The organism is Streptomyces sp. NPDC052299 (assembly GCF_040679335.1).
Lineage (GTDB): Bacteria > Actinomycetota > Actinomycetes > Streptomycetales > Streptomycetaceae > Streptomyces.
Genome location: NZ_JBFAUP010000023.1, coordinates 56021 through 103851 on the forward strand (window position 1 = coordinate 56021; position 47831 = coordinate 103851).

The window sequence follows — 47831 nt, forward strand, 5'->3', positions numbered from 1 at the left end:
CGCGCAGCGCCTGCTGCTGTTCGGCACCACCGGCGCGGGCAAGTCCACGGCCGGGCAGATCATCCTCGCCGCGATGAAGCGCTCCGGGATCGCCGTGCTGTACGCCGACCTCAAGGGCGGCCAGTCCGCACCCGAGGCGTTCGGACAGAAGGAGCACGGCGGCGACGGAAACGTCGCCTGGCGGGTCACCACCCAGGAAGGCACGATGGCGCAGCTGCGCACCACGTGGCTGACCATGATGGACCGCCAGGACCGCTACTCGAGGATGGGCCGCTCCAAGTTCCTCATCGGCCGCCCCGACCCGCTGATCTACCAGATCGTGGACGAGGCCAACCGTCTGCTGGAGAGGGGCGCGCCCTACCGCGACGAAGCGACCTTCTACATCAAGGACATCGGCCGCACCGGCCGCTCCCTGGGCATCGGCATCGGCCTGTTCGCGCAGGCCGGCCACCTGGAGGAGATGGGCGGCAGCGACACGCTGCGAGCGATGCTGAAGGAAGGCGAAGTCGTCCTGCTCCGCTGGACGTCCAGCATGATGAAGCAGCTGGTGACCGACGGCCTGCTGCCCACCGGCCAGGTCCTCGCCCCCATCCCGAAGTACGCGGGCGAAGTCGACCTCATCAGCCAGTTCGACGAGGACGACGACCTGCCCGGCACCCAGGGCACCGCGTACAACGTCAACGGCCGCTACCCCAGCTCGAAGATGCGGTTCTGGAACATCGGCTCCGACATGCCCACCGAGGGCCTGGACCCGGAGATCCTGGAGCTCTACGGCCCCGGCGCACCGGCGGAGATCGAGCAGGACGCCTGGGACCTCATCGGTGACGCCTACGGCCAGCGCCTGGACGGCATGGAGGCGTACCGGGCGGTTTTCCCCGAACCCGAGGAAGACGAGGACGGCGAAGGCGGCGGGGTCAAGAAGAAGGGCTCCGGCGGCTCCGCCGGCACCCGGGCAGCCTCCCCGGTCCCGGCCTCGGCGGCCAAGCCCCGCGCCCGCACCCTACGCGACCGCGTCCAGGCCGTCCTGGACGCCCACGACGAGCAGCTGGACGCGCTCCAGGTCCTGGAGCTCGTCAACGAGGACGGCGGCCGCACGGTCCAGCTCGGCAGCGTCCGCAACACCCTGACCACCCTCAAGAAGTAGCCCCGCCCGTACTCCGGCCGGGCCGGGCCCCGAGCCCGCCCGGCCGCAGGCCTTCCCTGAAGGAGCCCCGCTGTGGCGCTGACCGTCTCCCTGGTCGTCTTCGCCGGAATCATCGTGCTGGTCCTGCTGCGCACCGGCTACCTGCGGCTGTGGCCCGCATTCGCCGCCGCCCTGTTCGGCTTCACCCTCGCCTTCACCGGCATCGCCCCCGCCATCACCAGCGGGATCAGCAGCGTCGCCGGATGGATCAGCAGCATCGGATAACCCGCCCCGCCCTTCGCGCCCTCCCTCCCACCCCGGCCGGGAGGGCGCACCCGTACCCGAACGGAGAACGCCGTGGAATTCCACCCCACCGCCGGCCGCCCGATGTCCGACTCCGAGGCCGCCGTCGAAGCCAAGCGGATCCTGGACGCGAACTTCCGCGCCGAGCAGCCTGTCCGTCACTTCCCGACGTCGTTCCGCGACGACACCGAGCTGCCTGCGTACGGCGACACCCCGCCCGTGAAGCAGGACGACCGCCGGATCGTGCCCGCCTGGGCGGCCGGGATCGCGGTCGCCTCCGTCGGCGTCGGCGCCGGGATCACCGGTATCGGCTGCGGCGCCTGGCTGGTTCTGCAGGGCCTCGCCTCGATCACGCTGAACAGCGTCCTGATGGTCACCCTGCCGTTCGCCGGCCTCGCCATGGCCGCCACCGCGATCGGCGGCGCGATCAGCCGCGCCCGTTCCGCCGTCACCAAGAACATCTACGAGGGCCCGGTCACCAACCGCACCGAGATCCACAACAACAGCAGCACGCGCGGCATGTTCTTCGCCCGCACCCGCAACGACATCCGCTGAGCACCCGGCACCCTGCGTCGTACTCGAACCCCGCCCGCAAGGCCGGGAGTCGAGTACGGCGCAGGCCGCCCGGAGCAGCCCGCGCGATCAGTCGTCGTCCAGGTAGATCAGCAGGCGGCCCTCGTCGTCGACCTCCGCCTCATAGATCACGCCGTCGACGACCGCGTGGTCGACGACCACCTCGTAGTCGTCTTCGTCGTCGATCCACAGCACTCCGTTGTCGTCCGTGATCGCCGGATAGATGACTCCGTCGGCGATCACCGAATCGAACTCGACTGACATCGCGCCCCCTTGCTGCTCCCTGGCCTCGCCCAAGCCTGTCGCACCACGGGCCCCGGCAACAGAGACATTCCCATCCCGTACGCAGCGTCACCGCCTCGAAGGAGAAGCCGACCGTGACCGACCACGACGACCGCCCCCCGAACATCCCCGGCCAGCGCCAGGAGCCCTCGGCCCCCAACGGCCAGGACCTCAACTTCCCGCCGCTGCCCGGCCCGTTCATCGAGGAGAAGGAGCCACGGCTGGCGGCGCTGCGCGAGTGGTGGGACCACGCCTGGAGCGACGGAGGGTTCCTCCACGACCGATGGGAGGACCTGCGCCAGGCCCCAGAGCTCGGCTGGCACTCCATGGCGAACTGGGTGAAGGTCGCCATCGGCCTCGCCGGGATCTGCGCGGTCATCATCCTGCTGGACACTGCGACCGACGTCCTGGCCGACTCGATCCGCACCCTGCTCACCGCAGTCCCACACGTCCAGGTCGGCACCGACACATCCACCGGTGTCTTCGCCGTGGTCGACCAGCCGATCCGCTCGTACATCGCAGCCCACTCCGCGACCCTGCCGATCAGCGCCTCCACCGTCTACACCGTCTGGCAGACCGTCGGACTCTTCGGCCTGGTCGGCGGGTTCTTCCGCAGCAGCGGCGCCCGCATCACCTGGACGGCCTTCGGCGCGTGCAGCATCGCGATGGTCTACAGCGCCGCACCGGCCGACGGCCGCACCATCGCCACCGGCCTCGCCGTCCTCGCCTGGACCGCAGCATCCGCCTTCGCGCTGCGCGGGCTGACCCTGCGCCCGTCGGTGTTCATCCACAACGCCGCTCCCAGCATCGAGAACCGCCCTGAGATCCCCCCGGCCGCCCCGCTGGCCCCCGAGGTACCGGAAAACGTGCACCCGCTCCAAAAGCGCTGACCCGTCGCCCTGCCTGGCTCTCGCCCACCCTTCGCGGGCGAGAGCCGTACAGGCCGCCCGGCCGCCGTTCCCCACCATCAAGGAGACCGTCCCGTGCCCAACACCACAGCGCAGAGCCTGACCCCGGACCAGGCGCCCGCCCTCAACCACCCCGCGCTCGCCGTCACCTGCCCGCACTGCCACGCCGCCCCCAACACCCTGTGCACCTCGCACAGCGGCACCCGCCCCCGCCGCTACGACGTCCACCGCCTCCGCACCGACTCCCTCGCCTCCACCACCGGCTGATCCGGCCGACCCGTCCGGCCACCGGCACCACCCGCCCTCCGCCCGGGGGCGGCTGGTTCCGGTGACTGGGCAGGCCGACCGGCCCGACCACCCGCGCCCCGACGGCCCTCCCGGCCGCCGGGGCGCAGCGCTGCCCGCCACGACACCTGTTGGAGGACACCCGTGCTCACCCCTCGACCGCGCCGCCGGACCGGGCGGCCCCGCCCGCAACGACCCGGCCTCCGTAACCCCCGTCCTCGCATCGCGCTCCCCCACGCCTGGAGCCGGTGATGCCGCGCAAACGGCGCCCGCGTCGTGAGGTCGCGAGGGTCCCGCGCAGCGACGCCTTACTGCCCGAGTACGATCGCGGCGCCGTCCCGGCCGGGCTCGTCACCAGGCGGGCCCTGCGGGCGATGGGCCTGAGCCCCGGCCGCAACACCGGCCCGATCGCGATCCTGCGCTGCAAGCTCTGCGCGACCCGCCCGAACTGGTCCTGTCGCCATCCCACACGCGGCTACCTGCTCCGCATCGACCTGGCGGTGCCCAAGCGCGTCCCGACGCTGGCTCAGGAGCTGGCGCTCGACCGGGCCATTGCCGCCAGGAGCACCTGCCCGAAGTGCGCGCGCCGGTACTTCTACTGCCTCCCCGTACGCACCGTGGGCTGCTGCGACCCCTGCGCCCGCGGCTACGAACCCAGCCCCGACACCTACATGGCACCCACCACCCCGGTACGCCACCAGTTGGCTGCCTGACTGAAAGGGAAGCCCCTCATGCCCACTCCCCTCGCCTCCGCGTTCACCGAGCCCGAGCGCCCGGCGAACCTCCAGGTCCGCTACATCAACCTCGTCGGTGCGTGCATCGACGTCACCGGCAGCGGCGAGTACGCCCAGGACAACTCGTGGCAATGCCGGGGATGCCAGGACGGCTCCAGCACCCCCACGACCGACTGGCTCTGGCGGACCCGACACAGCGCGAGCGCGCACGCCGCCGAGTGCCGCGCCATCCCGCTCACGTGACCACCCTCCGCCCGCACCTGGGCCTGCTGCTCGCCGCCGTTCCACTCGCGGCGGCGACGGTGGCCGCCGCGCTCCGCGCCGGCCACTGGCGGCTGTACGCCGACCGGCACCGCATCGAGCTCCGCCCCCAGCCCCGCCGCTCCTGCCCCGACTGCCAGGGCGCAGGCGGCTGGTGGGTCGACGGCGCGAACCCGGAGATGGAGGCGTGCCACTGCTGGGCCGATCGCCGCGCATTCCATGCGTGGCTGCTGCCCGCTCCGGGCTGGAACCAGCCGCCGTTCTGAACACCGTCCCCCGGCCAGAGACGGCCGGGGGACGAAGGCACCACAGGGGCGTCCGCAGCATCGGCAAGAAGCCGGACCCCCCGCACCCACCCCTAATCCCAGATGAGGAGCACACCCGGCATGACCGATCGCCTCCGCGCCATCGAGGGCCTCGCCCTGGTCGCCACCCTGACCGCTGTCTTCGACGGAGTCCACGCACTGGGGGACCAGTTCGTACAGAACAGCCACGACGCGATGACCAAGGGCATGCACGGCTCCCACCTGGTCTACAAGAGCGACGGCTCCACCGTCGAGGCGGACCCGTGGCGCCACGGCAAGGAGGGCCGCACCTGCACCGCCAGCGCGTACGGCCGCCGCAGCGTGAGCCGGCACGTCGCGAGCTACACCGCCGTGCAGCTCGCCTCCACTCTCGCCGTGACCCGCACCCTGGGCTACCGCGTCCCCGCGACCGCGCTCCTGACCGGCGCTGCGATCAACGCGATCACCCACGGGATCATCGATCGCCGCGACCCGCTGCTCTGGCTCGCCGTGAAGGCCGGCAAGTCCGGCTACATCAAGCACGCCACCGTCGTCCGCAAGGCCGGTGGAGAAGGCACCGAGTACCCCAAGGCCGTTCAGGACGTCTCCGGTCCCGGGACCGCGCTGATGGAGCTGGACCAGGCCGCCCACCGTGCGATCGGCGTGGCCGCAGCCCTGGTCACCACCTTGATCACCCTGCGCAAGAGCGACCGCCGGTGACCCCGCCGCCCGTACCCCGTACGGAAAACCCACGCCGCCAGATCATCACCATCCAGTTATGAGCGGCCCGGCCGCTCCCACCCTCGTCACGGAGGCCCACATGGCCCGCAAGCCCATCACCTGGTACATCGCCACCCCCACCGACGGCATCATCGAAAGGTCCAGCGAGGCCGGCACCCCGGTAGACCTCGCCGCCAACGTCGGTCAGGTCGTCAACCACCCCAACCCGTGCCGCAACAAGTGGTTCGACGAGACCCGCTTCTCCTACTTCCGCATGGTCAAGCGCGTCGGCGAGGCGCTGGAGGACACCGGCATCTGGCCCATCACCTGGCCCGTGCGGCTGTGGATCGTCGAGCCGCTCGGGGAGACCGGAAACTGGAGTCAGCGCCACTACCCCTACCGGCTGCTCTCCCATCAGATTCGCGTCATCGAGGAGACCGACGCACACCGCGCGCTCGGCCCCAGCGGCCGCGACGTCCTGACCGTCATCCAGCGGGAAATTCCCGAGCGGGCCCTGCGCTGGGCGGCCGACTGGGACGCCGACCCCGAGGGCATGCGCAAGCGGAGGTGGGACTGGGAACAGTGCGAGAACGGCCGCTGGGCGGAGTCCCTCGCCGTGGCGGTCTCACGCAATCACCGCGAGTCGGCCGCCCAGGCATGGATCGAGCGCCTCGCCCACAACGCCGTGGACCAGGCCCTCGCGGGCACCGGCGCCAGCACGATGGCCCGCTGCTACGCCTACGGCCGTGCCGACGGTTGCGCGGTCGCCGCCCAGCACCAGGACCGCTTCGAGCCGTACGTCCTGGACGCGCTGCGCGGCGTCGTCCTCGATACCCCCGCACCGGCCGTGGCCCTCTGAGCCGCACCTGTCTGCCGCCCGGCGGCCGCCGTCTCTGAAGTGGAGGCGTGCAGCTGCCGGACGAACCGGCCGCGCTTCCCGCTGACCCCATACCCACGAACACAAACGCCCGGGCCTGCTGCTGATGACAGCGGGCCCGGGCTCTCCATTCCCGTGCACGAGACGAGAAGGAAGCCATCAGTATGACTACCGCCGCGTTACCGCGTAAGGCGTTGCACATCACCGCCATGGCCCTCCCCCTGGCCGGATGGACGCTGCACAGCACCGTCCTGCACCACCGCCTCACCCAGGCCCACCGCGACCCCCTCACCGGCACCTGGCGCCGCACCGCGTTCACCAGTCGTGCGCAGCGCCTCCTGGACCGCAACCCCGGCGACGTCGTCCTGGTTCTCGCAGACGCCGACAGGTTTAAGGCCCTCAACGACCGGCACGGGCACGCGGCGGGCGACGCCGCGCTCGCCGCGATCGGCACCCGGCTGACCGAGTGGGCCGGACCCCGCGGCGTCACCGGCCGCCTCGGCGGCGACGAATTCGCTGCCCTGGCCCGCATCGAGCCCCGGCACCAGGAGCTCCGCCTGGAACACCTCGGCCGCCTGATGTCCCGACCGGTCCGATACGAGGGCGGGCTGCTGCCCCTGGGCGTCTCGCTGGGCGCAGCCACCCCGGCCGCCGTCGGAAGCACCGACCTGCCGACGCTGATGCGCGCCGCCGACGCGGCCATGTACTCGGGCAAGCACAGCGGCCGCGTGATCCATGCCAGCGCCGACCACGCCGCCGTGCCATCCGTCAACGGACGTCGCCACGGCCGGCCGGGCACTTCCCTGCCGGGGAGGGCCGCATGAACGCGTCCGTCGTTCCGCCGGCGGGCGACTGGATCCGCGGCATCAGCATCCGGCAGCTCTGGGCCACGTGCATCGTCGCCGGTGCCAAGACGATCGAGAACCGCCCGAAGCCCTGGACCTGGCGCGGCTGGACCCTGCTCCACGCGGGCCAGCAGACCGACCGGCCCGCCCTGCGCGAGCCGTTGGTGGCCCGTACGATCCGCGGCCGCGAGCTGCCGACCGGCGCCGTGATCGGCATCGCCAGACTGACCGGCTGCCACCAGGACCCGGACGACTCCCCGCCCTGCACCGAGTGGGCGCAGACCGAGGCATGGCATCTGGAGCTCAGCGACGTCCAGGCCCTCGCCCTGCCGATCCCGGCGCGCGGACAGCTCGGGCCCTGGCGCCCCACGGAGGACCTCCTCGACCAGGTCCTCCAGCAACTGCCCACGTTCAGGCTGTGAGTCGCACCCGCCCCAAGAGACCGCTGTGGGAGCCGGGCCTCGTTCCGCCTCCCGGCGGCCTCCTCGACTGGCGCGACAGCAAGCACTACGACCACCACCACACGCGCCCCTGCGCACTGTGCGGGCACTCCACCCCGCTGCGCTCCCACTCCGGGGAGCCCGCTCACAAGGCGTGCGCTGAGTCCTGGATCTCCGAGCATCCCACCGAGGCCCGCCTCGGCCGATTCGCCTCCGACGTCCAGCCCAAGCGCCAGCGCGACGACAACCACGCCTGACCTCAACGCACACACCCACCCAACCGAAGGGCAACAGCATGACCGAGACGTTCGAGACCATCCGCTACACCGCCGACGTGGTCGCCCTGACACCCAGCGGCGACGTCCTGCTCATCGAGCGCGACTGGCCCCCGTACGAGGGCACCTGGGCCCTGCCCGGCGGACACGTCGACCCCGGCGAGACCAGCCGCGCCGCAGCCGCCCGCGAACTGGAGGAGGAAACCGGCCTCCTGATGGCCGCCGACGACCTGCGCCAGATCGGCGTCTGGGACTCCCCCGGCCGCGACCCACGCGGCCGGTACGTCACCGTCGCCTACGCGGCCATCGTCCCCGACACCCCGGTCGCAGCCCAGGACGACGCCCGCGACGCCCGCTGGTGGCCCCTGAACAACCTGCCGGAGCAGCTCGCGTTCGACCACGCCGACATTCTCCGCGCGGTCACTGCCCACTGAAAGATCGCCAAGGGTGCGGTCCGCCCACTGTGGGAGGACCGCACCCTTGGTGCGGTTCTGTGAGCCTTGAAGTGAGGTCCCGAAGTCGGTTGCCTGCGGCCCTCGTTTTCCCCGCCTTCGGCACTGCAGTGTTGGCTGTGAGTTGCTACAGAAGCCAGTTAGCGGTCGCGATACATGTCTTCGTCCGGAACAGCCCAGTCGTAAGGGTCGTGTGCCGTGCGGACTTCCCGTGGAAGACCCGCCAAATCGAACTCTTCGAGTTCCAGCCGAAGCTGGCAGACGGGACACTTGAATCCGAGGGGGTAAAGCACTACAGCCCAGTCTTCATCCTCTTCTGGGCCCTCGCCTTCACCCTGCTGCTCTACGAAGAGACTGCCCCAGAGTCTGCCTTCCATCCCGCAGGCAGGGCACTTGGCTGGTTCCTCGTCGCTGTCGATCCAGACCGACTCTGCGCTCAGGCGGGCGAGATCTTCCGGGTCCAGATCCGGGCTAAGCCGGGCTGTGAGAACGTTCTTTGCGTTGGCGATCTTGGTCATGAAGGCCAGCTTCAGATCATCTGCATGCTCCACCAGCAGCTCGTCTCGGAGCGTCTTGTAGTGCCCCCAGAACTGATCCTCCTCCACTCCAAGCGCGCTAAGGAGTGGATCGACGATGCGGATCGTGGTGATGAGGTGCTGTCGAGCCTCGCTCTTTTCGTGTACGCCCAAGTGCGAAACCCCATTCCGCGCATTCATGAGGCCCTTGAAGACGTCTGCCTTGACCGGAAGCGGAGGCTTCAGGAGTTGGTTGCACCGCTCGAAGGCCGTTGCGGCCTGGATGGTCCTGGCGTTGGTCAACGAAGTTTTGATCAACGCACCGTTCCCCGTGGCATGCAGGAGGCCGTGAAAATCGTTGGCATCGATCACGAGGGCTGGGTGATATGACGCCAACAACGCCTTGAGGGCGTGCTCGGTAGCGATACCGAAGTGGTGAACGGCGAAGTCGAGATCCGTGACACGGGCATACGCTTCCAGACCTGTAGTCATCCAGCGCTGGGCGGAAGCAACAAGCGTCTTACTGTCCATGCAGCCAGACCATAGTCCCCCAGCAACCCAGATGATCAGCTGTTCGGATTGTCGGGATGTGCTGCCCTGAGCAGGCCCCCCCCCGAACGGTAGGAAAGCCGTCCCGGATACAAGCACGCTGCCGCCCGGACGGGGCCCGGGCGGCAGCGATCTCCTGCTCTGCTCACTCGGATGTTCAGGTCGTCGTCGTTGCCTTGCCCAAGCCATCACTGTCACCGATGCTCTCTAGGAGCAGCTCGGCAACGGATACCAGGTCCGCAGGCGACAGGTGCGCGACCAGGGCGTTGACCACTTCGGCGGGCGACGCATGGGGGTTCAGCACCCACCCGTCCGATGTGGCAAGAGTGCCTGCACTATTAACGGCGTTAACGGTGGCACCGGGCTCGCTCGAACCGCGTACGTCACCTCGCGAGGTATTAACGGCGTTAACGGCCACGCCAGAGCCAGCACTCCGAGAGCCCCTGTCCTCCGAGGTATTAACGCCGTTAACGGTCGGAGCACCGTCGGCGGCCTGCGCTCGTCCCCGCTGCCGCGGGGTCTTGGGTGCCTCGATGGCCTTCTTCGCTTCGGCAGCCTGCTCGTTCTTCGGCATCCGGCCGATGCGGCGGGCCGGTTCGACCCTCAGCTCCCCGGACTCGACCTTCTCCTTCAGCTCAGGTGTGAGCTCGAGAAGAGCGAGACGCTGCGACACCCAGGCCGGCGTCTTGCCGAGACGCTTGGCAACCTTCCCCTGGGAGCCATGCACGCCTACGAGCTCCTGCAGTGCATGGGCCTGGTCCAGAGGGGCGACGTCCACGCGGTGAACGTTGGCGATCAGCGCGGACTCGAGGATGTCTGCCGCAGAGGCAGCCAACGCGTCATTGACATCGATCCGCAGCTCGTCGATGCCCGCTTCGACGGCCGCCGCGAGCCGACGGTTTCCGTCGATGACGACATACTCGGCTTCGCCAAGAACGTCCTCATGGCCGGGATGAGCCAGGAGGAACGCCGCCCGGCGAACCACAGTGACGGGCTGGATCTGGCCCCGCTCCCGAAGAGACGCTGCGGTCTCCTCAATCTCGGTGAGCTCCTCCCGAGGGTTGAACGGATTGTGCGCGAGCTCCTTCAGAGCCACCGCGGCGGGAGGCCGCTTCCCCTCCCCGGCGATGATCTGCTGCCGCGTCCTGACTCGGCGCGGTGCCGGCTTACCAGCGTCTTGACCGTCGTCGGCCATGCTGAAGCCACGGGTCACCCGATTCGGCTTGCTGCTGCTCATACCGCCAGTTCCTTCGCCAGGTCACGCATCGCCTGCGCGTGCTCGCTGTCCGGGGCGTACTCCAGCAACGGAATCTCTCCGTCTGCCGCCTCACGCCCTTCCTTCAGATCCCCGATCACGGCCAGCACGGCAGGGGAAGTGCTGAGCTCCCACTGGTCCTTGTTCTCCTTGACCAGCTTTCCGCGCCGGCTGTCGTATGCGTTGACGACCAGGCCGAGGTAGTCCACCTGGATCCGACCCTTGCGGCACAGGTCATCCTTCTGCGACTTCAGTAGCCGGAAGGCGCGGTGGCTGGCCTTGTTCGCCCACACCGGGGTGATGACGCCAGACCGGTCGGCGAGCTCGCCTTCGCGCCGGCGCACGTAGTAGAGGGCCGTATCCATGTTGAGACCGAGGCTGGGCGGGCCGTCGATGATGATTACGTCGTAGTCGGCCTCCAGCGGTTCCAGCGCCCGCTCCAGCGCGGCCTCGCTGAAGCTGACCTTGGACAGGGCTACGTCGCGAAGGAACGCGTCATCGCTCGCCGGCAGGAGGTGCAGGCGCTCGCCGAAGCGCTCCTGGTCCAACGCGACCAGCAGGTCGCCGATGTGCCCCTTGGCGGTGCCGTCCATGTGCATCAGCAGCGTTTCGACGTCGTCCTCATACATGACGTCCTCGAAGCCCAGCTCTGCGGTGAGATGGCCCTGGGGGTCGTAGTCCACGATCAGAACCCTGTGGCCCGCCTCAGCCAAGGCCTGGGCCATGCCGCTCGAAATGAACGTCTTGCCGACACCGCCCTTCTGATTGGCCACTATGACCCGTACCACCGGCTGTGCGGCCAAAGGGGTTGTGGGGGAGGGGTGGTTGTCCAGCCACATCGTCAACGCCTGCGCGAGACCTTGCACGTAGGTGACGTCGCGCTTAGAGCAGGCGGCCTTGAACTCGTCAGGCCCTCCAACCGGGAGGAACGTCCCCCATGTCTTGGCGCCAGATGTGTCAACCTCCGGCAGCTTGCCTGCCGTGTACCAAGCCTTGATGGCGTGTTCGACAGCGTCCTGAATGTCCATTCCATGCTCGAAGGCCCGGATCTTCAGGTGTCTGCGCAACTGGGGAGTGAGGGCTGTAATTAGCTTCTCTCGCTCTCCCCGGGGGCTAGGGATGCTCATGAGGCCGAACATTACTAGGTCCCTCGTTGGTTGATGCCCCAGGCGCCCCGACTTCACCCTGTACGACTAGGCCCGCCGTACTGTCCGCTGACAACACGGCACTCACCTGCCCTGCCGGAAGGGGGAGGTAGCCCAGCGCCCATCCGCGTAACCGAGAAGCCCACCAGTCGTTCTTGGCAGCAGAGTCGCCTGTGACGGCTCCAGCCCAGCAACCGACGCCCCGTGAGCGGAGGTCTGCGTCGACAGCTGAAACACGCCCCGCGTGATCGCGCTGGCCTTTCGCTCATCGCATCGTCAGCGCCAGGTCACGGGTCTGGCGCGGAAGACAGCTCATGCACTCCCACAACCAGGCACGGAAGAACGCCACCAGGCGCCGACACGCCGAAACTGGCGAGCCCTACGCTGCCGCGCTGGAAGCAGTCCGCCAGGGCCGACTCAACCAGCTCGACAATCTCACCGAAGCTGCAGCTGTTTCAGAAATCGGGCCAAAAGACTTCCACAACATGGCCGTTCCCGAGGCCCTGACCGAGCTGGTGCGATACCACTCCCACCGCATCACCAGGTACCTCTACTTCGCGATCGACGAGGGACGGTGGGGTGACAATCTTGCGGAGTGGCAGTCGACGACGCTCTACAAGCTCACCGACGCCGCAGAACATCTGCACCTGCTGATTGGCACGATCGCCGCGTACCTGCGAGACGAGGGAGTAGAGCCATACTTCCTACGCCGATACCTTCAGGTCGCTCACGACCGTCAGGTCGAGGCACACTTCACCCCCCAAGTTGAAGAACACCTCGCCGGCCTGACCGGCAAGCCAGAGCCCGACGGCTCAGTAGTCTGGCACTCCGTTGGCAGGCACATCGCCGCCCAGTCAGGCTGGAGCAACCCAGAACACCACGAGGCATTGGAGGCGGTCCTTCACGCCCTGTACGCCAACTACCCAGATGACAGGCAAGCCTTTGACCACTTGCCTCCAGACCTCCGAGACCGCACCCTGGCTCTCATCCCGCTCGTGAGAGACCTCGACGCCTCGTCTTCCGACGCGACCAGCTAAGGATACAAACGGCGGGCGGGCTGTGTGTCGCACATCCGCCCATGGGTGCGGGACCTGTCGAGAGCACGCGTACCCGTTGCTCGCCTGCCGTAGGTCGAGGCTAGGCTCGCAGAGGGGCCGGAGCCACTGTCATTGGCTCCGGCCCCTCTAGTGTTCCGTCACGCAGTCAGTCGTTCTGAGCTGGCGGGGCGAGGAGAGCGAAGAAGGTTTCGCGTTCCTCGTCGGTGAGCTTGCCGTCCAGGGCGAGAGCCTGATTCAGGGTGCGCAGGGTTGCTTCTGCCGGGATCTCCCACCGAGTGTGCGCTTCGTGTGTGATCTCCCCGATGTAGTGGTGGGCGGTCTCGGGATGGTGGCGGATGAACCAGTCGAGCGTCTTCGCGATCGGCGTCGTCAGGTACAGGTGCCACCAGCCTTTCTCCAGGCGGTCCTTCCCGTGGGCTTTGACCGCCTTGTTCAGGGTGATCGCGTCGGAGAAGTCGTGGAGCACTGCGGCCTCCACCGCTGGACCCAGGAGATGGGCGGGCAGAATGCGGTCCAGGCTGACCGCAACGTTCCACGCCAGCAGGTCGGATACCTCGCGGACGGAGCTCTCGTTCCGGGCCCGCAGGATCCACCGCTTCCGTACGTCCGGCCGGTCCCACAGAAGGTTCTGGAAATCATCGGCGAAGTGATCCCGGACCTCGGCAGCCCCCTGTGAGAGATGGTCGGGGTCGCCGGCGGACATGGTGGCCCGCACGCCGTCGCGGGAACGGGCGCGTGCCTCGACCCAGTCGTCGGCCACCGCACGCGCCCACTGGTCGCGTCCGCTCACCGTTGCCTGGGGCTGGGGCACCTCGCTGTTGCCGCGGGAGATGTAGGCCCGCAGCGTTGACGCGGTGATGCCGCCGAGTTCCGCCATCTCCGGCACACCCAGCAGCTGCGGGCCGGACAGCTCGGGACTGGCGAGGTCGACCACGCAGCGCTCCAGCGGCAGCGCCTCCTCCATGTCCTGGCGGTGTGCTGCCCACAGCGCCATGTGGTCGCTCCAGTTCTCCGGCGGTGGGGCTGAGGCGTCGAAGTCGAGCACCGTACCGAGATGTGCTCGCTTCGGGTCGGCACGGCGGTCGAGCATGTCGACCGCGTTTACGGTTACCGCTGCTCGCGCCTTGCGGCGTTCGTAGTCCTGCCCGACGGGGTCCCAGACCTGTCCGGGGCGGTACCACGTCGTGCCGTCCCACCAGTAGCCGCCCGCGCGGAACAGCAGTTGGGCGCCTCCCCACTGGCTGTGGAGGGTAGAGACGTCGTTGTCGCGCATGAGCAGGATGGTCCGGCCGTGGTCCGGGTGGTAGCGCACCGACCAGCCGAGGTCGTGGTTAAGGGGGTCTGTGGTGAAGGCGTGCCACCCACCGGTGATGCGGTTGTCGTCGAAGCGCCCCCACATTCCTTCGCCCTGGTGGCGGCCGACGGCTTCGATGGCCTCGGGCCCCTCATCGAGCGGGATATGCGAGTCATCGACGAACGGCAGGCCAGGCACCGGGTGGTCGGTACGGAGCCCGTTTGCGAGCGGGTGTAGGTGAACGGTCAACGCGATTCCTCTTCCAACTAAATGTGCTGCACTCTTTGTGCAGCACTACCGCTCTCACTTATACAGCAGGAGCGACTGCAAAGATGCAGCGACTTTCAGCCAAAGGCTGCGTACCAGGCAGAGAGAGGAACACGCCAGATGAGCCCAACACGCGCCCGGATAGGCACCCGGCGTGCGGGCGATCGCTTGCGGCGTGAAGATCGAGACGTGTGAGAGGGCCAGGGTCGGCCACTCGAGGCGCTTGTCGCTGGGTGAGGTCTGCTGCCGCATCTGACCCGCAGAGGATCTGGAGGTGTGTGCGTATGGCGCGGCCGCTGTGGTCGGGTGCGATCAGCTTTGGGCTGGTCACGATCCCCACGAAGATCATTAGTGCGACGGAGGATCACTCGATCCATTTCCGGCGGGTGCATCTGGAGGACATGGGCCGGGTCCGTACGCGCAAGGTCTGCGAGCTCGACGAGAAGGAGCTCACCCAAGGGGAGATCGGCAAGGGCTACGAGGTCTCCAAGGACGAGGTCGTCCCGGTGACCGACCGGGAGCTGGAGGAGATGCCGCTGCCGACGGCGAAGGCGATCGAGATCGTCGCGTTCGTCGAGGCCGAGAGCATCGATCCGGTACGGATCGGTGACAGCTACTACCTTGGGGCCGACGGCCAGGTCGCCGCCAAGCCCTACACCCTTCTGCGCCAGGCCCTGGAGCGCTCCGACAAGGTCGCCATTGCCAAATGGGCGTGGCACGGGCGGGAGCGGCTGGGCGTGTTGCAGGTGCGGGAGGGTGCGATCGTTTTGCACGCGATGCACTGGCCGGACGAGGTCCGCAGCCCTGAGTCCCTGGCGCCGCGGCCGGTGGAGCTGGAGGAGTCGGAGATCGAGCAGGCCGTCCAGCTCGCCGAGTCGATGACCACCGACGACATCTCCCAGTTCCGGGACCGTTACCACGATGCTCTGGAAGAGCTGATCGCGGCGAAGTCGGAGGGCAAGGAGCCCGAGCCGGCCGAAACCGGCGGGGCGGGGGAGGGCGGTCAGGTCATGGACCTGATGGCGGCCCTCAATGCCTCCGTCACCGCGGCGAAGGAAAAACGCGGTGAGAGCGGCGAGGACGCCACCGTGCACGAGATCCGGCCCCGCAAGAAGAGCCCCGCGAAGAAGCCGCCCGCCAAGAAGACCACGGCGAAGAAGACCGCGTCCTCGAAGACCGCGAAGAAGCGCTCCGCATCCTGACGCAGCCGACGCTCACGGCCTGACCGGCCGCGAACCGCGTCGATGAACGCCCCTCGGGGTCTCCCCCGACGTCCAGCCCCGCCGACGCGTTCATATCGGCGGCAGGGCGTTGTCGGGCAGGCAGATCTGGCAGGCCTCGATGTCGGGTTCGTCGATGGCGATGGCCGCGTCTTCTGCACTGATGAACCCGTAGGGGCTCTTGTAGAGACCGCAGTTCGCGCGGTGCAGGAGCGCGCCCTCGTGCGAGCGGCTGGATCTTGAAGGACACCCGCTCCCGCTCCCGCACGGCCTTCCGCCGCTCCTGCTCCTCCTGGGCCTCGAGCTCACGCACACGCTGGTCGGCGCAGCGCAGCTGCCACGCGAGGTACTCCCGCGTGGCACGCCACTTCTCCAGCGGCGATATCGACCCGGACCCGCCCACCGTGCTCAGCCCGCTTCGGTGCCGGACTGTGCTTCGTGGGCGTGCTTGAGCGCCATCCGCGCCGCGACCACGCCCTCGCCGAGCTGCGCCCAGTACGGGTGCGTCGACACGGTCGCGCTCAGCTCCAGGAGCTCGGCCCGGTACGTGGCGACCTGCTCGCGCTGCTCAGGGGTGTAGCCGGGGCTGTCGGGCTTGGCGGAGCGGTAGCCGGACTGGGGCTGCGCGTCTGCTTCCCAGCCGGGGAGCGGCTCGGCCGACCACGGCAAGTTCTTGGCGTACTCGTCGTAGGCGGCACGGGTGCGGTGAAGAGCGAGCTGCGCGTCGCGCAGGTCCTGGGGGAAGTCGTACGTGGACACACGCGAATAGTACGACTGTTCGAATCCGGTTTGCGAGGCCACGCCGATCCGAGGCACGAGCTCACCTGGATGGCCCTGTCAGAACGCGGGCCGGGGCCCCGCCTGCGGCGACCAGGAGCAGCCGCTGCACCGCTCGTCCCGGCCATGGCCGGCCTCCTGCCGGTGCCGCTCCTTCAGCGCCCAGAACGCGTTCTCGTATGCCTGCCGTACGCGGAGGCATTCCTCCCGTTCCTCCTGGCTCAGGTGTGACCAGCAGGCTCCCGGATCGTCCGCGCCGTATCCCCGCGGCCACTCCGCCGCCTGCCGTTCGCACGCCCGGTGATCCCTGCGCCGGCGCAGGCAAGTCGGCTTCGCTCCGTCCAGCCGCCCGCCCCACGGAGGGGAGGTGTAGCGGACCCAGTCGTCGGGCAGCACCCGTACCCGGCCCGGGGCCGGCAGTGACGTGTCCAGGTGGATCCGCCCCGTAAAGGCCGACTGCTCCGGAACGTGTCGGAGCAGGGGCGGCCCGCTCGAGGCCCAGGTCCGCGAGAGGAGAGCAGCGATCTGCAGGACGGCTGCCTCGTCGGCCGCGACGATGTCCACGTAGCCCGTGTGGTCTTCCATGTCCTGCCAGACGGCTCCCGCCCGGCCACGGTTACGGGCCCGGACACGCAGTCACCCGCAAGAGACGCTGAGTCGGACGGGCCTCGGCCCGGGACCCCCGGCCCATGAAGCCTGTGTCACCGGTTCGGGTAATCGGTACTCCCCGGCGGCCAGGCTCGGGCAGGGCCGGAGACCAGGAAGCGGAAACGAGCGCACCACGCTTACGAAGCGTGGTCTGTGAGAGCAGGGGTGGGATCGTGGAGGAGACCGAGTTCGACTGGCACACCGAGGAGTTCGGCGCCTCGCACCGGGGACGTCCCGGTGCGGTGCTGCCGGATGGCACGGAGCCGAAACCGGTGGTCTTCGATTCCGGCAGCGGCACGCACTTCCACCAGACGAGCGACTGGTGGGTCTACGACGGCCACACCCGGGGCGCCCCGCGCGCCTCCGCGCTGCGCGGAGCATGCTCGTGCGGCTGGCGCAGCTCCACCCTCCATCCCATCGACTGGCAGCAGGCCGCCGCCGAGGGCCCGGAGTGGTACGACACCAGCGGGCCGCACGACGACTGGAAACAGCACATGACCGACGTCGAGCACCGCAGCGTCCCCATCCCCGAGGACGTCACCGCTCTCCTCGCCCGCCTGCAGGAGCGCCTGGACATCCTGGCCGACGATGCACCCCTGGCCACCCTCCGTATCATCGCCGCCCTGGAGTCCTTCACTGCCGAGGCCGGCGCGGTTGCCGCACCCACGGCCCGGGCCGACGACCAGTCCTGGGACACGATCGCCACGGGCCTCGGCCTCACCGAGTCCGAGGCCCGTACGCGGCTCCACCGCTACGCACGCAGCTACTGACCGAGACGCCGTTCATCTGGGCGGCGTGCAGGGGGCAGTCTCTGGTCCCAGGCCGCGTGAGGGTCAGCGGGCGAGGGTGATATGGACGGGCTGGTTCGGGCAGGACGCTGTGCCCTGGGTGAGGGTGTTGCGCTCGGCGTTGTCGATGGTGAGTTGCCAGCGGAGCTTGGTGGCGATCCAGTCGGTGAGGTACTGGCAGTGGTAGGGCTGGTACGGGGGCATCCACTCGGCCGGATCCTGATCGGCCTTCGAACGGTTCGTGGCGGCGGTGACCGCGATCAGGGAGCGGTCCTCGTCGAGGTCGTTCGCGTAGGCCTCGCGCTCGGCCGGCGTCCAGGTGGAGGCCCCTGAATCCCAGCTTTCCGCGAGCGGCACCAAGTGGTCGATGTCCAGCGCGCCGGGGGAGTCGACGTAGGTGTTGCTGTAGGGGCTGTACCACTGTCCGCCGGACAGCTTGCACCGCGAACCCTTCTCCGGGGCCACGACCGCCTCGGCCAGGAGGACCTCGTTGCGGGTGTTGCAGCCGTCCTTGTCCGCATCCACCCAGTGCTTGAACTTGCTCCGCTCATAGCCGGTGCGGCTTTCGTCCGCGACGGGCAGAGCCTGCAGGGCGTCGGCCAGGGGCATCGTCAGGGTGCTGCCCTTCGCCCCGAGCGCAGCGGCTTCTGCGTGGGCGGGGGAGGTGAGAGAGGCGAGCGCGGCAGCAGCGGCCGCGAGGGAGACGAGGATGCGCACGACGTGTCCTTTTCGAAGATCAACACAGAGGTTCGTGATCTTCGTAGCGGTTCGGTGCGCGCTGATCGGGGCGATTCGCCAGGTGTTCACTCCGAAGCGTGGATAGTCAGACCGTTGCCAACTGATGCATGCGACCGGCAGCGCCACAGCGGTCGGGCTACGGCGATGGTCTACTTCGGCCCGGTTCACGCTGGGCTCCGGTCTCGGCTCTGTACAGAGGCCCTGGTTGACCGGACGTGGCAGGCCTGATTTCGGGTCGCGCTTGGCTCGAATAGTGGAACAGCCGGTAGGGCGGCTCGAGATTCGCTTTCGGGATCTTCTTCGGTCGCCCCGCGACTCTGCGGCTGGTCCGGACCGAGAGAACTCGCCGTAACTGACCTTGAATGGACGGCCGTTGTTGTCGTAGGTGCCAGCCCTGTGCTGTTTGTGGTGCATACACGGACTGTCATGACCAGTTCCGGACGTAACTCCCCCTTCGCGTGTGCAATTAACTTTTAGTGGCGGGTTGATCACTCTTGACGGGGTGGGCCAGGGCCTACATATTTGGCCGACTTGTGTACAAGCCGTGAACCGTGGGGGCGGGGTTGTGAATGGTGGGGTGTGGCGTCGTGTGCGCCGCCGGGTGTGTGCGCTGGCCGTGTTGTCCGTGGCGTTGGGCGGTCTGCCCGCGCTGAGTGCACCAGCAGTCGCTCAGTCGGCCGCAGATGCTGCGGCTCAACAGACAGGGGCGGCTTCTGCGCAGGAGCGTGCGGTCGAGTCCGGCGAGCGGGTCGAGGTTGTGGATGAGCGCACCGAGCGGGAGACGGTGTACGCCAATCCCGACGGAGCGACGTTCACGATGGAGAAGTCGATCGCCCCGGTGCGCGTGGCCAAGCCGGACGGTGGATGGGCTACTCCGGACGCGACACTGGTCGAGCGGGCGGACGGCTCGATTGGCCCCAAGGCGGCCGCGATGGAGCTGTCGTTCTCACCAGGCGGCAAAGGCGCTGATCTGGTCACTATTGGCGAGGACGGGCGTTCGGTGACGCTGGGCTGGCCTGGCACGTTGCCAGCCCCACGCCTGGACGGTGCACGGGCCGTTTACAACGATGTCCTGCCCGACGTGAACCTGATCATGACCGCGACGGTCGAGGGCTTCCGTCAGGTCCTGGAGGTCGAAACGGCCCAGGCCGCGACGAACCCGGCCCTGAAGAGCATTGCCTACGACCTCAAGGCCGAGAACCTCACCCTGAACGAGGGGCCTGGTGGGGGGGTGGAAGCCGTCGACGGTGACGGCAACACGCTCTTCCGCTCCCCAGCGGCGCAGATGTGGAACTCTGCCGGCGACGCGTCCGCGCCTACCGCTGCTGGGGCGAAGCTGTTCACGGCCCCGGCCGCCGGGGGCGACGGCGTGACGGCGGCTGCCGATCCGGTGCCGGCCGGTCCCGAGGAGGAAGGGGACCCTCTGGCCGGTCCCGGAGCTGGCGACGAGTCGGCCGTCCTCGACCTCGTGGTCGGGGACGCCTCGGTGACGGTCACTCCTGACGCGGATCTTGTGGCGGCCACCGCAAGTGACGAGTTCCCCCTCTATATCGACCCGCCGGTCGAGCTGAACGAGTCCGAGAAGACGGTGCTCTCCTCGGACGGCGACACCTTCTACAACTTCGACGGCGGCGAGAACGGGATGAGCGTCGGCAAGTGCGGCCAGGCGGTCATCAACGGCATTTCGTACTACTGCGGTAACGGCTACGTCAACCGCATGTACTTCGAGTTCGCACCCACGAAGCTGGCCGGTAAGCACATCCTGGACGCCACGTTCTCCGTGACCGAGACCTGGTCATTCTCATGCGACGCCCGATGGGTCGACCTCGAACGCACGAACAACATCTCCAGCACCACGAAGTGGCCCGGCCCCACCAAGCTGGACCAGATGGGCGACAGGTACGTGTCGGCAGGCCGCGGCAGCAACTGCGCCCCGTCCCAGCCCCGGGCTCAGATCAACTTCAACGACAACCCGGACGAGAGCGACGAGAATCTGACCGCGACGGTGAAGAGCTTTGCCGCCGGCAACATCTCCCGGCTGACCCTCATGCTGATGGCGAAGCATGAGGACGACGCCATCGCCTGGAAGCGCTTCGACGACGACGCGGTGCTGAGCGTCGATTACATCGGCACCCCTGCCAAGCCCACCAACATAGGCGTGGACAGCGCGCCTTACATGGCGGGCCCGGATGGTGCGCTCCCGCCTCCGAGCCAGAGCTGCGCGACGAGCGAATCGGCCCCGGCCATCAAGAGCAGCCCGACTGTCACGCTGACCGCCACGCCGCAGACGGCCAAGGGCGGGGAGAAGGAGGCCAGGCTCCGCATCTACTTCGACGTCGACCAGAAAAGCGGCAGCACCTGGACAGACACCCCCGATCCGGACGGCTCCGTCTACCCATCGACCGGATACGTGGGCGACGGCGTAGAAATCCCCATGCGCTGGTCCGGCCTCAAAGACGGCACCCTCTACCGCTACCAGGCATGGACGTGGGCCTACAACGGGTCCACTCATCTCCTGACGAGCTCGGCAGCTCGCTACTGCTACTTCAAAGTCGACACCACCGCACCCAAGCCGCCGACCATCAAGATCAACACCCCATACACCGCATGCGCGACGGAATGCGAACCCCACGGCGCACCCGGGGTGAAGGCCACGTTCGCCGTCGGCCCCGGAACTGGTGACACGAACGCGAAGTACCAGTACCGCCTCTCCACCGATCCGGCCGGCAAATGGTCCGAACCGGTGACCGGCAACACCGTCACCATCGCGGTCACGCCGACGGTGTCCGGAGAGAGCATCTTCGCGGTGCGGGCGATGGACTACAACGGATGGGGCGACGAAGCGCACATGAGCTTCAAGGTCGGTCACGGCGCTGACGCCATCGGGAACTGGAACTTCCTGGAACAAAGCGGCCCCGCACTGGACACCTCACCGTCCCCCTTCGCGAGCGAGCACAGCGCGACCCTGCAAGCCGGAGCCGCTCGGACGGAAAAGGGCCGCCGCGGCGACGTCGCATGGCGCACCGTTGACGGCGCGCCAGAGCGAGGCGACAAGGGATTGCAGCTGGACGGCGCCACAGGCTACGCCTCGACCTCGAAGCAGATCCTGTCGACCGACACGTCATTCACAGTGGCAGGCTGGGTACGGCTTGAGGGCACGGCACACAACTACGCCATGATCAGCCAGGACGGTGTCAACCGCAGCCCCTTCAGCCTCGGCTTTGACCAGCCGTCCAAGAAGTGGTCTTTCCGCGCGGTGAATGCCGATGCCCCGGCCGACGGAACCTGGTCGTACGCGAAGGCCGGGTCGCTCAATCCTGCGGCTACCCATGTGTGGACGCATCTGGCAGGTGTGTTCGATGCAGGGGACCCTGATGCAGGCGAAGCTCCGACGTTGAGCCTGTACGTGAACGGTGTCCTGCAGAGCACGGTTCCGTACGCGACACCGTGGGCGGCAACCGGCCCGCTGCAGATCGGCCGCATGCGGTGGTCGGAGACCTACACCGACTATTTCCCGGGCGTCATCGACGAGGTGAGCGTGTGGCAGTCAGCCCGGTCCAAGGACCAGATCGCCAGCGATGCCTCACTGCGTGACGCATCGGGCAAGCCGTTCGTGGAACTCGTCGCCGACTGGAAGCCTGCCGCCACCACGGGATCGAAGGTCCCTGACGGGTCCGACTCCAAGTACGGTCCGGAACTGACCTTGTCGACGGGGGTCTCGTCGGCACCTGCCGGGCAGACCCCGGAAGAGTGGGTCTTGAACGGGACGTCTGGCGCGGGTACAGCTGCGGGCCCGTTGGTGGATGATTCCGGTTCCTTCACGGTGACCACCGAGGCAGCCGTCGACTCCGCCGGCATTGCGTCCAAGTCAGTCGGGTACCGGGCACAGATCCTTGGCCAGAGGGCAGGGGCGGGCTCTTCGTGGAGTCTGTGGTTCGAGAAGACCGGGACCGACACGCAGGTGGTCGTGGACGACGACGACCAGCCCGTCCTCGATGAGAACGGCAATCCCAAGACCGAGACTACCCAGGTCGGGCGGTGGTACTTCGGTCGCCTGGCCGCCGACGGCACCTCCACGACCTCCGTCATGAGCAACGAGATCGCGGTACTGGACACCCCGGTTCGACTGACCGGCATGTTCGACGCGGAGACACAGTCCATCAGTCTCTATCTCGGGGCCAGCGCAATGGGGGACGGCAACACCCCGTTCACCGCGGCCGTCGGCAGCGGAAATGTAGAAGCCGGCAAGGGCGCGTGGGGCAACTATCTGCCCGGACGTATCAGCGACATCCGGATCTGGGCGGGCGCCATGAGCGGCCGGGACCAGGTCGAAGAGACGGTCGGCGTGTAACCCCTCTGTCTCCTGCACATGGCTGGGGCGCCCGCACGGCGCCCCAGCCGGTCCCCCTCGCTTACCGCATCACTGCCGTGTCCTGTCGCGGCCGGACTCTCATGGAGAGATGACACCACCATGCCCAGATCCTTCCTCGGCCACAGGAAGAACAACGCCCGGCCACGCTCGCTACGGGGCGCCGGACTGCGCATCCCACTGGTCGGAGCCCTGACCCTGGCGCTTTCCATACCCGCCGCGCTGACACCAATAGCTTCCGCCCAAGACGTACTAGGTGCCCCCCCGGTGCCCAAGCCCGTGAGCAACCCTGTCACGCCGGTGACCACGCCCGGCGCGAAGGCAGCACGGGAAAGGGTCGCGAAGAACAAGGCCGCCAACAACAAGCGGGCCGCCAAGGCCCGCAGCGAGCGGGCGGTGAGCTGGCCCAAGCCCTCCAAACGCACAGAAAAAATCACGGCTACCCCCGGCGACGGCATCGTCAGCGTCACCACCACAGACAAGGGACAGGGCAAGAAGGCAAAGAGCCCGGCGTCCGGCACGGCCACCGTGAACGTGCTCGACCAGAAGACCACCCGTGCCGCCGGCGTCACCGGGCTTGTCTTCACCGCCGCTGCTCAGACCCCGGGTGCCGCGAAGATCAGTGTCGACTACACCTCGTTCGGCTCCGCGGTAGGCGGGAACTGGGCCGGCCGCCTAGGCCTGGCCACCCTGCCCGCCTGCGCCCTGACCACCCCGGACAAGGCCGAGTGCCGCAAGCAGAATCCCGTCGCCACCCACAATGCTCTCGCTGAGCAGACTGTCACCGCTGAGGTGAACCTGCCCGCAGCCACACAGCAAGCTCCAGCCGCGAGCACCAACAGCGAGAACTCAGCAGGAACGGCCAGCCCGACAAGTACCACCGCACCAGCCACCGTGTTCGCGCTGAGCGCCGCGGCGGAGACGCCGTCCTCGGCGACGGGTGACTACAAGGCCACCCCGCTGGCCGCCTCCTCCACCTGGGAAGCCGGCGCATCGTCCGGAGCATTTACCTGGAACTACCCGATCACGCTGCCCCCAGCCGCAGCCGGGCCCGTCCCCTCCCTGTCGCTCTCGTACAACTCCGGCAGCATTGACGGGAGGACTGCGAACACCAACAACCAGGGTTCGATGCTCGGCGAGGGCTTCGATCTGACCTCGTCGTACATTGAGCGCCGTTACGGCTCATGCGACGACGACGGGCAGAGCGACAAGTACGACCTGTGCTGGAAGTACGAGAACGCCTCGCTCGTCTTGAACGGTCAGTCGAACGAACTCGTCAAGGACGACACCACCGGTGTCTGGCACCTCAAGAACGACGACGCCACCCAAGTTGTCCACAAGGTCGGCGCCGACAACGGCGACGAGGGCGACGACATCAGCGCCGATGGCAAGACAGGCGATGGCAAGGGCGAATACTGGCAGGTCATCACCGGCGACGGCACCACCTACACCTTCGGTCAGAATAAACTGAAGGATGCCGACGCGCAGCGGACCAACTCGGTGTGGACCGTCCCCGTCTTCGGCGACGATGCCAAGGAGCCCGGCTACTCTTCCGGCACCAGCTTCGCCGACCGCGCCAAGACGCAAGCCTGGCGCTGGAACCTCGACCAGGCCACCGACATCCACGGCAACGCCTCCACCTACTGGTACACCGCCGAGAGGAACAACTACGCACAGAACGGCGACAAGGACGACCTCGAGGCGTACACCCGCGGCGGCCACCTGGACGAGATCAAGTACGGGCAGCGCGCCGACGCGCTATTCACCGGTGTCGCATCGGGCAAGGTGACCTTCACCTACAAGGAGCGCTGCTTCACCGACTGCACGTCACTGACCGAGGACACCTCCGACAACTGGCCCGACGTGCCGTTCGACGCCATCTGCTCCGCCTCTGAGACGGACTGCAAGGCCACCGGCCCCACGTTCTTCACCCGCAAGCGCCTCACCGGCATCGACACCTTCGTCTGGTCGACCGCCGCCGAGCCCGACGCCTACAAGCCCGTCGACAGCTACGCGCTGACGCAGGAGTACCAGGACGGCGCCGACATCGGTAACAGCTCCGACCAGAGCCTCGTCCTCAGAAAGATCCAGCGCACCGCCAAGAACGGCGACCCGATCAAGCTGGACCCCGTCGACCTCGACTACCAGATGCGTGACAACCGCGTCTACACCAGCAGCCAGAACGCCCCGCGGATGAAGCGGCCCCGTCTGCAGTCCATCACCTCCGAAACCGGTGCGATCACCACGGTGACCATGTCGGAACCCGAGTGCAAGATCGGCAGCAACATGCCGAAGGCCGAGGACGACAACACGCTGAACTGCTACCCGGTCATCTGGCCGCTCAACGGCGGAGACCCGGTCCTGGACTGGTTCCACAAGTACAACGTCGAAGCCGTCACCGTCTCGGACCCCGCCGCCAAGAACGTCACCCTCGAACACTCCTACACCTACGAACACCCCGCCTGGCACTACAACGACGACCCCCTCACCCGGGAGAAGGACCGCACCTGGTCCTCCTGGCGCGGCTACCGCACCGTCACCTCCTACACCGGTGACACCTACCACACCCAGTCCAAGACGACCCGCGTCTACATGCAGGGCATGCATGGAGACAAACAAAAGGACGGCACCACCCGCACTGCCACCATTCCCGGCATCTCTATAGCCGGCTTCAACGCCACCACCGCCACTGACTACGACCAGGACGCGGGCTTCCTGCGCCAGGAAGTCGTGTACAACGGCGCCGACCCCGTCACCATCACGTACAACAGCATCTGGTACAAGCAGACCGCCAGCCAGCAGCACTCCTACGCCAACGCCAAGGCGTACTTCGTCCGCACCAGTCGCACCGGGGTCAGCACCTACCTACCCGTCAGCGGCAAATGGCGCCAGGTCGCCACCAACAACTACTTCGATAGCACCTACGGCATGAAGTACCGGAGCCAGAACTCCGGCGACACCGCCAAAACTGGCGACGAAACCTGCACCCGCATCTGGTACGCCCGCAACCCAGACATCGGCCTGACCAGTCTCGTCTCCCGAACCCGAGTCACCGCCAGCAACTGCTACGACTCCGCCGGTGAAGCGGTCACCGACGACCAGCTGAGCCTGCCCACCAACACCGCGACCCGCGGCGACATCCTGTCCGACACCGCCATCGTCTACGACAACCCCGACGCCACCGGCTGGGTCTACGCACAAAAGCCCACCCTGGGCCTGCCCACCTGGACCGGCCGGGCCAAGGCATACCCCGCCCCCAACGGCACCGCCGACCGCCACCCCGCCGTCAACGGCGGCTGGCAGACCACCACCACAACCACCTACGACACCGAAGCAGCAGGCCTCGGACGCCCCCTGACTGTCACCGACGCCAAGGGCAACACGACCACCACAACCTACTACCCAGCAGCTGCCGGGCCGCTGACCTCCACCATCGTCGCGCCCCCCAAGCTCGCATCCAACGGCCAGCAGCACCGGGTCTACACCTACTACGACCCCGCCCGCGCCACCGTCAGCTACACCCTCGATCCCAACCTGAAGAAGACCGAGAACACCTACGACGCCCTTGGCCGCATCACAGCCACCTGGGCACCCAACCGAAGCAAATCCGCCAATGACGCAGCCACCGTCACCTACGGGTACCACTTCGAACGCACAGGCCAGCCCTGGACCTCCGTCTCCACCCTCAAAGCCGACGGAAAAACCTACAAAACCAGCTACGCCATCACCGACTCCCTCCTGCGCCCCGTTCAGACGCAGACCCCCTCGGTCACCGGTGGCCGAATTCTCACTGACATCCGCTACGACTCCCGCGGCCTGGCCGTCGACTCACACGCCGATATCTACGACAGCACCACCGAACCCAACGGCGTCTACACCCAAGCCGACTTCGCCCACACACCCGCACTGACCCAGACCCAGTACGACGGCGTGGGCCGGCCCACCACCAAGACCTTGAATGCCCTAGGCGTCAAGAAGTGGACTACCACGACCAGTTACACCGGTGACTCCACTGCTATCACAGCGCCCGACGGCGGAACCGCTTCCCGCACCATCACCGACGCACTCGGCCGAACTATCGAAACCCGCACCTACGCTGGCACCACGCCCGCCGACCCTGCCTACGGCACAGGCACTGGGCCCGGTTACACCAGCGTCAAAACTCAGTACACGCCGGACGGCAAGCAGAATCTGATCACCGGTCCCGATTCGGCCCAGTGGTCCTACGCCTACGATCTGTTCGGACGCCTGACCAGCACCACCGACCCCGACAAGGGCGCCAGCACCACCAGCTATACGGTTCTTGATCAGGTCGACACGACGACCGATGCCAACAACAACACCCTCCTGTACAGCTACGACGAACTTGGCCGCAAGACCGACCAGTGGCAGACTTCCCGCACCGACGGCAACAAAATTGCCCACTGGAGCTTCGACTCCGTCCTCAAGGGCCTCCCTGATGCCTCCACGCGCTATGTAGGCGGCAGCGGCGCCACGGGCAAGGCTTACACAAAGCAGGTAACCGGTTACGACTCGCTCGGCCGCGCCACCGAAACCCGCCTCTCCCTGCCTGCAGACGAGCCGCTGGTTAAATCAGGCGCGGTCACTTCCACACTCGACTTCGAGACCGACTACCGACTCGACGGCACGGTCAGCTCCACCACAGAGCCTTCTGCGGCGGGGTTGCCCCACGAGAGCACCCAGATCCACTACAACGCGTTCGGTTTGCCCGAGCAGCTCTCCGGCACCAGCTACTACGTCCAGAACGTCGCCTACTCGCAGCTCGGACAGCTTTGGCAACTCCGGCTCGGTGTCACCAACACCAACACGGTCAGCATCGCCAACAGCTACGAAGCGGGCACCGGCCGTCTCACCAACAGCAGCGTGAGCGACGAAACGCACTCCGGCAGGCTTCAGGACCTGGACTTCAGCCAGGATCAGGCCGGCAACGTCACCAGCATCTTCGACAAAGGCACCATCGACGGCACCAGCAAGCCTGACTACCAGTGCTTTGCCTACGACGGCTACCTCCGACTCAGCCAAGCCTGGACCCCCACAACCGCCGACTGCTCCACCACCGGCCGAACCACAGCCAACATCGGCGGCGCAGCCCCCTACTGGACCAGCTACACCTACAACACCGCTGGCCAGCGTAAATCCGAAACCCTCCACACTACCGTTGGTAGCAGCACCACCAACTACAACTACGGCACCGCCACCGGCCAGCCTCACCCCCTCACCAGCACCACTGGTGGGCACTCCGCCACTTACAGCTACGACAAGTCGGGCAACACCCAGGCTCGTCCCGGAAGCCAGGCCACCCAGACCCTGACCTGGAACTCCGAAGGCAAACTCGCCTCCGCCACCGAACCACCCGCCGGCACCAAGCCCGCCCTCAACACCAGCTACCTCTATGACGCTGACGGACAACTCCTTATCCGCCGCGCCACAGGCGACGGGGACACGGTTCTCTACCTCGGCACCACCGAAGTCCGCCTTACCTCCAAGGGCAGCAGCAAGTCCATTACCGGTACCCGCTACTACAGCATTGCCGGCCAGAACATCGCCGTACGCACATCCACCATCGGCGGAATGAAGCTGAGCTTCCTCGCTGGCGACCACCACGGCACCAGCAGCCTCGCTATCGATGCCACCACCCAATCCGTCACCAAGCGCTACACCACTCCCTTCGGCGCCTCCCGCGCTACCGAGCCCGCTATCTGGCCCGACGATAAGAATTTCCTCGGCAAACCCGCTGACAAAGCCACCGGCCTCACCCACATCGGTGCACGCGAATACGATCCAGTCCTCGGTCAATTCATCAGCGTCGACCCGATCCTTGAAGTAGACAAGCATCAAACCCTCAATGGGTACAGCTACGGAGCTCAGGCCCCCACCACGAACTATGACCCGACGGGCACCTGCCTTGATCCCGGGGACGGCCACTGCCGACCGGGAAACAGCACCGGGGACCCGGATCCTGTGTACACAGACCCGGATCCGACTACTTCTGGATCCTCTGGCAGCAGTGGTGTGACTGGTACTACGGGCACTAACGGTGCCAGCGACGGAAGCCCTACCCCGTCTCCTAGCCCTGGCATTGCGCCTGAACCGGGGCCTTACGGTGGAGCCCTGATGGAGGCATCGCCAGGCGCGATTATGAAGGAAGTCGCCCTTGCCGTATGCAGTTGGATTCCGTTTGCGGGGTCTGGGTGCGACGCCTATGACCTTTCGAGGTCCGTAGATGCTGGAGACAAGCTAGGTGTTGGTTTGGGTATTGCCGGGTTTCTGCCGCTCGGTGACTTCGGGAAACTCGGAAAGCAGTTCGAGAAAATCGAAGATGCCTGGAGGATGGCTCGGCACATTCGTCAAATCGATCCCAAGAAGGTAGTGGATTCTCTGCGGGCAACCGGTCGGTTCAGGAAGTCGTCCACCCTGGCAGCGGCCACTGTGGATGTAGAAGGCTTGAACCCGATGCTTCTGGTTTCGATGAGTGGGACCGAACGTCGAGCCGGAATGGTCCCAGCTCCTGGAGATGCGATCGGGGGGTATCCACAGAGGTATATCCCCGTGGGCAGGCGTGCTGACGCGGAGTCAAAGCTGTTCAACTATCTCGCTGATAGGATAGGACCTCCTAGCGAGACGATTAGTGGGACAATTCGTCTGCATAGTCAGAATATCGTGTGCCCTTCCTGTGGAGGGGTGATAGAAAAATTCCAGATGGATTACCCGCAGATTCGCATCACTGTTACCGAGGGGTAGCACCTCGATTTCGGTCGAGGTGAAACACTGGGGCGGGGGAGTGTCCTATTGGGCTCCCCTGCCCCGTCCGCGTGTAATGAGTGTCAAGCGTGCCGAAAAGTCGAAATATTCAAGTTTCCGTAAAGGGGAAAAGTTAGTGGAAATGACGCCCGCCCGCATTGCTCTTGAGAGGGAAGAGCTTGGCGAATTGCGAAGGATCCTTGATGCGGGAGATGATGTGCATCAAGAATGGAATGGATTCACGCTTCTTCACTCTGCTGTAGATGGAGAGGTTGATGCGCATGTGCAGACAGGTGAACCGCTGCATGTGGATGCAACGGCGCTACTCCTGTCCAAAGGTGCAGATCCTGACAGGCCGTCACACGGGGGGCGGGGAGTGTCTGCACGGCACATGGCTTTTGTGTCTGGTCATTGGTTGGCTAGTGATTTGTTCGAGGCATGGACGAGGCGAGGAAAGTGAGGCCATGGAGAGAGCCTTCTCTGTCGAATAGATAGGGAATGGCGGAGGAAGGGTCTGATGCGGCCTTCGGTGATCTTGCTGCCACGTTGTGGCTGAGTGGTTGGTGCCCGATGAGCGGATTAAAAGGACGCACCTCTCATCTAGAACTCCTGCTGTAACACAACGGCTCGGGAGGCCGCCGGACGCACTTCAAGTGCAGTCCGGCCCCGCCATGCCGTGAGTTTTCGCGTCAAGGGTCCGGGTACGCGGTCGGTGACCAACCTTTGCGGCACTCCGCCACCGGGGTGTCAAACGGAGGAATTCTCATGCTGAAGGCCATCGCAGACGTGCTTCGTTCCATTGGTAGTGCCATCGCCACGGTTGTCACCCTCCCCTTCCGCGCCATCGCGCGGTTGTTCAACGGTGCGTCGAGCACGGCCCATGGTCACCACTGAGCGGGCAGGGCGAAAGAGCGGCCTTTGCGGCGACGTAGGGAGAGGAGCGTGGACGATCGCGCCCTTGTTGGCCTCGGGGATTAGCCCGTGCAAGAGGATGCACGACGCGTCGATCCGGTCTGGCGAGTCTGGGTCAGTCGGCTGCCACGTCGCCCACTCCCGTTCCAGGTCGGTGAACAGGCCCCGGACCTTGTCCTGAACCATCTGCTGGGCAATCGGTTCCTCGCGCAGCAGCTTGCCTTGCGTGGCGCGCGCCGGGTCGATCTTCGGCATCCGGACGTCCTCGGGGATCTCCCCGACCACGACGGGCTCCTCTCCCCGGAGGCGCTCGACGCAGCCTTCGCTGAGGACCTGCGGGCGGCAGCCGAGCGGCGCGGGCTGCGCATCGCGTTCGCCGCGGACACGCATCTGCACGCCGACTTCCTCTCCGGCGCCGTCCAGCTCGGCCACGACACCGGCGCCACAATCCTCGCCTCCGCCGCCGGCCGCCGAGCTTTCGACCACCAGCGCCTGGCCGACGGCGCCGAGGTCGACCTCGGCGGGCTGACGCTGCATGCCCTGGCCACCCCTGGGCACACCGACGAGCACTTGTCCTTCCTGCTGCTCGACGGCGCCCGGGAGCTCGGGGTGTTCACCGGCGGGTCGCTGATCGTGAACTCCGCCGCCCGCACCGACCTCCTCGGTACCGACCGCACCGAGGAACTTGCCCGCGCCCAGTACCGGTCGCTGAAGCGGCTGACCGCGCTGCCGGACGCCACAGCGGTGTGGCCCACCCACGGCGCCGGCTCGTTCTGCTCGGCGCCGCCCGGCACCGAGCGCACCACCACCATCGGCGCCCAGAAGCAGGCCAACCCGCTGCTTGCCGCACCCGACGAGAACGCCTTCGTGGCCCAGCTGACCGCGAGCCTGGGCACCTACCCGACGTACTTCGGCCGCCTCGGCGAGATCAACCGGCGCGGCCCGGCGGTACTGACGGCAGAACCGGCACTGCCCGGCCTGACCGTGCGGCAGGTGCGGGCCCTGATGGCCGACGGCGCCTACGTCGTCGATGTCCGCCCGGCCGCCGACTATGCGACCGGCCACGTTCCCAGCTCCCTGTCGATCCCGCTGCGCGACCAGTTCGCCACCTGGCTCGGCTGGCTCCTGCCCCACCCCCCCCCGCTCGCCTTCGTGGCAGGTGAGGACCAGGACCTGAGCGAGGTCGCCTGGCAGGCGCACAAGATCGGCTACGAGCGTCTCGCCGGCCGCCTCACGGGCGGCATGACCGCCTGGCTCGCCGACGGCAACGCGCAGGCCACCACAGCCTTCCTCACCGCCCACCGCGCCGTCGGCCGTCCCTACGTCGATGTCCGGCAGGAAGCCGAGTTCACCGCCGGGCACGTCCCCGGCGCCGTGCACATCGAGCTCGGCGCCCTGACCGAATCCGCCGCCGACGCCCCGACCGGACCGGTCGTGGCCTGCGGGCACGGCGAGCGCGCCATGACCGCCGCCAGCCTCCTAGAGCGCGCCGGCCACACCGACATCGCCGTCCTCGACGGCGGACCGGCCGACTACACCGCCGCCCACGGCCAAAAGCTCGCCCAGGGCACGGAGGACACCCGCTCGTGAACGCCACACCCACCACCACCACGACCGACGCCGCCGGGCGCCCCGTACGGCTCGGGCTACGGGAGAACTGGCTTCAGTTCACCCTCCTGGTCATCGTCAACATCTGCGTCGGCGGCCTGGTCGGCCTGGAACGCACCACCGTCCCGCTCATCGGCTCCGAGACCTTCGGCCTGACCAGCGACCTGGCCGTCTTCTCCTTCATCATCGCCTTCGGCCTCACCAAGGCGTTCACCAACCTCGCCGCCGGCGCCCTCACCGCCCGCTTCCGCCGCAAGCAGCTGCTGGTGGCCGGCTGGCTGCTCGGCATCCCCGTCCCCTTCGTCCTCGCCTACGCGCCCTCCTGGGGCTGGATCGTCGCCGCCAACGTGCTGCTCGGCCTGAACCAGGGCCTGTCCTGGTCGATGACCGTCAACATGAAGATCGACCTCGTCGGCCCCTCCCGACGGGGACTCGCCACCGGCCTGAACGAAGCCGCCGGCTACACCGCCGTAGGCGTCACCGCCCTGCTCACCGGCTACCTCGCCACCAGCTACGGCCTGCGCCCCGTCCCCGAACTCATCGGCGTCGTCTTCGTTGCCGCGGGCCTCGCCCTAGCTGTTCTGTCCCGTCACTTCGACCGCCTCGCACAGCAGCCGCCCGGCCCGTCCCGACGCCCCGGCTGGGGGCGTCACGCCTGCCGTGCACGCGCAGTGTCCAGCTCCAGCGCGAGGACCGCCGTCAGCCGGGTTTGCGCCGGGGACATGGGCTCGGCGAGCGACGCCCGGGGCCGCCCCTGGCGGGCGGGCCGGCTATGCCGCGCAGATGCTGTCGCGGGAGCTGCTGACGGCTCTTCACATGCCCCTGGTGATCCCAGATAGTGAGGTCATGGTTGACGCTGGAGTCGTCTACGGTCTTGCAGGTGCGTTAGGGGCAGCACTGATAGGGGCTGCTGCCACGATTATCGTGCCTGCCCGTCAGCATCACCGCAGAGCGGAGGAGCTCGCCCAAGCGGAGGCGGCGAGCCAACGAGCGAAGCGCGAGGAGGCCATTCAACGAGAGCTTGACCGGCTCTCCTCTCTCCGCGAGGCCGGGCGAGAGTGGATCGAGATACTCGAACGGTCCGAGCAGAGCCTCAACATGGGCGTTGCGGTGGATCTCGCCGAGTTCGACCAAGCCATCAAAGAGGCTGGCGGAAAGGCCGCCCGCTACGACTACAACCACTGGCCCGAGCACCCTCAGTACGAACTCGAAGTCGAGGTCGCAGGTGCTGCTGTCTACGACACCCTGACTCACGCCACGGGGTTGATGAGAAGGCGTGTCGCGGCGCAGGGAAGCAGCTACCACTACGGGTGGGACCTGGAGCCAGCCCAAGCCCTTGACTATGCGAAGGGGATCCGGCGCCAGTTGAACCAAGCGATGCGGGAATACGTCACGGCGATCCGCAACGGTGAACCCCCGGCAGTCGCGACGAGCGAATGGCCCCCGACATGGCCTCGCCCCGGATGACCCCATCCGCACATGTCCGGTAGCCGTAGCTATGCGAGAACAGGGCGGGGGTTGAGGAACAGCGACGTCAAAACGTGCGCTGTCGGATGCCCAGTGGTCCGGTGGAGGCGGCCTCGTAGCGGCCCGTCCGGGTGCCTCGCCAGGGCCAGCGCCACGAGGTAGGCCCTCCGTCCTAAGGTCACCGGTTCGGGTGATCGGGACTCCCCGACAGCCGGGCTCGGGCAGGGTCGAGACCAGGAAGCGGAAACGAACGCACCACGCCACGAGCGTGGTCTGTGAGAGCAGGGGTGGGATCGTGGAGGAGACCGAGTTCGACTGGCACACCGAGGAGGAGTTCGGTGCCTCGCACCGGGGGCGCCCGGGCGCGGTGCTGCGGGATGGCACGGAGCCGAAGCCGGTGTTCTTCGATCTGGGCAGCGGCACCCACTTCCACGAGACGAGCGACTGGTGGGTCTACGACGGCCACACTCGCACCGCCCCGCAGGCGTCCGCGCTGCGCGGAGCGTGCGCGTGCGGCTGGCGCGGCACGACCCTGCACCCTGTCGACTGGCAGCAGGTCGCCGCCGAGGGCCCGGAGTGGTACGACACCAGCGGGCCGCACGCGGACTGGAAGCAGCACATGACGGACGTCGAGCACCGCAGCGTTCCCGTCCCCGAGGACGTCACCGCTCTCCTCGACCAGCTGCGGGAGCGCCTGGTCGTCCTGGCCGACGACGCACCCCTGGCCGCGCTCCGCATCGTCGCCGCCCTGGAGTCCACGATCGCCGAGACGGGTGCGGTCGCCGCGCACGCGGCCCGGGCCGACTCCGAGTCCTGGGAAACGATCGCCACGGGCCTCGGGCTCACCGAGTCCGAGGCCCGTACGCGTCTTCACCGCTACGCCCGCCGCTACTGAGCGGGGCCCGGCCGCTGGACGGGCTTGCGAAGCAGCCCGTCCAGCGCCGGTGCAGGGGAGTGGCGGGGCGGCCTGCGGTTACTCGGTTAGGGGGCCGTCTTGTACTGGACGACGGAGCCGGCGCAGGGCTCGGCGTTCTTGAGGAGCGCCTCCTGCTCGGCCTCGTCGGTGGTCAGGCCCCAGCGCAGTTTCGTGGCGGTCCAGTCGACGAGGTAGGTGCAGGTGGCGGAGCCGGCGGGCGGCATCCACGCCGTCGGGTCCTTGTCGGCCTTGGAGCGGTTGGTCTTCGCGGTGACCGCGACCAGGGAACGCTCGGCGACCAGGTCGTTGGCGTAGGCCTGTCGGCGCTCGGGCGTCCAGCCGTAGGCGCCGACTGGCGGGGAGCGTCATTCCAAAGGTGCGGTATTCGGGGCTGCCCATGGGTCGTCGTCCACGTGGCCGTTGCCGGGGGAGGCGGATTCGTGCTGCTTTGTCCGGGCTCCTCACTCATCCTCCCGCTGGGTGGCTACATCGGGGATGGCGGTAATGGCTTCCGTGAAGCGGCCTTGGCGGATCAGCAGTTCGGCCAGGTCGGGTGCGGCCCTTCTGCCGGGCAGTGAGTGCAGGAGGGTGATGGCCTCCTCGACGCGCGCGTCCTGGGCGAGCAGCCACGCGATGGTCACTTCGCGGTCCTCGACCTCATCGGTCGGTAGAGCCTCGATCTCCGCGATCGCTTCCCGGGCGCGTCCCGCCTCTCCCATCAGCCACCACCGGTTGGAGCGGAGCCAGTACGCCTCGTTCTCCGCGAGGAACTCGGGGCTGCGTCCCTGTGTGAGTCCGATCGCCTTGTCGTGTTGGCCCTGATCAGCAAGGAGGATCAGGGCCGCCTGGAGGAGGTTGCTGTCGTAGAGGTCGTCGAACGTGTGCTCTGCCGCCTTGATGGCGTCGTCAAACCTGCCCTGGCGAATGAGCAGTTCCATCAGCATGCTCTCGTACCAGCCTGGAAGCCCGGCCGCAATCAGACCGCGCAGGTACGCCTCCGCCTCTTCGGCTCGCCCCAGGCTCTCCAGGGCCCTTACGTATGGATGTACAGCGGAGTGCCTGTGGGCGTCGGCAAGGTTGCCGAGCTCCTCGATCCGGCCGCATCGGGCCAGCAGCTCAGCGTAGAACACGACGTTGTTCAGCACCCCGTACCGGCGGGCGGCCACGTCCGCGCCGAGCAGCTGGATTGCCTGGTCTGTCCGTCCTGCGCGCTCCAGGACCCGGGCCTGTGCGGGCAGGACGGCCCACAGGGCGCGGAGGTCGTCCTGTTCCGGGTCACGCCGGAAGTCCTCGGCGATCGGAGCCAGCAGCTCCAACACCCGCTCGTCACATCCGAGGCCGGCGGTCATCTCCACCAAGGCATCGAGCGCCCGCGGGTCGCGTAGGTGTGGGCCGAGCACTCCGATCGCATCGTCCAGTTGCCCAGCACGCACGAGCATCTCGGCGTAGTCCCGCCAAGTGTCGAACGCATGCTCCTGCGGCTCTGCGGGGCGTGCCAGTTCCAGCGCCTGGTGGACGCGGCCCCACCGCCACAGGACGTCGGCGCCCGTCCGCACCGCCGGCTGCCATCCAGTAGCTGCGAAGGGCTCCACCAACGCCCAGGCCTGCCCGAACTCCCCTGCCGCGCACAGTCCCCGCACCGCACCCACAGCGCAGAACCAGTCCTCGCGCACGCGTGTCGCCTCCACCAGGGCCTCCAGGCCGCCGCGTTCGAGGATCTCGTCCACGAGCCGCGGCGGGACACCCCCGTCGTTGCTCAACTGCCACCGAAGATCATCTACATCCACGAGGACACGCTAGGGCACGTCACTGGCACCACCTGGTGCGGGAACCTCGCACTGCTGTGACCCTCCGTCGAGTGCGGCTTGGCGAGAATCTGCTTCCCGGGTGGCCTGTCGGCCGACTGGTTCGCCTCGGCGGGCTTCAAGGTAGGAGGTCCAGTCGGTGGTGGCGCATCGGCGCCATTGCTGGGCAGTGATGACGTGCAGGCCGAGCATGGGGGGCGAGGATCGCGGGCGGCAGGTCCTGGGCGAGTTGGACCAGTGCGGTGGTGCGGGCCGGACGAACGGGGATGTGGTGAGCGGTCAGGCGCCGGGCAAGAACGGTGGAGGAGAGGTGTCGGCCGGGCCGGGTGCCGGGGAAGAGCCATCGGCGTGGGGAGTTCGCGGCCCAGCCGCCGGGCGTCTTCTGCCCGGTGAGCTTGGTGAGAAGGAGGGTGAGGGGTTCGGGCAGCCGGATGGCGGTGCGGTCCAGGATGAGGACGGTGTGACCGTCGACGGTGGCCAGCGCGTCGGCGGGCAGGGCAGCAATGCGGGTGACGTGCTGGCCGAACAGGAGTAGGACGGCTCCTGCGGCGCGGACCTCCAGAGGCAACGCGGTGTCGGTGAGGCACTGCTGGAGGAGCTCCCAGTGGGAGTCCTCGTCGAGGCCTTCGGGGTCGGCCTTCGGTCGGTGGGGGACGAGCAGGTCGCGGCTGTGGCCACGGCGGGCGGCCCAGACCACGAAGTCGCGGACCTCGTAGTGGGTGCCGGGGCCGCCGGCGAGCCAGGCGTCGACCTCGTGCTGGGTGACGTCGGCGAGTGCCAGACCTCGCTCCTGCATGGCGGTAAGGAACGCGGCGGCCAGGTTGATCCGGGTGTAGGCCCAGCGAATGCGGTGCTTGAGGCTGGCCCGGCGGTGCGCGGCCCTGCGCGCCCGGGGCAGCAGTGACCAGCGGACGTAGGGGCGAAGGAGCGGGGATCCAACTTCCGCGCGTCGGTGACCTCGACCTCGTCGTAGTACGAGCGCCAACTACCCCCGGTCAGGGCGCACCGGGCACCCTGGTCCGGTGCGGTGACCGCCTCGGCGATCAGGACTTCCTGCCGGGTGCTGCAGCCGTCGCCGTCCTCGTCGACCCAGTGCTTGAAGCTGTCCCGCTCATAGCCGGTGCGCTTCTCCGCCGCGACGGGAATCTTCTTGATCGCCTCGGCCAGGGACAGGTCGCCCCCGTCCGGTGCTCCGCCGGGCGCGCCGGAGGGGCTGGTGGTGCCCGACTCGGTGGTGGCGGGCTTGGGGTCGGTGGCGTCAGTCGTGCCGGCGGTGCAGCCGGTCAGGACGATGGTGGTGAGCAGGGCGGCGGGCAGGAAGCCGAGGCGGCGCAGGGTCACGGAGCACTCCAGCAGGTTCAGGGGCGAGCTGACGGGCACTCATGATCGCAGCGAGCTGGGTCCTGTGACCTGCCATCACTGCGACGGTCACCTGATCGGGGAAGGCAGGTCCCAGGGGCCGCAGTCCGCCCCTGGCTGCGCCTTGCACGGTGCGCGGCGCGGGCGGCGCTCCGGAGCCGTGGTCCGAAGTGGCGGCGCCGGGATGTACGAGTCGTGGGAGAACACACCGAGAACCAGGAGCACGGCGTCGAACCCTCGCGGACGTCGCTCACCGCGGCCCGCGCCTGGGAGATGATGGCAGGGATTGCACAAGGCCGTTCGGCGCTCCGTGGCGGTCCGCGCCGCGCACGCCGTCCGCGTCTGGCTCCCCTGCTACCTGCTCTCGGTCTCGCATAGAAACGGCCCTCCGCCCCGCCCGGCACAGAAACAGCGCGACCCAGGCCAAAGTTCCCTCTACTGCGCGTACCGTGAAGGGAACTACCTGCCGGGAGGACGAGATGAGCGCACAGCCCGACCATGCACCCATCACGCCGTACGCCCCCGCGCCGGGAGCGCCGGCCGAACTCCTTGCCCAGCTGCGCGCCAGCAGGCGTGCGAGCACATGGGTGCCGGCGTTCGAGCACCAGTGGGCGGCCGCCCTTGAGGAATCACGACGCACGTTCTCCCTCGCCGGGCTGTACGAGGTCATCCAGGACTGGCAGGGCCGCATCGCGCACGCGCCGGCCGTCGACGCGTTCGTCACCTCCGGCTTCGACGACAGCGACGCCATCGACCTGGCGGAACTCCGACGGCGGCGCAGGTGAGCCCGTCACCGTACGCGGTCCGCATCTCCGCCGCGGCCGCCAAGACCCTCGACGTCCTGCCCGAGCACGCCGAAGACACCGCATGGGACATCCTGACCGCGGCCGCCGCCGACCCGTGGGGCTTCCAGAAGTTCGACGCGGACGATGACGAGGGCGAGGACATCCGTTACGCGGCCATCGGCCAGCTCTCCCTGACCTACTGGATCAACCGGCGCCTGCACAGTCTGACGGTCCTGAACATCGTCTGGCTCGGGTAGCAATACCCGCTCCATCGGCGAGCCTCGCTCTGTCAGGGGGGCTGTTGCTTTGCTTCCGACAGCGCCTACGCGCCTTCGCGGGTGCCCGCTTCGATCTTGTCGACTGCCTCACTGGCACCCGGACGACTCCGGGTTCCTGGTCGGCGCGCTGCAGTCCCCCGTGCCCGTGCGGAACGCAGTTGCTACGCGACAACGCCACCGCCCTGATCGCCCGCTCGCTGGCCCGCCGTAGGGAGGCACCCGCCTGCCTGAAACGGCGGGCCTGCCCTCTATCGGAAAGCCACGTTCCAGCGCTGTTTCGGCCGTGGCGCCGTCCGGACCTGTCAGCGACACAGTCCCGTGTACGGGGGAGGAAGGGGCCAGGTCCTGCAGCCTGCGGGCGGCGGCTGCGTTTCTGGTCCCGTGGCGGGTCCAGACCCGCTCAGTCCCGTACGAAGAAACACCAGGTCAGAGGTAGTGGTCCCATCAGTCACGGGACTGACGGGACTGAGCCTGCCAGTTATCACCTACATATGAACTGTCGTGTACACGCGAGCGCGCGCATACAAGCAGTGGTGTATGCAGCTTATAACTGGCAGGTTCAGTCCCGTCAGTCCCGTGAGGTAGGCCCATGAGTCGCTGACCTGTGCAAATGTGTAACGGGACTGAAGCCCGCAGCGGCTGACGGGACTGAACTCTCGGCGGCGGCGTTTTGAGCGGGCCCGGCTCTGCGGGACTGACGGGACTCAAGTTTCGGGACACGAGAGCAGAAGGGCTACCAGGGGCGGGGGAGTGGACTACGCTCTGTTTCGCAATGCCGACAGTTCAGTCCCGTCGGTCCCGTTGGACCCGCCCCTTCACGGGAGACGGGTGACAGCCGGGGGCCGGACGGGGCGATGTGATCCCGCACGTATTCGACAAGGACAGCCGTTGTTCCGTCAGCCCCAGAAACCGTCGACGGTTCCCGCCGCGCTGAACGACGGTGCGGGCGGCATGGAACGCCTCCTGGACAGGCCAGCGGCGGCGGCCCGCCGGGGCAGGGCCGCCCGGTGCAGGTTGCGAGCCGGGTGCCGAGCTCGTCTTCGAGGACGGTCATGAACGCCGAGCCGACGGGTTTCGACGCGCAGAGCGCAGCCCAGCAGATCCTCGACCTGGCGGTAGAGCAGCCGTTGCTGCCGGCCCAGCAGTCCGACGCCCGGTACGCGGTCCCTGACGCGGGTGTGCTGCCTGATGCGCTGACCGACCGCGGGAACGCGAAGCTGTTCGCCCGCCTCTACGCGGACCGGTTCCGCTACGTAGTCGGCATGGGCTGGCACTCGTGGGACGAGTACCGATGGAAGCTGACCGGTGGCGAGGAGGCCGCGGTCTGGGCGGCCGGTGACATGGCGGAGAGCTTCGCCGACACCGACCCGAAGGGCCGTTTCAGCAGCCGCGACATTGCCGCGCATCGCAGGCGCTCGGAGTCGACGGCCGGTGTGAAGGCCATGCTCTTCCAGGCCCAGGCGGCCCCTGGCATGCGCCTGGACCCTCAGGTTCTGGACGGCGACATCTACGCTCTGTGCACGCCGGGCGGGGTCGTGGACCTGCGTACGGGGAAGCTCAGCGACCCGAACCCGCTGAGCGACATGCACTCGCGCGCCACCCAGGTCGCCCCCCGGGCCATGCCGATCCCGAGGTGGCAGCGGTTTTTGAGCGACACCTTCGGCGAGGACGAGCGCGGGCTGGAGACCACCGGCTTCCTGCACGTGCTGCTTGGCTACTCGATCACCGGTGACGTCGGCGCCCAGGTCCTGCCCTTCCTCTACGGCACCGGGGCGAACGGCAAGTCGGTCCTGCTCGAAGTCATCACCCAGATCCTCGGCGACTACGCGAACGCCGCCCCGCCAGGCTTCCTGATGGAGAAGGGGAAGTTCGCCGAGCACAGCACCGAGCTCACCGAGCTCCACGGCCGGCGGATCGTGGTGTGCAGCGAGCTCAAGCAGAACGACAAGTTCAACGAGTCCCGGGTCAAGCTCCTGACCGGCGGCGACCGCATTACCGCCCGCCGCATGCGGCAGGACTTCATGACCTTCGCCCCGACGCACAAGCTGTGGCTGCTGGGCAACCACCGTCCCGAGGTCGGCACTGGCGGGCACGCGTTCTGGCGCCGTATCCGCCTCATCCCCTTCGAGCGCACCGTCCCGAACGAGCTGAAGATCGACAACCTTGCCGCCGAGTTGGTCCAGGACGAGGGCCCCGGCATCCTGCAGTGGCTGATCGACGGCGCCCGCCGCTACCTCAGCACCCGCGACCCGCTGACCGGCCCAGATTCCGTACGCGTGGCGACCGCCGCATACGAGACGACTGAGGACCACATCGGCCGCTTCCTCACCGAACGCTGCACCCGAGGCACCGACGGCCGTCCGAACCCGGATCTGCGGGTCGAGCAGAAACTGCTCTACGAGGTCTACGGCCGCTGGTGCTCGGAGGAGATGATCCGCCCCTCCACGAGCCGGGCCTTCGCCGCCCGCATCCGCCAGGAACTCGGCCTGTCCTCACCTGCGGACATGATCAAGAACAACGCGACCAAGCTCTACCCCGGTCTCGCTCTCCTTGCTGAGGACAACGACGGGGAGGGAACACCGTGAGGCCGAGGACTGGCAGCCCGAGGCCGCGGGAAGAACGACAGTACGATGGAGGGCGCCCTCCACAGCATCTCCGCTCGCCTCACCAAAGGCGGGCAGTATGAACGCAGCATCTGCCGGCGGGCACCGGGCCGCAGACCACCAGGAGGCGACATGAGCGCGATGCCACGGGAAGGCGATCTCGCCCAGGAAGCCGAAATCGTCTGGCTGGAAGGCATCGAGGACCTCGACTACGTCCGCCAGGCCCTCGACAAGGTCACCACCCGCCGGGGCAAGCCCCGCTACGAACGCGACGGGCGGCTCGTCGGCTACACCAACCTCTCGCCGAAGGCACGGGCGTTGCCGGACAGCGGCCTGTTCGTCCGCCGTACGTTCTTCCTCCTGCCGCACGACCGCCCCAACCAGCCCGGCGACCCCGACGGCCCGTACGCGGTCGGCTCTCCCCTGGAAGCCGTCGATCCTCGCACCGTCAACGTGGGCAAGCCCGGTGCCAAAACGCCCCGCTCCCAGGCCACCGCGGAGATAGAGACCGCTTCCTCCTGAGCCGGAGTCGTGGCTCCCGACGCACCGTTCTGCATGCGGGGACGATCCGATACGGCGCTGACTTCCGCCGGTGCATGCTGATCTTCTGATGTGTCCGGATTGGCTCCCTGCCCCTGCCCCGTCACGGTATGACATGGGTTCAACGTGTGAGAGGGCCGACGGGGGAGTGTCTGGGTATGCGTGCGCTGCTGTTCGTCGTTGTGGCGGTCCTTGCTGGGACGGGCTGGTACTGGTCCAGGTACCCGGGCAAGTGGATCTACGCCTTCAGTGCCGCGTACGCGGAGCAGCGGTCGAAGCTCCGGAGTCGGCGGCGGGACCTGCGCGCGATGGACAAGGAGGCCGCCCAGGTCGAGAGGACCGCGAAGCAGGAGGCCGATCAGGCAGAAGCCGTCTACCGGCAGGGCATCCGGGTGCTGGAGAGGGAGATCAAGGCGCTTTCGGACCCGGGCAAGGGCCGGCTTGTGAAGGGCCCGGTCGGTGACATCACCTTGTACGAGCACGTGGTCGTGCTGAGCGGCCAGTCCCCGGCCGTGATCCCGCTTGTCGGGCTGACGGCCGTGTTCCGGTCCGATCCCGTCTACATGATCGACCTGACGGAGCCCGGCGGCCGGACCCGCCGGGCGAAGTACCCCCGCCACCGCGACCCGGACGACGAGAACGTCCCGTTCTTCACCTCGGAGCAGCTGAGCGACTTCACCCTCGACATCCTGAACGCAGCGGCCGACGAGCACGATTTCCGAGCACGCAAGAAGACCCGCCTCCCGCAGGCCCGCAAGGAGCTGGAGGCGGCACGGGCCGACACCGCAGCACGCGACGAGGCACTGGAGAACTTCCGCACGATCTGCGCCTGGCAGAAGAACAACCCCCGCCGCAAGACGCTGCAGGCCGACCTCGACGCGGAGCGCCATCGATGGCAGCAGCTCACCGGGAAGATGCCCCGGCGATAGACCTGTCCGGTCTTGCCCCCGGCGGGCTGACGGTTGCTTCCTCGCCGCCTGAACCGTGGTTCGCAGCGGCTGATCGGTCGGCCCCGCACGCCCTCGGCGCCCGTGACCCCGGCAGGCTCCTTCCCGCGGAAAGGGTCGCCCTGATCAGGAGGAGTCGGTAGGCCGCGCTGAAGCCGCTCAACGAAGCCCCCGCATCAAGGAGGACTCGTCCCTGGTGCGGCCGGCGGACTCGGCCGTCGACCGCATCGGCCACCACCCGGCAGCGCCGGAGCATACGGCAGGAGCAGTCCTCCATTGCCGGGTGGCCGGTGGCTCCGGCCACGAGCCCGACCCGCCTTCGCATTTCCGCGTCGTACGCGTGCGGATGGTGGATTCATCGGTCCGCCTGACTGTTGAGGACCGGTGGGTCCGCATTCAGAATTGGTGACCTCGGTGAGCGCTTGGTCGTGAGGAGAACGAGCGCCAGGGGTGGCGGAGGGTGGCGTACTCAAGAATCGTATGACGAAATTTTCGCAGGCCCTGAAGATGGCGAGAGCGCGCAGTTTCGCTTGCCTCTGGCACTGAATGCGAGGGCGAAGCGGCGTGCCCCGAGCCGTCGCGCCGCGCCGCTCGGTTCCTAGCTATGGCGCGGCGTCATGCCGTCCGAAAACTTCCGGAGAGGGGGCACGCACCGGGACGCCCCGTGTGCGTGATGACCTGCAATGATGGCGGATATTTTGCGAGAGGCTGGGCCCGAGTACCTTGCTGGTCTCCTGGTGTTGGCGACCGGGGCCCTGGCCGGCGCTCTGGTCCGCACGGTGAGGCGCCGCACGGCAGCCCGCCGAAGAGCCGCTGATGCGCGACTCGAAGAAAATCTCTGAAATTTGCCGCACTTGAACGGAGCCTTCATGCCGTCACAAAAAAACGTCGTCCGAAGAACGACAAATAGCGTCGTCAGTAAGACGACAAATTCCAGACCGAGCGAAGAGAACACTCGCGAGGCAGCCTGGTGGCATTTACACACCGTCCCCGAGAACGGCCCGAACGAATGGGTCGGAGAACTCGCCCGAGCGACCGCCGAGTTCTCCATCACCGACCGCGACCTGACCGGCGTGGCCGCAAAGTACGACCACGTCGTACGACTCACCCGCTATCGCGACCCGCACATCGACGAAACCAGCGTGCTCGCCGCACTGCTGACGATCCGGACACTGCGCGACAAGCTCGAACTCGACGAACGCCAGCTCATCTCGGCTGCCCGCACCCTCAAGGTCACCTGGAGCCGCATCGCCCACGCCTTAGAGCTCAAGAGCCGACAGGCCGCCGAGCGCCGCTTCCTCCAGCTCCGCGACGACCTCGACGACATCGCCAGCGGCGACCTGACCCAGGCCGAACGCGTCGAAGTCGCCCGCGCCCGCCGCAACCGCCGGGCCGAGTCCATGTGGGCCATCAGCAACGCCGCCCGCATCATCGCGCTCTCCCTGCGCCTGGACGCCGTCCCCGGCCTCCAGCAGCGCGCGGACGAATCACCCGCCGCCCAGGCCGCCCACCAACGGGCAGCCAACGGCGCCGTCTTCCAGGGCAAACCCGTCCCACCCCGCACACCCATGCTGTGGCCCGCACGTCTGCACGAGCTCGTGCAGACCTACCAGGGACACCAGCGCGCCAACAACGAATACCGCGCACGACCCAAGACCCCCGGCCCCGACGAGGACACCCGCCCACCAGCCGGACTCCTCACGACCGTCGCTTTCGACCGGCTCGTCCACGAGCTGTTCGGCCTCATCGGCCACGCCCTGGACGTAGAACTGAGCCCACACGCGGATATCGCCGCCGACGTCCAGCAGCTGTACGACGAAGCCGGCACCGCCTCCCCCCGCACCGGCCACCGCCAGCCCGACACCGGCCAGGGCACAGCAGATCGCTGAGCACAAACTCTGGCAACCCATGCGGCCCGGCCGTAAGGCCAGGGCCGCATCGCAGCGCCGCCTCGCGTTCGTCGCACGGCACCCGGGAGGGGGCCGTGCGCGGTGGCACCGGCGGCGCCTGCCTCAAATGGGGCTGCGGACCACGCCTTCGCCGACACACGGCTCGCCTGGCCGCGATGGCCCGTACGCGGTCGGCTCACCCCTCGAAGCCGTCGAACCTCGCATCAGCAACGTGGGCAAGTCCGGAGCCCAAAGGTCCCGCTCCCAGGCACCGCGGAGACACAGGCAGTCTGCTCCTGAGCCGGAGTTCAAGGGCTCGAACCAGAAAGCGTGCTACCGCCTCGGCTGACGTCCTCGACGTTCAGCACGGGCAGCGGGCCAGCTCCGGGCACCGGTGAGTGGTTGCGGAGCAATGCTCAAGACCTGTGGATCGGACTCGGGAGGGTGCCTCGCGGAACGCGGAGGGCGTACCTTCCCGAGTGATCGATTTCTGGTCATCGAGTAGGCCCGCGTTGCAGCGCGGGTCGGGAAGGCAACGCCCGTGCTGAGCGTAGTCAACGAGGACGGCACCACCCCAGATCGGCTCCCTGATGGATGACATCGTCCGTGAGGGAGCCCGTCGGATGCTCGCCGCGGCCCTGGAAGCCGAAGTCAACCAGTACATAGCCGAGTTGGCGGGCGAGCGGGACGAGGCCGGTCGCCGTCTGGTGGTCCGCAATGGTCACCACCGGGAGCGGACGGTGGCCACCGCCGCCGGGCCGATTGCGGTGAAGGCGCCGCGGGTGAACGACAAGCGGGTCGATGGCGAGACGGGCGAGCGCAAGCGGTTCTCGTCGAAGGTCCTCGCCCCCTGGTGCCGGAAGTCCCCGAAGATCAGCGAGGTTCTGCCCCTGCTCTACCTGCACGGTCTGTCCTCCGGCGACTTCGTGCCCGCGATGGAGCAGTTCCTCGGCTCGGCCGCCGGGCTCTCGCCGGCCACGGTGACCCGGCTGACCAAGCAGTGGAGCGACGACCGTGCCGCCTTCCAGGACCGGGACCTGTCCGGGTCCGACTACGTGTACGTGTGGGCCGACGGCGTCCACCCCAAGGTGCGCCTGGGCCAGGCCCGTTCCTGTGTCCTGGTCCTCATGGGCGTGCGCACCGACGGCAGTAAGGAGCTGATCGCGCTAGCCGAGGGCCTGCGCGAGTCGACCGAGTCCTGGGCCGACCTTCTGCGGGACTGCCGCCGGCGCGGCATGCGCGATCCCGAGCTCGTCGTCGGCGACGGAGCCATGGGTCTGTGGCGGGCCCTGGCCGAGGTGTTTCCGCAGGCCAGACATCAAAGGTGCTGGGTTCACAAAATCCGGAACGTGGTCAACGCCCTGCCGAGATCGGCCCAGCCCGGCGCGAAGAAGGCGCTGCAGGAGATCTACAACGCCGAGGACCGCGATCACGCCGAGACGGCGATCAAGGACTTCGAGCGCGCCTACGGCGCGAAGTGGCCCAAGGCCGTCAAGAAGATCACCGACGACGTCGATGAACTCCTGGCGTTCTACGACTTCCCGGCCGAGCACTGGATCCACCTCCGCACGACGAATCCGATCGAGTCGACCTTCAGCACGGTGAAGCTGCGGACCAAGGTCACCCGCGGCGCCGGCAGCCCGGCCGCGGCCCTGGCGATGGTGTTCAAGCTCGCCGAGTCCGCCCAGGCCCGCTGGCGCGCGATCACCGCACCCCACCTTGTCGCCCTCGTCCGCAACGGCGCCCGCTTCGAACGCGGCGTCCTGGTCGAGCGTGAGCAGGAGGCTGCAGCATGAGTGAGCGCGAGGAACGCCCGCTGCTGTTCCTGGACGTCGACGGACCTCTCCTGCCGTTCGGCGACGGCCCGCAGCGCGAGCCGTCGGGCACCGCGACAGATTCGCACCTCACGCGGCTCGACCCGCGCGTCGGACCTCGCCTCGCGGCACTGCCGTGCGAGCTGGTCTGGGCCACCACCTGGGAAGAGGCTGCGAACACCGACATAGCACCTCGGCTCGGCCTGCCGCCCCTGCCGGTCGTGCACTGGCCGGAACCCTCCGACGCGCATGAACGCGAGGACCAGTGGTACGGGCTCCACTGGAAGACCCGAACCCTGGCGGCATGGGCGGACGGACGCCCGTTCGTCTGGGTCGACGACGAGATCACCGACGCCGATCGGGACTGGGTGTCCACCCACCACCCCACCCCGACCCTCCTCCACCGCATCGCGTCGTCCCGCGGCCTCACCAACGAAGACTTCGCAGTCCTTGATCAATGGCTACGGGCCACCTGAGGTTCCCCACGGTGATCCACAGGAATTGACAATTGCTCGCCGAACCGTACTGGAGGGCTCTGCTCTGTCCGGCCCGGCTCAGTGGTGGTTGTTCAGCAACCCCCAGGCGCACAGACATCGTCCCGTCCGGCAGCTCCTCAACACGCTGTCGCCCGACCGTGGCCTTCCGCTGCGCTGGAGTCGTAGAGCCTCAACGCCTCGCTGAGGCCCCAGGACGCCAGAATCGGTCCAGGTACACGGTGGGCGCGGGCCGGACGTCCAATGCAGCCCTCGCGGACAACCCGCCGCCCACCATCGTGTGGTGGTCAGCGGTCATGGTCTCCGAAAGCCCTTTCGCGAAGGGCGGTTGCCTCCCTCGTGCGTCCGGCGTCTGTGTAGGAGATGGCGAGGTTGTGGCGGGCGTTGAGGGTGTCGGGGTGGTCGGGGCCGAGGAGTCGTTCACGGTCGGCGAGGACGCCTTCTTCGAGGGTGATGGCGTCGGTGGTGCGTCCAGCGTCTGTGTAGGAGATGGCGAGGCTGGCGCGGGCGCGGAGGGTGTCGGGGTGGTCGGGTCCCAGGAGTCGTTCGAAGTCGGCGAGCACGCCTTCTTGGAGGGTGATGGCGTCGGTGGTGCGTCCAGCGTCTGTGTAGGAGATGGCGAGGCTGGCGCGGGCGCGGAGGGTGTCGGGGTGGTCGGGTCCCAGGA

General features: G+C 67.8%; 44 protein-coding genes and 3 pseudogenes (1 of these 47 cut by a window edge). 33 read left to right on the top strand and 14 right to left on the bottom strand.

Annotated elements, in window-relative coordinates; translation table 11 throughout:
• The 3 genes from AB0L33_RS30330 to AB0L33_RS30340 all read left to right on the top strand — a co-directional run.
• Nucleotides 1–1144: the 3' portion of a transfer protein gene (locus tag AB0L33_RS30330; protein ID WP_365686523.1), read on the top strand. Its footprint begins 290 nt before the window's first position; 1144 of the gene's 1434 nt are visible here — the last part of the coding sequence; the start codon falls outside the window, past its left edge; the stop codon is at nucleotides 1142–1144.
• Nucleotides 1145–1216: 72 nt separating this feature from the next.
• On the top strand, nucleotides 1217–1408 hold the full coding sequence (locus tag AB0L33_RS30335) for a hypothetical protein (RefSeq protein WP_365686524.1): 192 nt from the start codon (nucleotides 1217–1219) through the stop codon (nucleotides 1406–1408).
• A gap of 102 nt (nucleotides 1409–1510) precedes the next feature.
• A complete protein-coding gene (locus tag AB0L33_RS30340; RefSeq protein WP_365686579.1) occupies nucleotides 1511–1981 on the top strand; it encodes a hypothetical protein in 471 nt (156 codons plus the stop codon).
• Between the two features lie 87 nt (nucleotides 1982–2068).
• On the opposite strand, the gene AB0L33_RS30345 is transcribed toward AB0L33_RS30340, so the two are convergent.
• A complete protein-coding gene (locus AB0L33_RS30345; protein ID WP_365686525.1) occupies nucleotides 2069–2263 on the bottom strand; it encodes a hypothetical protein in 195 nt (64 codons plus the stop codon).
• Between the two features lie 113 nt (nucleotides 2264–2376).
• Between AB0L33_RS30345 and AB0L33_RS30350 the strand changes: the two genes are divergently transcribed.
• The 11 genes from AB0L33_RS30350 to AB0L33_RS30400 all read left to right on the top strand — a co-directional run bounded on the left by AB0L33_RS30350 (nucleotide 2377) and on the right by AB0L33_RS30400 (nucleotide 8344).
• Complete coding sequence (locus AB0L33_RS30350) at nucleotides 2377–3171, top strand: hypothetical protein (protein ID WP_365686526.1); 795 nt, start codon at nucleotides 2377–2379, stop codon at nucleotides 3169–3171.
• Between the two features lie 93 nt (nucleotides 3172–3264).
• Entirely contained in the window at nucleotides 3265–3456 is a 192-nt protein-coding gene (locus AB0L33_RS30355; protein WP_365686527.1) for a hypothetical protein, read from the top strand.
• Between the two features lie 269 nt (nucleotides 3457–3725).
• On the top strand, nucleotides 3726–4187 hold the full coding sequence (locus AB0L33_RS30360; RefSeq protein ID WP_365686528.1) for an RRQRL motif-containing zinc-binding protein: 462 nt from the start codon (nucleotides 3726–3728) through the stop codon (nucleotides 4185–4187).
• 18 nt (nucleotides 4188–4205) lie between these two features.
• Nucleotides 4206–4451 carry a hypothetical protein gene (locus AB0L33_RS30365; RefSeq protein WP_365686529.1) on the top strand — a complete coding sequence of 82 codons (246 nt, stop codon included), beginning with the start codon at nucleotides 4206–4208 and terminating at the stop codon, nucleotides 4449–4451.
• A complete protein-coding gene (locus AB0L33_RS30370) occupies nucleotides 4448–4735 on the top strand; it encodes a hypothetical protein (protein ID WP_365686530.1) in 288 nt (95 codons plus the stop codon). Before AB0L33_RS30365 ends, AB0L33_RS30370 begins: the two co-directional genes overlap by 4 nt.
• Before the next feature lie 120 nt (nucleotides 4736–4855).
• Nucleotides 4856–5473, top strand: a complete 618-nt coding sequence (locus AB0L33_RS30375) for a hypothetical protein (protein ID WP_365686531.1) — start codon at nucleotides 4856–4858, stop codon at nucleotides 5471–5473.
• 58 nt (nucleotides 5474–5531) lie between these two features.
• Nucleotides 5532–6332, top strand: coding sequence for a hypothetical protein (locus AB0L33_RS30380; RefSeq protein ID WP_365686532.1), 801 nt, complete (start codon nucleotides 5532–5534; stop codon nucleotides 6330–6332).
• A gap of 182 nt (nucleotides 6333–6514) precedes the next feature.
• The gene (locus AB0L33_RS30385) at nucleotides 6515–7174 is read left to right on the top strand and encodes a GGDEF domain-containing protein (RefSeq protein ID WP_365686533.1); all 660 of its coding nucleotides are present in this window, start codon (nucleotides 6515–6517) and stop codon (nucleotides 7172–7174) included.
• The gene (locus AB0L33_RS30390) at nucleotides 7171–7617 is read left to right on the top strand and encodes a hypothetical protein (protein ID WP_365686534.1); all 447 of its coding nucleotides are present in this window, start codon (nucleotides 7171–7173) and stop codon (nucleotides 7615–7617) included. The genes AB0L33_RS30385 and AB0L33_RS30390 overlap by 4 nt, the downstream gene beginning before the upstream one ends.
• Nucleotides 7614–7892, top strand: a complete 279-nt coding sequence (locus AB0L33_RS30395) for a hypothetical protein (protein ID WP_365686538.1) — start codon at nucleotides 7614–7616, stop codon at nucleotides 7890–7892. Before AB0L33_RS30390 ends, AB0L33_RS30395 begins: the two co-directional genes overlap by 4 nt.
• 38 nt (nucleotides 7893–7930) lie before the next feature.
• On the top strand, nucleotides 7931–8344 hold the full coding sequence (locus tag AB0L33_RS30400) for an NUDIX hydrolase (protein WP_365686539.1): 414 nt from the start codon (nucleotides 7931–7933) through the stop codon (nucleotides 8342–8344).
• Nucleotides 8345–8502: 158 nt separating this feature from the next.
• Here AB0L33_RS30400 and AB0L33_RS30405 read toward each other — a convergent pair whose 3' ends face one another.
• From AB0L33_RS30405 to AB0L33_RS30415, 3 genes are all read right to left on the bottom strand, one after another.
• The gene (locus tag AB0L33_RS30405) at nucleotides 8503–9408 is read right to left on the bottom strand and encodes a hypothetical protein (protein ID WP_365686540.1); all 906 of its coding nucleotides are present in this window, start codon (nucleotides 9406–9408) and stop codon (nucleotides 8503–8505) included.
• 175 nt (nucleotides 9409–9583) lie between these two features.
• Nucleotides 9584–10663 carry a ParB/RepB/Spo0J family partition protein gene (locus AB0L33_RS30410; RefSeq protein WP_365686541.1) on the bottom strand — a complete coding sequence of 360 codons (1080 nt, stop codon included), beginning with the start codon at nucleotides 10661–10663 and terminating at the stop codon, nucleotides 9584–9586.
• On the bottom strand, nucleotides 10660–11808 hold the full coding sequence (locus AB0L33_RS30415; RefSeq protein WP_365686542.1) for a ParA family protein: 1149 nt from the start codon (nucleotides 11806–11808) through the stop codon (nucleotides 10660–10662). The genes AB0L33_RS30410 and AB0L33_RS30415 overlap by 4 nt, the downstream gene beginning before the upstream one ends.
• Nucleotides 11809–12140: 332 nt before the next feature.
• On the opposite strand from AB0L33_RS30415, the gene AB0L33_RS30420 reads away from it, so the two are divergent.
• On the top strand, nucleotides 12141–12863 hold the full coding sequence (locus AB0L33_RS30420) for a hypothetical protein (RefSeq protein WP_365686543.1): 723 nt from the start codon (nucleotides 12141–12143) through the stop codon (nucleotides 12861–12863).
• A gap of 166 nt (nucleotides 12864–13029) precedes the next feature.
• Here AB0L33_RS30420 and AB0L33_RS30425 read toward each other — a convergent pair whose 3' ends face one another.
• The gene (locus AB0L33_RS30425; RefSeq protein WP_365686544.1) at nucleotides 13030–14376 is read right to left on the bottom strand and encodes a hypothetical protein; all 1347 of its coding nucleotides are present in this window, start codon (nucleotides 14374–14376) and stop codon (nucleotides 13030–13032) included.
• A gap of 353 nt (nucleotides 14377–14729) precedes the next feature.
• Between AB0L33_RS30425 and AB0L33_RS30430 the strand changes: the two genes are divergently transcribed.
• Nucleotides 14730–15647: a Ku protein gene (locus AB0L33_RS30430; RefSeq protein WP_365686545.1), complete on the top strand. Its 918-nt coding sequence runs from the start codon at nucleotides 14730–14732 to the stop codon at nucleotides 15645–15647.
• A gap of 90 nt (nucleotides 15648–15737) precedes the next feature.
• On the opposite strand, the gene AB0L33_RS30435 is transcribed toward AB0L33_RS30430, so the two are convergent.
• From AB0L33_RS30435 to AB0L33_RS30445, 3 genes are all read right to left on the bottom strand, one after another.
• A complete protein-coding gene (locus AB0L33_RS30435; RefSeq protein ID WP_365686546.1) occupies nucleotides 15738–16028 on the bottom strand; it encodes a DUF6233 domain-containing protein in 291 nt (96 codons plus the stop codon).
• Nucleotides 16029–16073: 45 nt separating this feature from the next.
• Nucleotides 16074–16424 carry a hypothetical protein gene (locus tag AB0L33_RS30440; RefSeq protein WP_365686547.1) on the bottom strand — a complete coding sequence of 117 codons (351 nt, stop codon included), beginning with the start codon at nucleotides 16422–16424 and terminating at the stop codon, nucleotides 16074–16076.
• A 78-nt stretch (nucleotides 16425–16502) separates the two neighbouring features.
• Nucleotides 16503–17027, bottom strand: a complete 525-nt coding sequence (locus tag AB0L33_RS30445; RefSeq protein WP_365686548.1) for a DUF6207 family protein — start codon at nucleotides 17025–17027, stop codon at nucleotides 16503–16505.
• 236 nt (nucleotides 17028–17263) lie between these two features.
• Here AB0L33_RS30445 and AB0L33_RS30450 point away from each other — a divergent pair, with 236 nt between their 5' ends.
• Complete coding sequence (locus AB0L33_RS30450) at nucleotides 17264–17860, top strand: hypothetical protein (RefSeq protein ID WP_365686549.1); 597 nt, start codon at nucleotides 17264–17266, stop codon at nucleotides 17858–17860.
• A gap of 63 nt (nucleotides 17861–17923) precedes the next feature.
• Here the strand turns inward: AB0L33_RS30450 and AB0L33_RS30455 are convergent, their stop codons facing one another.
• Nucleotides 17924–18595: an HNH endonuclease family protein gene (locus AB0L33_RS30455; RefSeq protein WP_365686550.1), complete on the bottom strand. Its 672-nt coding sequence runs from the start codon at nucleotides 18593–18595 to the stop codon at nucleotides 17924–17926.
• 610 nt (nucleotides 18596–19205) lie between these two features.
• Here AB0L33_RS30455 and AB0L33_RS30460 point away from each other — a divergent pair.
• From AB0L33_RS30460 to AB0L33_RS30495, 8 genes are all read left to right on the top strand, one after another.
• The gene (locus AB0L33_RS30460; RefSeq protein WP_365686551.1) at nucleotides 19206–22967 is read left to right on the top strand and encodes a LamG domain-containing protein; all 3762 of its coding nucleotides are present in this window, start codon (nucleotides 19206–19208) and stop codon (nucleotides 22965–22967) included.
• A gap of 285 nt (nucleotides 22968–23252) precedes the next feature.
• Nucleotides 23253–29747 carry an RHS repeat-associated core domain-containing protein gene (locus AB0L33_RS30465; RefSeq protein ID WP_365686552.1) on the top strand — a complete coding sequence of 2165 codons (6495 nt, stop codon included), beginning with the start codon at nucleotides 23253–23255 and terminating at the stop codon, nucleotides 29745–29747.
• Between the two features lie 76 nt (nucleotides 29748–29823).
• Nucleotides 29824–30207, top strand: coding sequence for an ankyrin repeat domain-containing protein (locus AB0L33_RS30470; RefSeq protein ID WP_365686554.1), 384 nt, complete (start codon nucleotides 29824–29826; stop codon nucleotides 30205–30207).
• A 305-nt stretch (nucleotides 30208–30512) separates the two neighbouring features.
• Nucleotides 30513–30641 carry an LPFR motif small protein gene (locus AB0L33_RS30475; RefSeq protein WP_263576300.1) on the top strand — a complete coding sequence of 43 codons (129 nt, stop codon included), beginning with the start codon at nucleotides 30513–30515 and terminating at the stop codon, nucleotides 30639–30641.
• Between the two features lie 240 nt (nucleotides 30642–30881).
• The gene (locus tag AB0L33_RS30480) at nucleotides 30882–32249 is read left to right on the top strand and encodes an MBL fold metallo-hydrolase (RefSeq protein WP_365686556.1); all 1368 of its coding nucleotides are present in this window, start codon (nucleotides 30882–30884) and stop codon (nucleotides 32247–32249) included.
• The gene (locus tag AB0L33_RS30485) at nucleotides 32246–33106 is read left to right on the top strand and encodes an MFS transporter (protein ID WP_365686557.1); all 861 of its coding nucleotides are present in this window, start codon (nucleotides 32246–32248) and stop codon (nucleotides 33104–33106) included. The genes AB0L33_RS30480 and AB0L33_RS30485 overlap by 4 nt, the downstream gene beginning before the upstream one ends.
• Nucleotides 33107–33113: 7 nt before the next feature.
• On the top strand, nucleotides 33114–33734 hold the full coding sequence (locus AB0L33_RS30490) for a hypothetical protein (RefSeq protein WP_365686559.1): 621 nt from the start codon (nucleotides 33114–33116) through the stop codon (nucleotides 33732–33734).
• Nucleotides 33735–34029: 295 nt separating this feature from the next.
• Nucleotides 34030–34629, top strand: coding sequence for a hypothetical protein (locus AB0L33_RS30495; RefSeq protein ID WP_365686561.1), 600 nt, complete (start codon nucleotides 34030–34032; stop codon nucleotides 34627–34629).
• 86 nt (nucleotides 34630–34715) lie between these two features.
• Here the strand turns inward: AB0L33_RS30495 and AB0L33_RS30500 are convergent.
• The 4 genes and pseudogenes from AB0L33_RS30500 to AB0L33_RS30515 all read right to left on the bottom strand — a co-directional run.
• Nucleotides 34716–35000 (bottom strand): annotated as a pseudogene (locus tag AB0L33_RS30500) (DUF1524 domain-containing protein); the annotation flags it as partial.
• 111 nt (nucleotides 35001–35111) lie between these two features.
• On the bottom strand, nucleotides 35112–36377 hold the full coding sequence (locus AB0L33_RS30505) for a hypothetical protein (RefSeq protein WP_365686562.1): 1266 nt from the start codon (nucleotides 36375–36377) through the stop codon (nucleotides 35112–35114).
• 196 nt (nucleotides 36378–36573) lie between these two features.
• Nucleotides 36574–37251 carry a hypothetical protein gene (locus AB0L33_RS30510; RefSeq protein WP_365686582.1) on the bottom strand — a complete coding sequence of 226 codons (678 nt, stop codon included), beginning with the start codon at nucleotides 37249–37251 and terminating at the stop codon, nucleotides 36574–36576.
• 137 nt (nucleotides 37252–37388) lie between these two features.
• Nucleotides 37389–37835, bottom strand: a pseudogene (locus AB0L33_RS30515) (HNH endonuclease); the annotation flags it as partial.
• Between the two features lie 458 nt (nucleotides 37836–38293).
• On the opposite strand from AB0L33_RS30515, the gene AB0L33_RS30520 reads away from it, so the two are divergent.
• From AB0L33_RS30520 to AB0L33_RS30555, 8 genes and pseudogenes are all read left to right on the top strand, one after another.
• Entirely contained in the window at nucleotides 38294–38599 is a 306-nt protein-coding gene (locus tag AB0L33_RS30520) for a DUF6247 family protein (RefSeq protein WP_365686563.1), read from the top strand.
• Nucleotides 38596–38856 (top strand): hypothetical protein, encoded by a 261-nt coding sequence (locus AB0L33_RS30525; protein WP_365686564.1) that lies wholly within the window; start codon nucleotides 38596–38598, stop codon nucleotides 38854–38856. Before AB0L33_RS30520 ends, AB0L33_RS30525 begins: the two co-directional genes overlap by 4 nt.
• 1073 nt (nucleotides 38857–39929) lie before the next feature.
• Complete coding sequence (locus tag AB0L33_RS30530) at nucleotides 39930–41462, top strand: phage/plasmid primase, P4 family (RefSeq protein WP_365686566.1); 1533 nt, start codon at nucleotides 39930–39932, stop codon at nucleotides 41460–41462.
• Between the two features lie 150 nt (nucleotides 41463–41612).
• Complete coding sequence (locus AB0L33_RS30535) at nucleotides 41613–42002, top strand: DUF6009 family protein (protein WP_132904647.1); 390 nt, start codon at nucleotides 41613–41615, stop codon at nucleotides 42000–42002.
• A 176-nt stretch (nucleotides 42003–42178) separates the two neighbouring features.
• A complete protein-coding gene (locus AB0L33_RS30540; protein ID WP_365686568.1) occupies nucleotides 42179–42949 on the top strand; it encodes a hypothetical protein in 771 nt (256 codons plus the stop codon).
• 1091 nt (nucleotides 42950–44040) lie between these two features.
• Nucleotides 44041–44856: a hypothetical protein gene (locus tag AB0L33_RS30545; protein ID WP_365686570.1), complete on the top strand. Its 816-nt coding sequence runs from the start codon at nucleotides 44041–44043 to the stop codon at nucleotides 44854–44856.
• Nucleotides 44857–45397: 541 nt separating this feature from the next.
• Nucleotides 45398–46652 (top strand): annotated as a pseudogene (locus AB0L33_RS30550) (IS256 family transposase).
• Nucleotides 46649–47146 carry an HAD domain-containing protein gene (locus tag AB0L33_RS30555; protein ID WP_365686571.1) on the top strand — a complete coding sequence of 166 codons (498 nt, stop codon included), beginning with the start codon at nucleotides 46649–46651 and terminating at the stop codon, nucleotides 47144–47146. The pseudogene AB0L33_RS30550 and the gene AB0L33_RS30555 overlap by 4 nt, the downstream one beginning before the upstream one ends.
• Nucleotides 47147–47451: 305 nt before the next feature.
• Here AB0L33_RS30555 and AB0L33_RS30560 read toward each other — a convergent pair.
• The coding region (locus AB0L33_RS30560) for a tetratricopeptide repeat protein (RefSeq protein ID WP_365686572.1) at nucleotides 47452–47831 on the bottom strand (380 nt) is incomplete at its 5' end.

Bases quoted from the DNA above. Each gene is read 5' to 3' on its own strand.
- AB0L33_RS30340 (WP_365686579.1), top strand. From the start codon at position 1,511: ATGTCCGACTCCGAGGCCGCCGTCGAAGCCAAGCGGATCCTGGACGCG.
- AB0L33_RS30345 (WP_365686525.1), bottom strand. From the start codon at position 2,263: ATGTCAGTCGAGTTCGATTCGGTGATCGCCGACGGAGTCATCTATCCG.
- AB0L33_RS30360 (WP_365686528.1), top strand. From the start codon at position 3,726: ATGCCGCGCAAACGGCGCCCGCGTCGTGAGGTCGCGAGGGTCCCGCGC.
- AB0L33_RS30365 (WP_365686529.1), top strand. From the start codon at position 4,206: ATGCCCACTCCCCTCGCCTCCGCGTTCACCGAGCCCGAGCGCCCGGCG.
- AB0L33_RS30375 (WP_365686531.1), top strand. From the start codon at position 4,856: ATGACCGATCGCCTCCGCGCCATCGAGGGCCTCGCCCTGGTCGCCACC.
- AB0L33_RS30380 (WP_365686532.1), top strand. From the start codon at position 5,532: ATGAGCGGCCCGGCCGCTCCCACCCTCGTCACGGAGGCCCACATGGCC.
- AB0L33_RS30385 (WP_365686533.1), top strand. From the start codon at position 6,515: ATGACTACCGCCGCGTTACCGCGTAAGGCGTTGCACATCACCGCCATG.
- AB0L33_RS30390 (WP_365686534.1), top strand. From the start codon at position 7,171: ATGAACGCGTCCGTCGTTCCGCCGGCGGGCGACTGGATCCGCGGCATC.
- AB0L33_RS30400 (WP_365686539.1), top strand. From the start codon at position 7,931: ATGACCGAGACGTTCGAGACCATCCGCTACACCGCCGACGTGGTCGCC.
- AB0L33_RS30405 (WP_365686540.1), bottom strand. From the start codon at position 9,408: ATGGACAGTAAGACGCTTGTTGCTTCCGCCCAGCGCTGGATGACTACA.
- AB0L33_RS30410 (WP_365686541.1), bottom strand. From the start codon at position 10,663: ATGAGCAGCAGCAAGCCGAATCGGGTGACCCGTGGCTTCAGCATGGCC.
- AB0L33_RS30415 (WP_365686542.1), bottom strand. From the start codon at position 11,808: ATGAGCATCCCTAGCCCCCGGGGAGAGCGAGAGAAGCTAATTACAGCC.
- AB0L33_RS30420 (WP_365686543.1), top strand. From the start codon at position 12,141: ATGCACTCCCACAACCAGGCACGGAAGAACGCCACCAGGCGCCGACAC.
- AB0L33_RS30430 (WP_365686545.1), top strand. From the start codon at position 14,730: ATGGCGCGGCCGCTGTGGTCGGGTGCGATCAGCTTTGGGCTGGTCACG.
- AB0L33_RS30445 (WP_365686548.1), bottom strand. From the start codon at position 17,027: ATGGAAGACCACACGGGCTACGTGGACATCGTCGCGGCCGACGAGGCA.
- AB0L33_RS30470 (WP_365686554.1), top strand. From the start codon at position 29,824: ATGAGTGTCAAGCGTGCCGAAAAGTCGAAATATTCAAGTTTCCGTAAA.
- AB0L33_RS30475 (WP_263576300.1), top strand. From the start codon at position 30,513: ATGCTGAAGGCCATCGCAGACGTGCTTCGTTCCATTGGTAGTGCCATC.
- AB0L33_RS30490 (WP_365686559.1), top strand. From the start codon at position 33,114: ATGGTTGACGCTGGAGTCGTCTACGGTCTTGCAGGTGCGTTAGGGGCA.
- AB0L33_RS30510 (WP_365686582.1), bottom strand. From the start codon at position 37,251: ATGCAGGAGCGAGGTCTGGCACTCGCCGACGTCACCCAGCACGAGGTC.
- AB0L33_RS30520 (WP_365686563.1), top strand. From the start codon at position 38,294: ATGAGCGCACAGCCCGACCATGCACCCATCACGCCGTACGCCCCCGCG.
- AB0L33_RS30530 (WP_365686566.1), top strand. From the start codon at position 39,930: ATGAACGCCGAGCCGACGGGTTTCGACGCGCAGAGCGCAGCCCAGCAG.
- AB0L33_RS30535 (WP_132904647.1), top strand. From the start codon at position 41,613: ATGAGCGCGATGCCACGGGAAGGCGATCTCGCCCAGGAAGCCGAAATC.
- AB0L33_RS30540 (WP_365686568.1), top strand. From the start codon at position 42,179: ATGCGTGCGCTGCTGTTCGTCGTTGTGGCGGTCCTTGCTGGGACGGGC.
- AB0L33_RS30555 (WP_365686571.1), top strand. From the start codon at position 46,649: ATGAGTGAGCGCGAGGAACGCCCGCTGCTGTTCCTGGACGTCGACGGA.